This is a genomic window from Ottowia cancrivicina (genome assembly GCF_029813755.1).
Classification (GTDB): Bacteria; Pseudomonadota; Gammaproteobacteria; order Burkholderiales; family Burkholderiaceae_C; genus Ottowia; species Ottowia massiliensis.
Window position 1 is genome coordinate 1 of the sequence record NZ_JARVII010000021.1, and the last position, 46,024, is coordinate 46,024.

General features: G+C 59.4%; 31 protein-coding genes, 1 pseudogene and 1 CRISPR repeat array. Of the genes and pseudogenes, 16 read left to right on the forward strand and 16 right to left on the reverse strand.

Annotated features, from left to right (window positions below; translation table 11 throughout):
* On the forward strand, window positions 1-199 hold a 199-nt coding region (locus QB898_RS09830), incomplete at its 5' end, for a hypothetical protein (protein WP_279524809.1).
* Complete coding sequence (locus QB898_RS13460; RefSeq protein ID WP_428982793.1) at window positions 126-281, forward strand: hypothetical protein; 156 nt, start codon at window positions 126-128, stop codon at window positions 279-281. The genes QB898_RS09830 and QB898_RS13460, both read left to right, overlap by 74 nt.
* 154 nt (window positions 282-435) lie before the next feature.
* On the opposite strand, the gene QB898_RS09835 is transcribed toward QB898_RS13460, so the two are convergent.
* The 5 genes and pseudogenes from QB898_RS09835 to QB898_RS09855 all read right to left on the reverse strand — a co-directional run bounded on the left by QB898_RS09835 (window position 436) and on the right by QB898_RS09855 (window position 5,863).
* Window positions 436-2,145 (reverse strand): DEAD/DEAH box helicase, encoded by a 1,710-nt coding sequence (locus QB898_RS09835; RefSeq protein WP_279524810.1) that lies wholly within the window; start codon window positions 2,143-2,145, stop codon window positions 436-438.
* A 250-nt stretch (window positions 2,146-2,395) separates the two neighbouring features.
* A pseudogene (locus tag QB898_RS09840) lies at window positions 2,396-3,091 on the reverse strand (IS5 family transposase).
* Between the two features lie 101 nt (window positions 3,092-3,192).
* Window positions 3,193-3,900, reverse strand: coding sequence for a response regulator transcription factor (locus QB898_RS09845; protein WP_279524811.1), 708 nt, complete (start codon window positions 3,898-3,900; stop codon window positions 3,193-3,195).
* An 11-nt stretch (window positions 3,901-3,911) separates the two neighbouring features.
* The gene (locus QB898_RS09850; RefSeq protein WP_279524812.1) at window positions 3,912-5,147 is read right to left on the reverse strand and encodes a sensor histidine kinase; all 1,236 of its coding nucleotides are present in this window, start codon (window positions 5,145-5,147) and stop codon (window positions 3,912-3,914) included.
* A gap of 14 nt (window positions 5,148-5,161) precedes the next feature.
* Window positions 5,162-5,863: a hypothetical protein gene (locus QB898_RS09855; protein ID WP_279524813.1), complete on the reverse strand. Its 702-nt coding sequence runs from the start codon at window positions 5,861-5,863 to the stop codon at window positions 5,162-5,164.
* A gap of 773 nt (window positions 5,864-6,636) precedes the next feature.
* Between QB898_RS09855 and QB898_RS09860 the strand changes: the two genes are divergently transcribed.
* From QB898_RS09860 to cas2, 11 genes are all read left to right on the forward strand, one after another.
* Window positions 6,637-7,296: a site-2 protease family protein gene (locus QB898_RS09860; RefSeq protein ID WP_279524814.1), complete on the forward strand. Its 660-nt coding sequence runs from the start codon at window positions 6,637-6,639 to the stop codon at window positions 7,294-7,296.
* 22 nt (window positions 7,297-7,318) lie between these two features.
* A complete protein-coding gene (locus tag QB898_RS09865) occupies window positions 7,319-8,632 on the forward strand; it encodes a tryptophan--tRNA ligase (RefSeq protein WP_279524815.1) in 1,314 nt (437 codons plus the stop codon).
* 274 nt (window positions 8,633-8,906) lie between these two features.
* Window positions 8,907-9,635: a ribonuclease PH gene (gene rph, locus QB898_RS09870; RefSeq protein WP_279524816.1), complete on the forward strand. Its 729-nt coding sequence runs from the start codon at window positions 8,907-8,909 to the stop codon at window positions 9,633-9,635.
* 237 nt (window positions 9,636-9,872) lie between these two features.
* Window positions 9,873-12,461, forward strand: a complete 2,589-nt coding sequence (cas3, locus tag QB898_RS09875) for a CRISPR-associated helicase Cas3' (RefSeq protein WP_279524817.1) — start codon at window positions 9,873-9,875, stop codon at window positions 12,459-12,461.
* A gap of 23 nt (window positions 12,462-12,484) precedes the next feature.
* Window positions 12,485-13,129, forward strand: a complete 645-nt coding sequence (gene cas5c / locus QB898_RS09880; RefSeq protein WP_279524818.1) for a type I-C CRISPR-associated protein Cas5c — start codon at window positions 12,485-12,487, stop codon at window positions 13,127-13,129.
* Window positions 13,126-14,934: a type I-C CRISPR-associated protein Cas8c/Csd1 gene (gene cas8c, locus QB898_RS09885; protein WP_279524819.1), complete on the forward strand. Its 1,809-nt coding sequence runs from the start codon at window positions 13,126-13,128 to the stop codon at window positions 14,932-14,934. Before cas5c ends, cas8c begins: the two co-directional genes overlap by 4 nt.
* Before the next feature lie 12 nt (window positions 14,935-14,946).
* Window positions 14,947-15,798 carry a type I-C CRISPR-associated protein Cas7/Csd2 gene (cas7c, locus tag QB898_RS09890; protein ID WP_279524820.1) on the forward strand — a complete coding sequence of 284 codons (852 nt, stop codon included), beginning with the start codon at window positions 14,947-14,949 and terminating at the stop codon, window positions 15,796-15,798.
* A gap of 2 nt (window positions 15,799-15,800) precedes the next feature.
* Entirely contained in the window at window positions 15,801-16,451 is a 651-nt protein-coding gene (gene cas4, locus QB898_RS09895; RefSeq protein WP_279524821.1) for a CRISPR-associated protein Cas4, read from the forward strand.
* Between the two features lie 61 nt (window positions 16,452-16,512).
* Complete coding sequence (locus tag QB898_RS09900; protein WP_279524822.1) at window positions 16,513-18,453, forward strand: AAA family ATPase; 1,941 nt, start codon at window positions 16,513-16,515, stop codon at window positions 18,451-18,453.
* The gene (gene cas1c / locus QB898_RS09905; protein ID WP_279524823.1) at window positions 18,450-19,463 is read left to right on the forward strand and encodes a type I-C CRISPR-associated endonuclease Cas1c; all 1,014 of its coding nucleotides are present in this window, start codon (window positions 18,450-18,452) and stop codon (window positions 19,461-19,463) included. Before QB898_RS09900 ends, cas1c begins: the two co-directional genes overlap by 4 nt.
* Window positions 19,464-19,479: 16 nt before the next feature.
* On the forward strand, window positions 19,480-19,773 hold the full coding sequence (gene cas2, locus QB898_RS09910; RefSeq protein ID WP_102283908.1) for a CRISPR-associated endonuclease Cas2: 294 nt from the start codon (window positions 19,480-19,482) through the stop codon (window positions 19,771-19,773).
* 196 nt (window positions 19,774-19,969) lie between these two features.
* A CRISPR array of direct repeats spans window positions 19,970-24,592; the repeat unit is 32 nt; unit sequence GCAGCCGCCTTCGGGCGGCTGTGTGTTGAAAC.
* 755 nt (window positions 24,593-25,347) lie between these two features.
* On the opposite strand, the gene QB898_RS09915 is transcribed toward cas2, so the two are convergent.
* From QB898_RS09915 to QB898_RS09960, 10 genes are all read right to left on the reverse strand, one after another.
* Window positions 25,348-25,635, reverse strand: coding sequence for an integration host factor subunit beta (locus QB898_RS09915; protein ID WP_050714739.1), 288 nt, complete (start codon window positions 25,633-25,635; stop codon window positions 25,348-25,350).
* A 122-nt stretch (window positions 25,636-25,757) separates the two neighbouring features.
* Window positions 25,758-27,437 carry a 30S ribosomal protein S1 gene (gene rpsA / locus QB898_RS09920; protein ID WP_050714740.1) on the reverse strand — a complete coding sequence of 560 codons (1,680 nt, stop codon included), beginning with the start codon at window positions 27,435-27,437 and terminating at the stop codon, window positions 25,758-25,760.
* Window positions 27,438-27,587: 150 nt separating this feature from the next.
* Entirely contained in the window at window positions 27,588-29,597 is a 2,010-nt protein-coding gene (locus tag QB898_RS09925; protein WP_279524824.1) for a bifunctional 3-phosphoshikimate 1-carboxyvinyltransferase/cytidylate kinase, read from the reverse strand.
* A 142-nt stretch (window positions 29,598-29,739) separates the two neighbouring features.
* On the reverse strand, window positions 29,740-31,458 hold the full coding sequence (gene lnt, locus QB898_RS09930) for an apolipoprotein N-acyltransferase (protein WP_279524825.1): 1,719 nt from the start codon (window positions 31,456-31,458) through the stop codon (window positions 29,740-29,742).
* A complete protein-coding gene (locus QB898_RS09935) occupies window positions 31,455-32,372 on the reverse strand; it encodes a CorC family transporter (protein WP_102283905.1) in 918 nt (305 codons plus the stop codon). The genes lnt and QB898_RS09935 overlap by 4 nt, the downstream gene beginning before the upstream one ends.
* A gap of 617 nt (window positions 32,373-32,989) precedes the next feature.
* Window positions 32,990-39,304 carry a hybrid sensor histidine kinase/response regulator gene (locus tag QB898_RS09940; protein ID WP_279524829.1) on the reverse strand — a complete coding sequence of 2,105 codons (6,315 nt, stop codon included), beginning with the start codon at window positions 39,302-39,304 and terminating at the stop codon, window positions 32,990-32,992.
* A 123-nt stretch (window positions 39,305-39,427) separates the two neighbouring features.
* Window positions 39,428-41,662 (reverse strand): methyl-accepting chemotaxis protein, encoded by a 2,235-nt coding sequence (locus QB898_RS09945; RefSeq protein WP_428982792.1) that lies wholly within the window; start codon window positions 41,660-41,662, stop codon window positions 39,428-39,430.
* Window positions 41,663-41,667: 5 nt separating this feature from the next.
* Window positions 41,668-42,216, reverse strand: a complete 549-nt coding sequence (locus QB898_RS09950) for a chemotaxis protein CheW (RefSeq protein ID WP_050714747.1) — start codon at window positions 42,214-42,216, stop codon at window positions 41,668-41,670.
* A 6-nt stretch (window positions 42,217-42,222) separates the two neighbouring features.
* On the reverse strand, window positions 42,223-42,588 hold the full coding sequence (locus QB898_RS09955) for a response regulator transcription factor (protein WP_050716365.1): 366 nt from the start codon (window positions 42,586-42,588) through the stop codon (window positions 42,223-42,225).
* 10 nt (window positions 42,589-42,598) lie between these two features.
* Window positions 42,599-42,967, reverse strand: a complete 369-nt coding sequence (locus QB898_RS09960) for a response regulator (protein ID WP_050714748.1) — start codon at window positions 42,965-42,967, stop codon at window positions 42,599-42,601.
* Here QB898_RS09960 and QB898_RS09965 point away from each other — a divergent pair.
* The 3 genes from QB898_RS09965 to QB898_RS09975 all read left to right on the forward strand — a co-directional run bounded on the left by QB898_RS09965 (window position 42,966) and on the right by QB898_RS09975 (window position 45,485).
* Window positions 42,966-43,208 (forward strand): hypothetical protein, encoded by a 243-nt coding sequence (locus QB898_RS09965; protein ID WP_146006940.1) that lies wholly within the window; start codon window positions 42,966-42,968, stop codon window positions 43,206-43,208. The genes QB898_RS09960 and QB898_RS09965 overlap by 2 nt on opposite strands.
* Window positions 43,209-43,360: 152 nt before the next feature.
* A complete protein-coding gene (gene hemL, locus QB898_RS09970) occupies window positions 43,361-44,671 on the forward strand; it encodes a glutamate-1-semialdehyde 2,1-aminomutase (RefSeq protein ID WP_279524826.1) in 1,311 nt (436 codons plus the stop codon).
* A 199-nt stretch (window positions 44,672-44,870) separates the two neighbouring features.
* Window positions 44,871-45,485: an isochorismatase family protein gene (locus QB898_RS09975; protein WP_279524827.1), complete on the forward strand. Its 615-nt coding sequence runs from the start codon at window positions 44,871-44,873 to the stop codon at window positions 45,483-45,485.
* A 425-nt stretch (window positions 45,486-45,910) separates the two neighbouring features.
* Here QB898_RS09975 and QB898_RS09980 read toward each other — a convergent pair whose 3' ends face one another.
* Complete coding sequence (locus QB898_RS09980) at window positions 45,911-46,024, reverse strand: homocysteine S-methyltransferase family protein (protein WP_428982794.1); 114 nt, start codon at window positions 46,022-46,024, stop codon at window positions 45,911-45,913.

A 46,024-nucleotide genomic window follows, 5' to 3' on the forward strand; every position in this document is an offset into this window, starting at 1 on the left:
CATCATCGACTCTCAATCAGTCAAGACCGTCTCAAAAGGGGGCAGCGCGGATATGACGCAGGCAAAAGAGTCAAAGGCGCAAGCGCCACATAGCCTCAGACACAATGGGGCTGCTGCTGGCCGTGGTGATGCACTCGGCTGGTATTCAAGACCGAGCAGGAGCCAGAGCTTTGCTGATCAGGCTGTTCTTGCACTTTGAGGGTCTCAAGACCATCTTTGTCGATGGCAGCTACTCGGGCAGCCTGATCAATTGGGCGCTGAGCATGTTTGGCTGTGAGTAATGAGAAACGAATCGAGATAGGCGGCAAGGCAGCTAACCACAGACTAGCCTTGCAGCCCGGTAAAGATTTACAACGCCGCAGGTTGCCCGATTCCACTCTTTCGCACCTACGGACAGATTTTGAGCAGTTTCTCAGTACGCAGCCTGGACCATCATCAGCGGTAACCCTTGAAGCCGTCGCCGCCGTCACGGCGCTTTTTGTTGCGGCTCATCATGTCGATGCTGGTGCGCATGGGGTCGGGCTGGCCGGGCGCGCCGTGGCTGGGGCCATTGTTGTTGCGGCGGCCGTGCAGATTGGTCTGAAGGGGGTTGATGTGGCGCGGCAGGCGGTCGTCGTCATCGTCGCTGTCGCGCGCGGGGCGATCCGCCTTGGGGCGCGGCTGGGCGCTGCGGCTTTCGCCGCTGCGGCGGTTGCGGTAGCGGTTGCGGCTTTTGCCAGGCGCAGGCTTGCCTGCGGCTGCTGGCGCTGCGGCCTGTTCGCCGGAGTTTTCCGCGCCCTCGGCTGGGCTGGCGTCTTCGGCCACTTTAGCAGCAAAGGATTGCGCCGGCTTGGCCGCAGATTTGCGCTGGGCTAGGACGGCCTTGTTGTCACGGATGCGCTGCATCATTTCTTGCCGCGCAGCGCGGGCAGCGGCTTGCATGACTTCGCGGCCGGGGGGCTTGCCCAGGCCGCCCCAGAGGGTTTGGCGGCCCATGGCAATGGGTTCGGCTTTTTCGCCTTCTTCAGGGCCGAAGCCTTCGAGAATTTGCACCGGAATCTGCTGGCGGGTGAATTTCTCGATTTCGTGCATGAAGCCTTCTTCGTCCATGCACACCAGGCTGGCGGCTTCGCCGCTGGCGCCCGCGCGGCCCGTGCGGCCAATGCGGTGCACGTAGTCTTCGGGCACGTTGGGGATTTCGTAATTGACGACGTGCGGCAGCTCGTCAATATCAATGCCGCGCGCGGCAATGTCGGTGGCGACCAAGGCGCGCAGTTCGCCGCTTTTGAAATCGGCCAGCGCCTGGGTGCGCGCGCTTTGACTCTTGTTGCCGTGCAGGGCCATGGCCTTGATGCCGTGTTTCGTCAGGTATTCGGCCACGTGGTTGGCACCGTATTTGGTGCGGGTGAATACCAGCACCTGGCTCCAGTTGTTTTGGCTGATGAGGTGGGCCAGCACTTCTTTTTTGCGCGCGCGGCCCACAGGGTAGATGACCTGGCGGATGCGTTCAACCGTGGTGTTGGGCGGGGTGACCTGGATGCTGAGCGGGTTTTTGAGCAGGCTGGCCGCCAGGGCGCGGATGTCATCGCTGAAGGTGGCGGAAAACAGCAGGCTCTGTTTTTGCTCGGGCAGCAGGGCCAGGACTTTTTTCACGTCGTGAATGAAGCCCATGTCCAGCATGCGGTCGGCTTCGTCCAGCACCAGAATTTCAACGGCGGACAAATCGACATGCCCTTGCCCCGCCAGATCCAGCAGGCGGCCCGGCGTGGCCACGAGAATGTCGATGCCTTTTTTGATGCGCTCGATCTGCGGGTTCATGCCCACGCCGCCAAAAATGACGGTGGATTTGAGCTTGAGATGCTTACCGTAAGCACGCACGGATTCCTCAACCTGCGCGGCCAGCTCCCGCGTGGGAGCCAGCACCAGGGCGCGGATGGGCCGGGGCGCGCCTTTGGCTGGAGCGGCGGCCGATTCGGACAGGCGATGCAGCATGGGCAAAGTAAAGCCTGCGGTTTTGCCCGTGCCGGTTTGCGCGCCAGCGAGCAAATCGTGCCCCGCCAGCACGGCGGGAATGGCTTGTTCCTGAATGGGGGTAGGGGCGGTGTAGCCCTGTTCTTGCACGGCCTGCACAATGGCCGGCGCCAGTTTCAGATCTTCAAAGTTCATTCTGAAAGCGGAGCGCCCCGCTTTTTGGAAAAGGGCGCATCACGAACCAGCCCAATCTGCCGGGCCATCATGTGTATTGACGAGCGCGGCAGGCCAGTTGAGAGCCGGTTGGTTGGTCAAATAGGCAAAGGCGGGCCATTCCTGATCAGCCCGCAGCCTCAGCAGACTGCTGCCCTGCGGCAAACTGGTGGGCCGCGAAGGAACGAGTGATTATTGCACGAAAAGCGTTTTTGATAGGTCGTGTCATCAATCAGGCGAGCCATACGCCAGCCGCTGCCAGATGAATGGCGCCCAGGAGGTTGCGAGCCGTCTTGTCGTAACGCGTGACGATGGCCCAGTATTGCTTGAGCCTGGCAAAGAAGTTTTCGATCAGATGGCGGGCTTGGTAAAGATGCGGGTCGTAGTCCCGAGCCGCCTTCTTGCTGCTGCGTGAGGCAATGACAACGCCTTTGCCTTGGGCCGGCAGCAGCTCGAGTACTCGAGCTTGGGCGTCATAGTCCTTGTTGGTGATCACGGTTTCGGCCGCTGTTTGAGCCAAGAGCACGTCGGCCCCTTCGAGGCCGTGCACCTGCCTTGGCATTTGGCGCCCAGCCCGCCGCAGCTGCGTCCGATGACTTGCGGTGCCTCCCTTTCTGCCACAGCACCGTGCTGGTGCACTCGCACGATGGCCGCGCCGATCATCGTGTACTCGTTGCCGGCCTGCTGCGCCAGGGCTTCGAAGACCCGTTGCCATACACCGCTATGGCTCCAGCGACTGTGGCTCAGGTGCGCCACCCGGAAGTCTGCGAAACGTGCCGGCAGATCGCGCCAGGGGATACCGGCCCGGTAGCGGCACGGCATCGACAGACAAGCGGTTGTCCTGTGCTCCTGGCTGGCCGGCACGTCCGGGCAGCCAATCCTTGATGCGCTCCCACTGATCGTCGCGCAACGCGTATCTTCTGGTCATGGCCCCTCTTCTGGGCTCTCGCCCGCAGGCTTCAGGCTCGGCTCTTGATGATTGATGACAAGCCCTAACAGGGTTTGTGTATATCGGCTCCTGATAGAGCTTCAGAGAGCGCGACGTGCCAGCACCATGCGCGTGAGATGAACTACGGAAGTAGCTTGCATCTTGCTCATGATGTGGGAGCGGTGCTGCTCAATGGTTTTGATGCTGACATTCAGCTTGCGGGCAATAAGCTTGCTGGTCTGGCCTTCCAGAACGTTTTGCATAACTTCCGCCTCGCGCGGAGTGAGCGATGCCAGGCGGCGCTCGAATTCCGGACAAGGCGCAGGTTCTGGAGCTGACACAGAAACAGAAGCCGCAGGAGACAAAGAGGTGCGGTTAAAGGCGCGCGAGAGAGCGGCTTCCAGTGCGTTTTCCTGGAAGGGTTTTTCCAAAAAAGTGACGGCACCTTTTTCCATGGCCTGCACGGCCAGGGGAACGTCACCGTGGCCTGTCATGTAAATGACGGGCAAGGAAGGCCGCGCCAAGGGGCCGGATATCTGGCGTTCGATAAGGATGTCGTGCACTTGCAGGCCACTCATGACGGGCATGCGAACGTCAAGCAGGAGGCAGGCTCGCTCGCGCGCAGGAGCATCAAGTGAAGCAAGGGCTTGCAAAGCCGGTTCTGCATCCTGGAAGTCATGTACGTGATAGCCCAAGCCGATGAGCCACCATTTGGCCGTCGCACAAAAGTCGGCGCAGTCATCAAGCACGTAGATAGTGCGGCCTATGGCATATGGGGCGGCCTGCGTGGGAAAGACAAGCGAAGACATCAGAGACCTTCCTAAAGTGCGGTCGGTGCAGACGCTTCATCTTCCGTGCGACTGAGGGGCAATGCAACGTGAAAAGTGCAACCGCCTTCAACGTTGCGGCTGAACCATAGGCGGCCATGATGCAACTCAATCAAGCTGCGGCAAATGTTCAGGCCAATGCCCAGCCCTGTGGGCTTGGTGGAAGCAAAAGGCATGAACAGACGAGCAGCTGCTTCATCGCCCATACCGCAGCCAGTATCAGCGATGGCAATTTCCACATTGCCAGCGCTTTCATCCATACGGCTGCTGATTTGCAGTCGGCGCTGACCCGCAGGGGTTTCCTGCATGGCATCAATGGCATTGCGCAGCAGGTTGACGAGCACTTGCTGAAGCATGACGCCATCACCCTGCACCTGTGCATTCTGATGGTGCAGTTGAATGCGCAGTTCAATGGCGTAGCGCTTGAGTTCCCAGTCCAGCAGAGTCAGGCTTCCATCCAGCAGGGTGTGCAGATTTACAGGCTCATTCCGGGGTTGGCGCGATTGGGTGAATTCGCGCACGCGGCTGATGATGCTGGAGGCGTATTGCATTTGATCCAACGCCAGCTGCACGCCCTGCTCCAGCATCGACAGCAAGGCAGCGTTAGACGGTTGAACCGCGACAGCTGCCATGCGCGCCTTGAGGCCGCGCAGCACATTGGTGACGGCGCCCAGAGGTTGGTTCAACTCGTGCGCCAAGGTAGTGGCCATTTCGCCTACAGCGACGTTGCGTGAAGTGAAAAGCAGGCGTTCGCGATCTTCTAAATGACGGCGTGTGGCGCTATCGCTGCTTTCCACAACTGATAAGTCCGCCGTTTCAGATGTCAGTTTTGTCAGGCGCAGCGCAGCCCCGCCAGCATGTGATGGCAACGGACGCAAGCTGGCCAGCCAGCGCGGCGAGGAGGAAGGCAAGACTGCAGCGCAGCCTTTTTCACCCTGGTGTTCAGTCGGGAGCAGCAGCGCCACCGTGCCTTGCCAGCCACCTGCCGCCAGCGCTTGCTCGCTGTCGGCCGGAGCGCCATGCAGCTGTGCTAGCACGTCATTCAACGTTTGGCGCCTGTCTTTCCGGGAGAGCGCCAGCCAATCCGTGAAAAGCGGAGAGCACCATTGCAAACGAGCGGGGTCGCCCGTGAAAAGGGCAACGGCCTCATCCTCAAAAACCAGCCAGGCTTGCTGGCCCAAGCGGGCCGCCTGGGCAGGGGTTGCGGGGCGGGTGGCAGACAAGGTCATGCATGAATTGGAAATCAGGCTTCCTCTTCAGATCCCAAGTCTTCCTCGAGGCGGCCGCCACGCTGACTCAGCTGCTGACGCAGACGTCCAATATGCGGCTGTAACTGCTGGCGCAGGCTGGCGCTGGCATGCAGGCGCACCTGCCATTCACCTGCGCCCGACTGAGTCAGCCGCAAGCCCAGAGCACCAGAAGTGGCACCAGCCAAAGGCAACTGCAACTGCCATTGCTGTCCCTGTCCATTAATAGCCATAGACTGCACCGCTCCCTGATGCTGCTGCAATAGCGCGGGAGAAGACGGCGTAATGGACTGCGCCGTAATGGCTTGCTGCTGCGTGGCAACCACCGGCGCGCCCGCGCCTGTCATAGCCTCTCCAGCGGAAACAGCTGTTACTTCACCTCGAAATGTTTGCAAGCCTGATAAAGGAGCTTGTGACAGCGTTGAAGGCAACTTCTCAGCCCAAGGCAGGGGAGCAGGAGCCGGCTGATCAGAAAGCTGCGCACCAGAAGAGCCTATCTCTTCATCTTCCACGCCGGGATGCAGTCGTGCTCTCAACAAGGCTTCATCAAAATCACGCTGCATTTTGGGACTGACGCGGCTAGATGCATGGGCGCTGCGGACATCATGAACATTTTGGGCATCACAAGAGTTGCGAGCGTCAGCGGAAGCGGAGCAAGATGCGGATTGGGCAGAGGAAGTAGTGGCGGTAGCGCTCATGGCGAGCCTCTTTCAAACGACAGTGCGTGCACTAATTGACGTAAAAGCCGGTTATAGCAACGGTCAAGCAATGTGAAGCTGCAAGGGTACAGCGGTTGGTCGTAGGAAGCACATGAGATTGTTATGTATATGTAACTTTAAGCATCGAAATGCGAACAAACCGCTACAAGAATGATGACGATGCGCCGTAGCCTTAGCAAAAAGCATTGAGAATGACCCATTCACTGTTTACCGCTTTCTTTGCAATTGCAAGCAACAGCTCCAAGGAAAGCTGCGCGCCAGACCCCACACTTTTTGTGTACACGGACAGACTTCGAACAGGTTCTGAAAGCACAAACTGGGCAGATTCACGTCCTTGTTTCAATAGCATCTTGCGCTTGTTTCTTAGGCGGCAGACTCTTTTTCACTCCTCTATTCTCGCTCCTCTTCCAAGAGCAACTCTGCGCCTGCCGCCCGGCGAAATTCAGCATCTACAAATAAGCCACACACGAATTTAGGCGAGAGTTTCTACACGGGCTGAACGATAAAAACAGTAATGCCAAACCAGCCTGTTCCAAGGCAGCAGCTTTCCCTGCCGCATACACGCTGGCGATGAAGCCGCCAGTGTCATGCAATTCGGCTGTTTTACTCAAGCGCGCCTGTTTCAGCCGTCCGGCACAAAAAACGGCCGCCCGAACTTGAAGCAGGCGATGCGGGCCACATCTGCGGTGCACCGCAGATGTGGCGGACGAGCAGCCTGTTTTCTTTATATCTGTTTGAGACAATTCTTTGCTGTGGACATCAACCAATTAATACAAGTTATTGCCGCTGGCGCGCTGCCCGTGCTGTTCGCCATTACAGTGCATGAGGCGGCACATGGCTATGCGGCGCGCCACTTTGGCGACCACACGGCCGCCATGATGGGGCGGCTTACGCTCAATCCGCTCAAGCACATTGACCTCTTTGGCACTGTGCTCATGCCGCTGCTGTTGTATTTCGCGACCAGCGGCGCTTTCGTTTTTGGCTATGCCAGGCCCGTGCCGGTCATCGCTCGCAATCTGCGCAATCCCAAAACAGACATGGCTTGGGTTGCACTGGCCGGGCCTGCGTCCAATTTCGTCATGGCGCTGCTGTGGGCCGCCATGCTGCTGGGCTTGCGTGCAGGGAGCGTAATGGAGCCGTTTCTCGTGCTCATGGCCCAGATCGGCATGACCACCAACGTGGCTTTACTGGCGCTGAACTTGTTTCCGCTACCGCCGCTTGATGGCGGGCGCGTGCTAGCCGGAACGCTGCCACCGCAGGCCGCACTGACGCTGGCGCGTGTGGAGCCTTTCGGCTTTTTCATCGTGATGGGACTGATCTTGATGGATGTGCTCGACTGGCTCTGGATGCGGCCCATCATGGGCGCAACTTACTGGTTGATTGAGATGCTGCTATCGCCTTTTTTCCGCTGAACCGAACACCTGTCGAAGAATCATGACTCCCGCCTCACACACTCCCACCCGCATTCTCACTGGCATTACCACCACGGGCACGCCGCACCTGGGCAACTACGTGGGCGCCATCCGCCCCGCCATCCATGCCAGCCGCCAGGCGGATACGCAAAGCTTTTACTTTCTGGCCGACTACCACGCGCTCATCAAATGCGATGAGCCTGCGCGCATTCAGCGCAGCACGTTGGAAATTGCCGCCTGCTGGCTGGCCGCCGGGCTGGACACGGAGCAAGTGACTTTCTATCGCCAAAGCGATATCCCTGAAATCCCGGAGCTGTGCTGGCTGCTGACCTGTGTGACGGGCAAAGGCATGCTCAACCGCGCTCATGCCTACAAGGCCGCGCAAGACCAGAACGAGGCCGCAGGCCGCGAGCTGGACGACGGCGTAACGGCGGGCCTGTTCATGTACCCCGTGCTGATGGCTGCCGACATCCTTATGTTCAGCGCCCGCAAGGTGCCCGTGGGGCGCGATCAGATCCAGCACATTGAAATGGCGCGCGACATTGCCGCCAGCTTCAATCACCTCTACGGCGAGCACCTCACCGCGCCTGAAGCCGTGGTTGATGAGCACGTGGCCCTGCTGCCCGGTCTGGATGGCCGCAAGATGAGCAAGAGCTACAACAACACCATCCCCCTCTTTGCCCCGCAGGAAGAACTGCGCAAGGCCATCATGGGCATCGTCACCGACTCGCGCGCGCCCGGCCAGGCCAAGTCCACAGAAGATTCAGCCATCTTCGCGCTTTACCGCGCCTTTGCCACACCCGCCGAAACCAAGGCTTTCGCCAAGGCTTTCGCCAGCGGCATTGCTTGGGGCGACGCCAAGCAGCAGCTATTCGAACGCATCAATGCCGAAATCGCCCCCATGCGCGCGCGCTACCAGCACCTGATGGCGCACCCTGAAGAAGTAGAAGCCGCCTTACAAGCAGGGGCCGCCAAAGCTCGCGCGCAGGCCACCCCCTTCATGCACACCCTGCGCCGCGCCGTGGGCCTGGCCTCGCTAGACATGACTGTGTCCACGCTGCCCGACAAGCCGGCTCCCGCCGCAACCGCCCTGCCGCAATTCAAGCAGTACCGTGAAGCAGACGGACTGTTTTATTTCAAGCTCACTGGCGCAGGCGGCCGCGTGCTGCTGCAAAGCCGCAGCTTCATCGCGCCCCGCAAAGCAGGGCAAGCCGTGCGCCGCCTGCAAACCGAAGGCGCGGCCGCGCTGCCTTCACTGCATGCTTCGCTAGAGCCTGTGGAAGATGAAGCCGCGTTGCTTCAAGCCTTGGCCGCTCTCCAGGCAGCGGCAAAGTAAAAGCATCCGTACTTGAAAACAGGGCATCAACTCATAGGCTCATGCGCTGAAAACACGCATTCAGAAACGCGGCTGAACAACAAGCCACAACGCCAGGCGGCACCGGTGCAGGCAGCAGCCGCATGGCGGCCTGATGAGAAAAGGCGTAAAACTCCTTTTCACCTTCTTCATTTCAGCGTCCCTGATGCCCCTATCTCCCTGATGCAAAACAGGCAAAACGGCTGAAAAAGCCACCCCTCGCGCAGCTCCATCCACCTTCGCAGACCTCCCTGCCATGAACACCCCGCCCATCCGCCAGAACCGCCCCCTTAACGCTCTGCGCCCCGTGCGCATCACACGCCACTACAACCGCTACGCCGAAGGCTCCGTTCTGATTGAAATGGGGCACACCCAGGTTCTGTGCACCGCCTCCATTGAAGAAAAAATTCCGGTCCACAAACGCGGCAGCGGCGAAGGCTGGGTCACCGCCGAATACGGCATGCTCCCCCGCGCCACCCACACCCGGGGTGAGCGCGAAGCTGCTAAGGGCAAGCAAAGCGGCCGCACCCAGGAAATCCAGCGCCTCATCGGCCGCGCCCTGCGCGCCGTCTTCGATCTCAAAGCGCTGGGCGAACGCACATTGCGCCTGGACTGCGACGTGCTCCAGGCCGATGGCGGCACCCGCTGCGCCAGCATCACCGGCGCCTTCATCGCCGCGCACGACGCCGCCGCCTGGCTGCTGGAGCGCGGCCTCATCGCCGCCAGCCCCATCCGCCAAACAGTGGCCGCCGTCTCCGTCGGCATCGTCGGCGGCCAGCCCAGGCTGGATCTCGACTACGCCGAAGACTCCGCCTGCGACACCGACATGAACGTCATCATGACCGCCGATGGCCGCTACGTCGAAATCCAGGGCGCCGCCGAAGGCGCCCCCTTCACACGATCCGAAATGGACGCCCTCCTCGCTCTTGCCGCCCAAGGCGTTGCCGAACTCACCGCACTCCAGCAACAGGCGCTGGCAGCGTGAAAGCCTGTGGCAAGCCAATACCCTGACTGGGAAACAAAAATCAGGGTATTTACTAAGCCGTCAGTTTTCAGTATATAGATACAATCAAACCGTTTCGTTACCTCAGTTACAACAGGATACCTGAAGGGGTGAGCTGCACCTGCTGGCAAATTGCTTTTTAATGCCAGATCATATTTTCTGGCCCCAAATGGCTGGAAACATTGGAAGCGAAGCCATGGATTTATTAAAACGCATATCATGAAGCGAAATTGTATCGCCCATATTCGCAAAACAGATGGCGTCGTCCAGTCTGCTCAAGATTATTTGATGGGAATGGTAGCTGTCACTAAAGTTGCACACATTCGCCAGGATTCATCCGGAAAATGGCATTTTCATTTGCTACAAAAACATCTGCAAAAAGTTTCCGAACTCGCCAAACGTTTCGCCGGGCGCTATGGGGCAGCGTTTACCGAATATGCGGGGCTTTTGCACGATTTGGGGAAATTTCAGGAAGATTTTCAGAAATATATCTGTCATGCGTCAGGACTTGAAAAAGAAAACGCCCATTTGGAAGATGTCGAATCTTCCAAGCTGTGTAAAATTCCGCATTCCACTGCGGGAGCCAAATATGCCGTAGAACGTCTCAATCCGTTTTTTGGGCATTTGTTGGCTTATTTGATTGCTGGGCATCATGCGGGGCTGACAGATTGGTATGACAAAGGCAGCCTGAAACGCCGTCTGCAACAGGCGGATGACGAGTTGGCGGCGTCTTTGTCGGGCTTGGTGGAAAGCAGTTTGTCCGAAGATTTTTTCCCGTTATCAGATGATGATCTGAAGCGGGATTTTTTTGCATTTTGGAAAGAAGGGGCAAAGCTGGAGGAATTGCATATTTGGCTGCGTTTTCTCTTTTCCTGCTTGGTGGATGCCGATTTTTTAGATACCGAAGCCTTTATGAACGGCTATGTCGATGCGGATGCTGCGCAGGCTACCGGGTTGCGCCCCAAATTTCCCAGTTTGGATGAGTTGCACCGGCGATATGAGCAATATATGGCGCAACTTTCAGAAAAAGCAGATAAAAATTCATCTTTAAATCAAGAACGCCACGCCATCTTGCAGCAATGTTTTTCTGCCGCAGAAACCGACCGCACTTTGTTTTCTTTAACCGTGCCGACCGGTGGCGGTAAAACTTTGGCGAGCTTGGGGTTCGCTTTGAAGCACGCACTGAAATTCGGCAAGAAACGCATTATTTACGCGATTCCTTTTACCAGCATTATTGAACAGAACGCCGATGTTTTTCGAAAAGCCTTGGGTGATGACGAGGTATTGGAACATCACAGCAATTTGGAAGTGGCCGATAACAAAGAAACCGCCAAAACCCGCCTTGCCACGGAAAATTGGGATGCGCCGCTAATTGTTACCACCAACGTGCAACTGTTTGAAAGCCTGTTTGCGGCAAAAACCAGCCGTTGCCGTAAGATTCACAATATTGCCGACAGCGTGGTGATTTTGGATGAAGCCCAGCAGCTTCCGCGCGATTTCCAAAAGCCGATTACCGACATGATGCGGGTGTTGGCACGCGATTACGGCGTTACCTTTGTGCTGTGCACCGCAACTCCGCCTGAACTTGGCAAAAATATTGACGCATTCGGTCGCACTATTTTGGAAGGCCTGCCGGACGTGCGCGAAATTGTGACAGACAAAATTACCTTATCGGAAAAACTGCGCCGTGTCCGCATCAAAATGCCGCCGCCAAACGACGAAACACAAAGCTGGCAGGAAATTGCCGATGAAATTGCTGTCCGTCCGTGCGTTTTGGCAGTAGTCAATACGCGAAAGCACGCCCAAAAACTCTTTGCTGCCCTGCCTTCTGACGGCATCAAACTGCATTTGTCCGCCAATATGTGCGCCACACACCGTAGCGAAGTGATTGCGTTGGTTCGCCGATATTTGGCACTGTATCGCGCAGGCAGCCTGCACAAGCCCTTGTGGCTGGTCAGCACGCAGTTGATTGAAGCCGGCGTAGATTTGGATTTCCCTTGCGTTTATCGGGCGATGGCAGGGCTGGACAGCATTGCCCAAGCGGCGGGGCGGTGCAACCGCGAAGGCAAACTGCCACAGTTGGGCGAAGTGGTCGTGTTCCGTGCCGAAGAAGGCGCGCCCAGCGGCAGCCTGAAACAGGGGCAGGACATTACCGAAGAGATGCTGAAAGCAGGGCTGCTTAACGACCCACTTTCCCCGTCGGCATTTGCCGAATATTTTCGCCGGTTTAACGGCAAAGGCGATGTGGACAAACACGACATTACAAGACTTTTAACGGCAGGATCATCAAATGAAAATCCGCTGGCAATCAAATTCCGCACCGCTGCCGAACGCTTCCGCCTGATTGATAATCAAGGCGTGGCACTCATTGTGCCGTTTATCCCATTGGCTCATTGGGAAAAAGACGGCAGTCCGCAAATCGTCAAAGCAAACGAGCTGGACGATTTTTTCAGGCGACATTTGGACGGTGTGGAAGTTTCAGAATGGCAGGATGTTTTGGACAAACAACGATTTCCGCAGCCGACCGACAACTCCTTCGGGCAAACTGACCAACCGCCGCTGCCCGAGCCTTTTGAACGCTGGTTCAGCCTGCTGGAAAGCGACCCACTCAAATATAAATGGGTTTACCGCAAATTGCAACGCTACACGATTACCGTGTACGAACATGAACTTGAACTGAAAAAGCTACCTGCGAATGCCGTTTTTTCCAGAGCGGGATTGCTGGTATTGGATAAGGGCTATTACAAAACCGTGCTTGGCGCTGATTTTGATGATGCGACTTGGCGACCTGAAAATTCGGTTTTTTGAAATGAAAGCAATAAGGAGATGATATGAGTTTCATCTTGGAAATCAGCGGCGATTTAGCATGCTTCACAAGGCCTGAGCTTAAAGTGGAAAGAGTAAGCTATCCAGTTATTACGCCGTCTGCCGCCAGAAACATCTTAATGGCGATACTGTGGAAACCCGCTATCCGCTGGAGGATTTTGAAGATAGAAATCCTGAAACCGATTCAGTGGACGAGCATCCGCCGCAATGAAGTGGGAACCAAAATGAGTGAACGCAGCGGCTTGCTCTATATTGAAAACAACCGCCAACAGCGTGCATCCATGCTACTGAAAGACGTTGCCTACCGCATTCACGCTGATTTTGTCATGACAAGCGAAGCGGGCGAAGATGATAACTACGTCAAATTTGCCGAAATGTTCAAACGGCGGGCAAAAAAAGGGCAATATTTCCACCAACCTTATTTAGGTTGCCGAGAGTTTCCCTGTCATTTCAGGCTGCTTGAAAAGGTTGAAGACAGTTTGCCGCGCGAAGACATCACCCAAGATTTCGGCTTTATGCTGTACGACATGGATTTCAGCAAATCCGCCCCACGCGATTCCAATAACGCCGAGCCGATGTTTTACCAATGCAAAGCGGTAAACGGCGTGATTACCGTGCCCCCAGCCGACAGCGAGGAGGTGAAACGATGATTCTGCACGCGCTCACCCAATACTACCAACGCAAAGCTAAAAGCGATGGTGGTGTTGCTCCTGAAGGATTTGCAAACAAAGAAATCCCGTTCGTTATTGTTATAGACAAACAGGGTAAATTTATTCAGCTTGAAGATACCCGCGAGCAAAAAGGTAAAAAGAAAATAGGACGAAAATTCCTTATCCCTAAAGACCAGCATACAACTGGCAAGAATGCTTATAAAGTAAGCAATATTTTATGGGATCACTACGGTTATTTGCTGGCTTTTCCGAAGGAAGTGGAAGGGGCTGCTAAAAAAACACCAGAAAAAATTGAAGCTGAAAAGGAAAAAAATCGCCTTTTAGCCAATAATCAGCATGCCAGCTTTACTGCCAAAGTAAACGAATTGAAACAGGCGCTGCCTGATGATGCGGGTGTTGCCGGGGTTGCTGCCTTTTTGGCTTCTGCGGAAGAAAAAAGCAAAGTCATGCAGGCTGCAAATTGGGCGGAATGCGCCAAAGTCAAAGGCTGCAATCTCAGCTTCCGTTTGGTGGAAGAAACGGTAGATTTGGTTTGTCAGTCAAAGGCTGTGCAGGAATATGTAAGTCAAGCTAATCAGGTGAAATCGGACAACGTCCAAAAGGGCATTTGCTTAGTAACGGGCAAACCTGCGCCGATTGCGCGGCTGCATAACGCTGTCAAGGGCGTGAACGCCAAACCCGCTCCGTTTACATCAGTGAATTTGTCGGCTTTTGAATCCTACGGCAAAGAACAAGGCTTTATCTTCCCTGTGGGCGAGCAAGCCATGTTCGAATACACCACTGCCTTAAATACCCTGCTTGCCGGTGAAAACCGCTTCCGTATCGGTGATGTAACAGCCATCTGTTGGAGTGCGAAACCGACTCCGTTGGAAGAGTATCTTGCTTCGCTGATTAGCGGCGGCGGCAAAGACAATCCCGATGCCCATATTGATGCGGTCAAATCGCTTTATAAAAGCTTGTACAACGGCAAATATACAAAACCAGACGGCAAAGAAAAATTCTACCTTTTAGGCTTGTCTCCTAATTCCGCGCGCATTGTCGTCCGCTTTTGGCATGAAACCACTGTTGCCGCCTTATCCGAAAGCATTGCGGCGTGGTATGACGATTTGCAGATGGTGCGTGGCGAAAACTCGCCATACCCCGAATATATGCCGTTGCCGCGCCTGCTAGGTAATTTGGTGGTGGACGGCAAAATGGAAAACCTGCCATCTGACCTGATTTCCCAAATAACTGATGCCGCACTCAACAACCGCGTTTTACCCGTCAGCCTGTTGCAGGCTGTTTTGCGGCGCAATAAGGTGGAACAGAAAATTACCTATGGCAGGGCAAGTCTGCTTAAAGCCTATATCAATCGCGCAATCCGCGCAGGTCGTCTGAAAAACATGAAGGAGCTAACTATGAGCTTAGATAGAAACCGTCAAGACATCGGCTATGTGCTGGGGCGGCTGTTTGCCGTACTGGAAAAAACACAGGCTGAAGCCAATCCCGGCTTGAACGCCACTATTGCCGACCGCTATTTCGGTTCGGCAAGTAGCACGCCGATTGCCGTATTCGGCACACTGATGCGCTTATTGCCGCACCATTTGAACAAACTGGAATTTGAAGGACGCGCTGTGCAACTACAATGGGAAATCCGTCAGATTTTGGAACATTGTCAGAAATTTCCCAACCATTTGAATTTGGAACAGCAAGGCCTATTCGCCATCGGTTACTACCACGAAACCCAATTCCTGTTTACCAAAGACGCATTGAAAAACCTGTTTAACGAAGCGAAAACTGCATAAGGAGCAAACGCTATGACTATTGAAAAACGCTACGACTTTGTCTTTTTATTTGACGTGCAAGACGGCAATCCCAACGGTGATCCCGACGCAGGCAACCTGCCACGTATTGACCCGCAAACCGGCGAAGGTTTGGTAACCGATGTTTGTTTGAAACGCAAAGTCCGCAACTTTATCCAAATGACCCAAAATGGCGAACATCACGACATCTTTATCCGCGAAAAAGGCATTTTGAACAACCTGATTGACGAAGCCCACGAGCAGGAAAACGTAAAAGGCAAAGAAAAAGGCGAGAAAACAGAAGCCGCCCGCCAATACATGTGCAGCCGTTATTACGACATCCGCACATTCGGCGCAGTGATGACTACCGGCAAAAATGCAGGACAAGTGCGCGGTCCCGTGCAGCTGACCTTCTCTCGTTCCATAGACCCTATCATGACCTTGGAACACAGCATTACTCGCATGGCGGTTACCAACGAAAAAGATGCCAGCGAAACCGGCGACAACCGCACCATGGGGCGCAAATTCACCGTTCCCTACGGCCTATACCGCTGTCATGGCTTTATTTCTGCCCACTTTGCCAAACAAACCGGCTTTTCCGAAAACGATTTGGAACTGTTTTGGCAAGCGCTTGTCAATATGTTCGACCACGACCATTCCGCCGCACGCGGACAAATGAATGCACGCGGGCTTTATGTGTTTGAACACAGCAATAATCTGGGTGACGCACCTGCCGACAGCCTGTTCAAACGCATTCAGGTAGCCAAAAAAGACGGCGTGGAAACAGCAAGAAGTTTTGACGACTATCTTGTCAGTGTGGATGATAAAAATCTTGGAGAAACCAAGCTGCTGCGTAAATTAGGCTGAAAATGACCGCATTTTCAACTGAAACCCAAGGGGAAAATCAGGACACGCGCCTGATTCCCCTTTCCGCCCTGCAACACTACGCTTTTTGCCCGCGCCAATGCGCGTTGATTCATAACGAGCAGGCGTGGGCGGAGAACTATTTGACCGCGCAGGGCAAGGCGCTGCATGAGCGGGTGGATTCGGGCGAGCCGGAAACGCGCAAGGGTGTGCGCTTTGAGCGGACGGTGCATGTGTCAGCGGAGAAACTGGGCATCAGCGGCGTGTTGGATTTGGTGGAAGTGGAAACGAAAACAGGCCGTCTGAAACCCGTGGAATACAAACGCGGCAAGCCCAAACCTGACCCAATGGACGAAATCCAGCTTTGCGCCCAAGGCTTGTGCTTGGAAGAAATGACGGGGCAAACCATCTCTGAGGGCGCGCTGTGGTATATGCAAACCCGCCACCGCATCTCCATCGTGTTTTCAGACGACCTGCGCGCCAAAACACTTGCCACCATCGCCGCCGTGCGCGAACTCCTAAACAGTGGCCAAACCCCGCCGCCCGACTACGGCAAACGCTGCAAAGCCTGTTCGCTGGTGGAGATTTGCCAGCCGGAGTTGCTAGGGAAACGGGATAGGAGTGTAGGGTATGTGGCGGGGTTGTTTGGGGAATAAAATATTTGTAAATCACCCAATAAAATTATTTTGATTAATATTAACCATAGGCATTTTTATCATGTATCTTCAAAATATTTACATTGAAAATATGGGCGCTATTGAAAAATTTAAATTAACCCATTCTCAATTATTCACTAGTGATAATACCCCTAAACCTATTATTCTTGTCGGCAAAAATGGCTCAGGAAAAACAACGTTGCTTTCAAGCATTGTTGATGCTTTGTATGAATTATCAAATGATTGTTTTTCTGATGTGTTGCCAAAATCAGGCATGGGGTATAAATATTTTAAGTTGTCTGGAAGTAGGAACATTCGAGTTCATAATGATTTTGCTTTTTCATATGTTAATTTTTCTAAAAAAGAAGGTTTCTACGAGTATCTAGATAAAAACGGTAATATTTCTATAGAGGAAATTAAGTTAAAATTTAATTGCTTGAATATTCTTCATGATATCCCTAATACAGACAAGAATTTTAAATATGCAAGTAAAACTAATGAAGATATTGATTTTAAGAATGATTTTTTAATTAATTCATATTGTTATTTCCCATCTGATAGATATGAACTACCATATTGGATAAACAAAGGAGCCATTGAAATTTCTGAACAATTTTCTGATGAGTTAGGTTTTGCTAATTATTTAGATAAAGATATTCTTATAAGAAAATCATTAAATCAGGTAAAAAATTGGATTTTAGATGTTTTTCTAGATTCAAAGGTTAGTATATATTCAAATGATAAAGGCCTGCATGTAAAAGAGTCTGAAAATATAGGTAATGCTATTGCTTTATCTCAATCAATTAGAAACATTGAAGAAATAATTTCAAATATCGTTCAGAGAAAGATAAGCATACAATTAAATTATAGAGGTATTGGCCAATCGCGGATAAAGCTATTTGATTTAGAAAATCAATGTGAGTTTGTACCATCATTAGATAATTTATCTGCAGGACAAAGTACATTATTGGGAATTTTTTGCACAATTATTCAATATTCAGATCGTACGAATTTAAATAAAAGCATTCATTTACAAGATATTGAAGGAATCGTAATTATTGATGAGGTGGATCTACATCTTCATATTGAATTACAACATGATGTTTTACCAAATCTCATTAAGTTATTCCCTAAAGTACAGTTTATCATTACAACACATTCTCCATTCTTTTTGGCGGGAATATCTAAAACTTTTTATAAAGATGATATTTTGATTATTAACATGCCAAATGGGATTGAGATTCAGTCTATTGATGATTTTTCTGAGTTTACTAAAGCTTACTATTTGTTCACCAATGTGACGAATGACTATAAAACTGAATTAGACAAATTGAAAGCAACTATTGAGTCTTCAAATAAGCCACTTATCCTTACAGAAGGAAAAACAGATTGGAAGCATTTAAAATCTGCAAAAAGGTCTTTAGAAAATTATAATGGCTTAGATATAGATTTCTTAGAATATGAAGATAATGTGAAAATGGGATCTGACCCTTTAAGTAAAATGATTGAATCAATAAAAAATATTCCTAATAATAGAAAGATCATTGCCATATTTGATAGAGATGAAGATTTAATTTTAAATAAATATGGGGAAGAACCATTTAAATATTTAGGTAATAATGTGTATGCTTTTTGTATTCCCAAGGTTAGTAATAATTTAGATCAAATATCTATTGAATATTACTATTCAGAAGAAAATTTAAAAACACTTGATAAGCAAGGGAGAAGATTATTTTGTGGTTCTGAATTCCATACATCAGGAAATAGTATTGATAATGGATACCAAACTAAAGAGAAAAATAAAGCAGGTAAAAGAGTAATTATTGATTCTAATGTATTTTGTGATACTGATAGAGCACAAGAAAATTCTGTTGCATTATCGAAAAATAATTTTGCTGAAAATATTTTGAATATGGAGGAAGGTTTTCAACATTTTGATTTTTCTAATTTTTCCAAAATATTTGATGTAGTTAGAATGATCATTAATCATGAATCGTTATGAGAAAACTGCAAAACACGCTCTACATCACCACCCAAGGCAGTTATCTGCATAAGGAGCGGGAGACGTTGGTGGTGGAGCAGGAACGTAAGAAGGTGGCGCAGTTGCCGGTGCATTCCATCGGGCATATTTTCTGTTTTGGCAATGTGTTGGTGTCGCCGTTTTTGTTGGGGTTTTGCGGCGAGAATAATGTGAATTTGGCGTTTTTTACGGAAAATGGGCGTTTCTTGGGGCGGCTTCAGGGGCGGCAGAGTGGTAATGTGCTGCTGCGTCGGGCGCAGTATCGGATGTCGGAGCAAAATCCCGTGCCGATTGCGCGCAATATCATTGCGGCGAAGATTCAGGCGGGCAAGCGGGTGCTTCAGCGACAGATTCGCAATTATGGTGAGAATGCGGCGATTCAAAGTGCGGTCGATTCGTTGAATATTTCGCTGCGGCAGTTGAAGGGCGCGGCGGAGCTGGACGTGGTGCGCGGCATTGAGGGCGATGCGGCGGCGCGGTATTTCAGCGTGTTCGGGCAGCTTTTGAGCGAAAAAAGCGGCTTTTCTTTTGACGGGCGCAACCGCCGTCCACCCAGGGATGGGGTGAACGCGCTGTTGTCATTTGTGTACAGCATTCTGGGCAAAGACATCAGCGGCGCCCTGCAAGGCGTGGGGCTGGATCCGCAGGTGGGCTTTCTGCACGCCGACCGGCCGGGGCGCGACAGTTTGGCGCAGGATATTTTGGAAGAATTCCGTGCGTGGTGGGCGGACAGGTTGGTGTTGTCGCTGATTAACCGAGGGCAAATCAAACTGCAGGATTTTGTTACCGAGGCAAGCGGCGCGGTGAGCTTAAAAGCCGATGCGCGTAAGCTGTTGTTTCAAGCCTTGCAAGCGAAAAAGCAGGAGAAAATTGTGCATCCGTTTTTGGGTGAAGAAGTGGAAATCGGATTGCTGCCGTATATTCAGGCAATGCTGTTGGCGCGCCATTTGCGTGGGGATCTGGCGGGATATCCGCCATTTTTGATGAGGTGATGCGCGGAAAACTTTCATGTTGATATTGATTACTTATGACATTTCCTTTGAGGATCCGCAAGGCCCGGTCCGGCTGCGCAGGATAGCGAAATTGTGCCAAGATTATGGCGTGCGTGTGCAGTTCTCTGTTTTTGAATGTGATATATCGCCCGATCAATGGGTGAAGCTAAAAATCGGGTTGCTTGATGTTTTCAACCCAGCAGTTGACAGCTTGCGCTTCTACTATCTAGGCAGCAAATGGCGGGGCAAGGTAGAACATTATGGAGCTCGGCCAGCGGTGGACGTGTTTAGGAGCACGCTGATTATTTAGTGATCGCTGATGGCTTGCTCCCATGAAAACACTGGCAGGTTAGCGAACGCTTCGGTTTTTCAACTATTAAGACGAATTTCCGCAGTTTGTATGGTGCGAGGACGACCGCTATACTTCCCTAACTCCCTGGGAATCGGATAGGTCAGCGAAAGGTGGCTTCTAATTGTCTGATTTTTAAAGAGTTTTCAAGTAGGGAGCAGCCGCCTTCGGGCGGCTGTGTGTTGAAACTGCTGCTGCGGAAGAAATGATTGTTGCAAGGCAAGCAGCCGCCTTCGGGCGGCTGTGTGTTGAAACGTGCTGCCCACGCTTGTGCCCGCATTTGCTCCCGGGCAGCCGCCTTCGGGCGGCTGTGTGTTGAAACTTATCTCAATCAGATTTTCACAGCCGGGCACAATAGGCAGCCGCCTTCGGGCGGCTGTGTGTTGAAACGTCGCTCGCCGAAACGTGGGAAGAAGAAGGCAGCGGCAGCCGCCTTCGGGCGGCTGTGTGTTGAAACAGTGCGTACCGGCGCATCTGCGCGACCACCTCATGCAGCCGCCTTCGGGCGGCTGTGTGTTGAAACAATTGCGGCAGCAAATCCCGCTAGGGAGCCGGAAGCAGCCGCCTTCGGGCGGCTGTGTGTTGAAACAAGAAAATCAACACTTTGGACAAGGGGTTTGGATGCAGCCGCCTTCGGGCGGCTGTGTGTTGAAACACACACAGCCCGCTGTGTTACGCAAGCTGAAACGCAGCCGCCTTCGGGCGGCTGTGTGTTGAAACGCGGCAGTGGTCTTTGTCCCACCAAAAAAGGCGGGCAGCCGCCTTCGGGCGGCTGTGTGTTGAAACACGCCCAATACGTCAGCGAGCGCGAAGCTGATGGGCAGCCGCCTTCGGGCGGCTGTGTGTTGAAACAGGGTGGCTTCGCCCTCTTTTTCGGCGGAGCCAACAGCAGCCGCCTTCGGGCGGCTGTGTGTTGAAACCACGCCCGCCCGGAAAAGCCCTCTTCGCCGCCGAAGCAGCCGCCTTCGGGCGGCTGTGTGTTGAAACGCCTGTGGTTTACGGCCAAGGGCGCCAACGGCGTGGCAGCCGCCTTCGGGCGGCTGTGTGTTGAAACGTCTTTAAACGCCATGTAAGCGGCCGTGAGGCCGCAGCCGCCTTCGGGCGGCTGTGTGTTGAAACCACGCGGTGTAGTTGGGCGTGGGGGCGGCGGCGGCCGCAGCCGCCTTCGGGCGGCTGTGTGTTGAAACGTCTTGCGCGATGGGGCGCTCGCGCTCGATGTAGAGCAGCCGCCTTCGGGCGGCTGTGTGTTGAAACAAATCAACCATCCATTTAGGACAAGTACCACTATTGGCAGCCGCCTTCGGGCGGCTGTGTGTTGAAACATCACGGCGTATCTGTGACCGAGACGCTGGACGGGCAGCCGCCTTCGGGCGGCTGTGTGTTGAAACTCTGTGCAGCTTGCCTTGTGTTGTTGCTGGCCGCAGCAGCCGCCTTCGGGCGGCTGTGTGTTGAAACAGCTCCGCAAGCGAGTCCACGGCATACCGGCATTGGCAGCCGCCTTCGGGCGGCTGTGTGTTGAAACAGCATGCCCGGCCTCCCGCCCACGCAATCAGCGCCGGCAGCCGCCTTCGGGCGGCTGTGTGTTGAAACTTTTCGCGTGGGCCGCGCGCGCCGGCGCGGTGCCGCAGCCGCCTTCGGGCGGCTGTGTGTTGAAACCGGCTCCTGGCCCATATCCTCAATCAGCATCGCCGCAGCCGCCTTCGGGCGGCTGTGTGTTGAAACAGCGGCGTGCTGCCACTCGACGCCCTGACGCTCCGCAGCCGCCTTCGGGCGGCTGTGTGTTGAAACCTTAAAACGCTTCGCAAAATTGCAGGCGCAGGACGCAGCCGCCTTCGGGCGGCTGTGTGTTGAAACCCACAGCGCCCAGCGGGCGCCGCAGTGCTGCTTGGCAGCCGCCTTCGGGCGGCTGTGTGTTGAAACGTATCGGGCGGTATGCGTGATGTCCGCCTTGGCGCGCAGCCGCCTTCGGGCGGCTGTGTGTTGAAACATCCAGCGCTTCGTAACGGGTTTTGTTCGAGCGGGCAGCCGCCTTCGGGCGGCTGTGTGTTGAAACCGCCCCCGCGCCCGTGTGGGTGGACATGGCGGGGCAGCCGCCTTCGGGCGGCTGTGTGTTGAAACCGCGCCGCGTTTTTCGGGCGGGGTGCAGAGGCGGGCAGCCGCCTTCGGGCGGCTGTGTGTTGAAACCGCCCCCGCGCCCGTGTGGCTGGACATGGCGGGGGCGGCAGCCGCCTTCGGGCGGCTGTGTGTTGAAACGGCAAATCGCTATCCATGCGCCCCGCCGCATGGATGCAGCCGCCTTCGGGCGGCTGTGTGTTGAAACGACCCCAATCACGAAGCCGACGCGGCCATGATGCGCAGCCGCCTTCGGGCGGCTGTGTGTTGAAACTTGCTTGCTTGCCTTGGCTTGTCCTTTGTCCACTGGCAGCCGCCTTCGGGCGGCTGTGTGTTGAAACACGCGGGTGCCGGGCGGGATGGTGATGAGGGCGGCAGCCGCCTTCGGGCGGCTGTGTGTTGAAACCTGATTTCGACCTCAAAACGAACCCACTTGCTACCGCAGCCGCCTTCGGGCGGCTGTGTGTTGAAACTCCTTATTGAATGCATCCATAATCAACCGGTGAAGCAGCCGCCTTCGGGCGGCTGTGTGTTGAAACGCGCATCGGCGGGCGTGGGGGTGTATGACTCGCCGCGCGCAGCCGCCTTCGGGCGGCTGTGTGTTGAAACGCGCAGGGTCTGGATACCGAGCCAGCAGGCAGCGGGCAGCCGCCTTCGGGCGGCTGTGTGTTGAAACGATGAGTTTGTCCAGGTAGTGCCTGGCTTTTTGCGCAGCCGCCTTCGGGCGGCTGTGTGTTGAAACGATGCCGTTCGCAAGCTCGTTGTAACCCAGCACGCAGCCGCCTTCGGGCGGCTGTGTGTTGAAACAACGCAAGGTCTGCAAACCGTGGACGAGGACGGCGAGCAGCCGCCTTCGGGCGGCTGTGTGTTGAAACAACGGCTTGCTAACTTTGCAGCTTTGGCCTAGGGCGCAGCCGCCTTCGGGCGGCTGTGTGTTGAAACGTGTACGCGGCACATGGCAAAGGTGCGAGGGGCGCAGCCGCCTTCGGGCGGCTGTGTGTTGAAACAGATAAGGATAAATACCTAGCCGCCGCCGAGCGAGCAGCCGCCTTCGGGCGGCTGTGTGTTGAAACAGGCGCTGGGTCAGGCGCTTGATCAGGCGCGTGAGCGCAGCCGCCTTCGGGCGGCTGTGTGTTGAAACGCGCCGCACACTGGCCGCATGCCGGAAGACCCCGCAGCCGCCTTCGGGCGGCTGTGTGTTGAAACTACCGTCCGCGCCAGGCCTGGCCACAAACTGAAGCAGCCGCCTTCGGGCGGCTGTGTGTTGAAACGAGCGCATCCTGGCCGCCATCAAGGCCGACGTAGGCAGCCGCCTTCGGGCGGCTGTGTGTTGAAACTGCAAAGCATCAAAGCCGAAATCGTGCGCCTGCTGGCAGCCGCCTTCGGGCGGCTGTGTGTTGAAACACGGCAGTGCTGGGCGCGGGCGGCGAAAGCGTGAGCAGCCGCCTTCGGGCGGCTGTGTGTTGAAACTGATCACGCTCGTATTGCTGGGGATTGGGCTGTCTGGCAGCCGCCTTCGGGCGGCTGTGTGTTGAAACCGAAAAAGTCTTTGTCGATGCTCGCGGGCCGCTGGGCAGCCGCCTTCGGGCGGCTGTGTGTTGAAACTGTGCAGTTGCGAAAACTGCCACGGCCGCTGCGAGCAGCCGCCTTCGGGCGGCTGTGTGTTGAAACCGCGCGCTGGTGGACGGCCTTGATCTGACCACGGGCAGCCGCCTTCGGGCGGCTGTGTGTTGAAACAATCTCAAGGTTTTGCAAAATGTTTCGCGGATAAGGCAGCCGCCTTCGGGCGGCTGTGTGTTGAAACCGCCCCAGCGGGCTGTGGAGGTGAGGGCAACGGTGGCAGCCGCCTTCGGGCGGCTGTGTGTTGAAACTTGCTCGTCATAATCTTCCTTCCTTTCCCAGTCCGCAGCCGCCTTCGGGCGGCTGTGTGTTGAAACTCGTCAAAAGGTCACTCGCCAACAACGACATGTATGCAGCCGCCTTCGGGCGGCTGTGTGTTGAAACCAACCACGCATCCAGCTCGCGCACCAGCCAGCCGCAGCCGCCTTCGGGCGGCTGTGTGTTGAAACTATGTGCATAGAAAGGCGTTGTTGCCTTATGGCGGCAGCCGCCTTCGGGCGGCTGTGTGTTGAAACAATTTGCGCGCAGTGGCCGGGCAGGCGCTGGCGCCAGGCAGCCGCCTTCGGGCGGCTGTGTGTTGAAACCACGGCCATGCCCGCCAGCGAGCGCAGCGCCCGCGGCAGCCGCCTTCGGGCGGCTGTGTGTTGAAACGCCGGCACGGGCGAAGCCTATTTAGTGGGGCTGGCGCAGCCGCCTTCGGGCGGCTGTGTGTTGAAACGACAACGCATGGGTCAGCGACAACGCATGGGTCGCAGCCGCCTTCGGGCGGCTGTGTGTTGAAACCGTGCCCCAAAAATGAGTCTGATCCCACTGCCCCGGCAGCCGCCTTCGGGCGGCTGTGTGTTGAAACATGGTGGTGGGCCGCGCGGCGCTGGCGCTCATGGGCAGCCGCCTTCGGGCGGCTGTGTGTTGAAACCTTGAAGATGCCCATGAAAAACGGTTATGCAGGGGCAGCCGCCTTCGGGCGGCTGTGTGTTGAAACCGGATTCTGCGAAAGTAACCGCAACCCCGGATAAGCAGCCGCCTTCGGGCGGCTGTGTGTAAAAAAGAGAATCAAATGAACTAAATCTGCCTAAACGCGCGAGATTTTGGCGGCGGTATATTAACAGTCGGCGATTCGATGGATAAATGACCGGATTTATACGATAAAGCCGATTCGTTTTGAATCAATACCGTGCAATGAACTGGGCGGCAAGATTTCGGCGGGCAAGGTCAGCAGAGCTGATGAGATACAAGATCGTTGTCGTTATATTCGATAATTAAACGCTGATATCTTCGAATGTTATTCTCTCTTTTTCCGCTCTGCGTAAATTCAAAGCCAGCATGACGATGAATCTAGACAAGGATTTGGGCGAAATCATTTCCAGGCTTCCAGAAATCTTTCTTCGTCATTTAAACAAGGCTGCTGTACCATTGGTTATGACCATTAAAAACTAAGCTATTTCTGCCGCCGACGTTAGCGCGACATGGTGCATTCAGCCCGCATCCAAAAACAGGGGAAGTCAGGGCTTGGCAGACCAACCTGTTCATACACTTTGAACGCTTGCAAGTCATCTTGCCAATGGCGGCGATGCGTGCGGGTATGGCAATGTTCAACTGGAACGCACGTGATCAAACGCCATGAGCAGCGCATGGCTCCAGGGTACTAACAAGCGCTGGAGGAGAGGACTTTGACCCAACTGGGCAGAGGCAGATGAGGTCAGCGTGTGGCACCCAACTGAATGCAGCCGTCAAGATTGCCTGCATCCGGCGCTTGTTTAAGTGCTTGGCTTGATTTGAAGGCGGGTTTTGAAAACCCGGCAATCAGGAGCGGCTGGCATCCACTGCGTCGCGCAGGGCTTTGCCGGGCTTGAAGTGGGGCACCCGGCGTTCGGGAATGGCAACGCTCTGGCCAGTGCGGGGGTTGCGGCCCAGGCGCGGGTTGCGGCGCGTCACGCCAAAGCTGCCAAAGCCGCGAATTTCGATGCGCTGGCCCTGTTCCAGGGCGTCGCTCATGGCTTGCAGCAAGGCGCGAGCGGCGGCATCCGCGTCTTTCTGGGTGAGCCGGGGAAAGCGCTCGGCCAGCAGTTCAACAAGATCGGAGCGGGTCATGGTGGCGTTTTTCTGGTTGTTGTTTCGGCATGCCTGAATGGAAAACCGCCGCCTGGGCAGCTGCCACGCCCGGAGGGCATGACGGCGCCAGCAGGCGGCGGCGGGGCAGCGGTCCGGGCCGGTCAGGACTTGTCGCTGTCGAGCTTGGCGCGCAGCAAGGCGCCCAGGCTGGTGGTGCCAGCGTGGCCTGCGTCCTGGTTCAGGCTGGCCAGGGCTTCCTGCTGGTCGGCCGCGTCTTTGGCCTTGACGGACAGCTGGATGCTGCGATTCTTGCGGTCGATGTTGGTCACCACGGCGGTGACTTCGTCACCCACTTTCAGCACGGTGGTGGCGTCGTCCACGCGGTCGCGGCTGATTTCGCTGGCGCGCAGGTAGCCGGTCACGTCTTCGCCCAGTTCGATTTCAGCGCCCTTAGCGTCCACGCTCTTGACCTTGCCGGTGACGGTCTGGCCTTTTTCATTCACGGAAACGAAGGTGGTGAAGGGGTCCTGGTCAAGCTGCTTGATGCCCAGGGAGATGCGCTCGCGCTCCACGTCCACGGCCAGCACGATGGCTTCCACTTCCTGGCCTTTCTTGTAGTTGCGCACGGCGGTTTCGCCCGGCTCGTTCCAGGAAAGGTCGGACAGGTGCACAAGGCCATCTATGCCGGAAGACAAGCCGACGAACACGCCAAAGTCGGTGATGGACTTGACAGGGCCTTTGACACGGTCGCCGCGCTTGGTGTTCTGCGCGAATTCCTGCCAGGGGTTGGGCTTGCACTGCTTCATGCCCAGGCTGATGCGGCGCTTGTCTTCGTCGATTTCAAGCACCATGACTTCGGCTTCTTCGCCCAGGCTGACCACCTTGCCGGGTGCCACGTTCTTGTTGGTCCAGTCCATTTCGGAGACGTGAACCAGGCCCTCGATGCCCGGCTCCAGCTCCACGAACGCGCCGTAGTCGGCAATGTTGGTCACGCGGCCAAACATGCGGGTGCCGGCGGGGTAGCGGCGCGCCACGCCCAGCCACGGGTCGTCGCCCATTTGCTTGATGCCCAGCGAGACACGGTTTTTCTCGGTGTCAAACTTGAGAATCTTGGCGGTGATTTCCTGGCCGGCCTGCACCACTTCGCTGGGGTGGCGCACGCGGCGCCAAGCCATGTCGGTGATGTGCAGCAGGCCGTCAATGCCGCCCAGGTCAACGAACGCGCCGTATTCGGTGATGTTCTTGACCACGCCTTGCACGATGGCGCCTTCCTTCAGGGTTTCGAGCAGCTTGGCGCGGTCTTCGCCCATGCTGGCTTCCACCACGGCGCGGCGGCTGAGCACTACGTTGTTGCGTTTACGGTCGAGCTTGATGACCTTGAACTCCATCGTCTTGTTTTCATACGGAGTGAGGTCCTTGGTGGGGCGCGTGTCAATCAGCGAGCCGGGCAGGAAGGCGCGGATGCCATTGACCATGACGGTAAGGCCGCCCTTGACCTTGCCCGTGGTGGTGCCGGTGACGAAGTCGCCCGATTCAAGCGCCTGTTCCAGCGCCAGCCAGGAGGCCAGGCGCTTGGCAGTGTCGCGGCTGAGGATGGTGTCGCCATAGCCGTTTTCGATGGAACCGATGGCTACCGAGACAAAGTCGCCCGGCTGCACTTCAACTTCGCCCTGGTCGTTTTTGAATTCGTCAATGGGCACGTAGGCCTCTGACTTCAAACCGGCGTTCACGACCACGAAGTTGTGCTCCACGCGCACGACTTCGGCGGTGATGACTTCGCCAGAGCGCATTTCGGTGCGCTGGAGCGACTCTTCAAACAGGGCGGCAAAAGATTCAGACATTAAAGATGCTTTCTTGGACGCGGCAGCGCTGGAAAAAAGCGCGCTGCGTCCGGGTTTGCGGGCTGGCCCGCAAGAGGTTGAGGTTGAAAAAAACCGCCAGCGCCTTGCAGCGCCAGCGGAGCTTGCGGCGGCCTTGCTGGCCTTGCGGGGCTAGAAAGGCTGCCTGTCCTGCCACCAGTCCAGCACCTGCTGCACCGATTGCTCGATGCTCAAGCAGGAGTTGTCCAGCGCCAGGGCGTCTTGCGCGGCTTTGAGCGGCGCGGCGGCGCGGGAAGCATCCCGCGCGTCGCGCGCCTGAAGGTCGTCGCGAAGGCGGGCGATGTTAGCCGAAATTCCCTTTGCGGCCAATTGCTTGTAGCGGCGCTCGGCCCGCGTTTCGGCGCTGGCCGTGAGAAAAACTTTCAGCGGCGCATCGGCAAACACCACCGTGCCCATGTCGCGCCCGTCGGCCACCAGCCCCGGCAAGCGGGCCATGCCGCGCTGCAAGTTAAGCAAGGCGGCTCGCACGGCAGGCAGCGGCGCCAGGGCCGAGGCATCCATGCCCGTTTGCTCGCTGCGCAGGGCTTCGCTCACATCGCGCCCGTCCAGCCAAACGCGGCCCGCTTCAAAGCGCAAAGGCAGCGCGGCGGCCAGGCGGGCCAGCGCCGCCTCGTCATCCAGCGCCACACCGGCCTGGCGCGCGGCCAGCGCCGTGGCGCGATACAGCGCGCCAGAGTCCAGGTAATGCCAGCCCAGCCGCGCCGCCAGCGCCGCCGCCAGCGTGCCCTTGCCGGAAGCCGTGGGGCCGTCTATGCAAATCACGGGCACGGCGCGTGCGGGCCGCGCGGCGGCAAACAGCGTCTCGAAATAGTCCGGAAACGTCTTGGCCACGCACTTCGGGTCTTGCACGCGCACAGGCAGCGCGGCGGGGTTGAAAGCCGCCAGGCTCGCGCACATGGCCATGCGGTGATCGTCATAAGTGCAAATGCTCGCCGCGCGCCAGCCGCCCGCCAGCGCCGGGGGCGTGATGCGGATGAAATCGGCCCCCTCCTCCACCGCCGCGCCCAGCTTGCGCAGCTCGGCCGTCATGGCGGCAATACGGTCGGTTTCCTTCACGCGCCAGCTCGCAATGTTGCGCAGCGTGCTGGGGCCATCGGCATACAGCGCCATCATGGCCAGCGTCATCGCCGCATCGGGAATGTGGTTGCAGTCCAGATCAACCGCCTTCAGCGGCCAGGCCCCGCGCCGTGCGCGCAGCCAGCCGCTGCCGCCTTGCACATCCGCGCCCATCAGGCGGGCCGCCTCCACAAAGCGAATGTCGCCCTGCACCGCATCCAGCCCCAGCCCTTCAATCACAAGACCCTCGCCGCCCTCCGGCGCCGACAGCGCCCCCGCCGCAATGAAATAACTGGCCGAAGACGCATCCGCTTCCACCAGCACTTCACCCGGCGACTGATAGCGGCTGCCTTCGGGAATGACAAAACGCTCCCACCCCTGCCGCTGCACCGCCACGCCAAAGCGCTCCAGCAGCGCCAGCGTGATGTGGATGTAAGGCCGCGAAATCAGCTCGCCCTCCACCTGCACCGTCACCTCGCGCTCACGCGCGGCCAGCGGCAGCGCCAACAGCAGCGCCGTCAGAAACTGGCTGGAAACATCGCCGCGCACCCGCACCGGCGCATCCAGCGCCAGCGGCGGCACGCCCGCCGCTTCGGCAATGCGCAGCGGCGGAAAACCCGGCTGCCCCAGCTCCTCAATGCGGCACCCCAGCCGCCGCAGCGCCGCCACCAAATCGCCAATGGGCCGCTCGTGCATGCGCGCCACGCCCGACAGCTCATGCTCGCCGCCCAGCAGCGCCAGCGCCGCCGTCAGCGGCCGCATCGCCGTGCCCGCATTGCCCAGAAAAAGCCGCGTGGGCGACGCCGGCGCCCGCCCGCCCAGCCCCTCAATCAGCACCTCATCAGCCCGGCCATCGGCGCGGCGCACGCCGCAGCCCATCTGCGCCAGCGCCTGCAACATCACCCGCGTGTCGTCGCTATCGAGCAGGCCGCGCACCCGCGTCGCGCCCTCGCTCAAGGCCGCCAGCAGCAGCACGCGGTTGGAAATGCTCTTGGAGCCAGGCAGCCGCACCCGCCCCTGCACGGCGCGCAAGGCGGGAACATCCAGAAATTCAGTGGTGAACATGGTTTTCGCGCAGGGGCCGGGCGCTACGCCCTGGCCGGAAGCAGGCTCTTTTCAATCCAGAAAAAGGAGCAAATTCAAGGGGTATGAAAGTGCGTTTCGCGCACTTTCCACTAGGACATCACGCTATGAATTCAGGAGCAAATCAGCGCCCATGCCGCTTGCGCCAGCTGGCGCACAGCAGCGCCAGCGCCGCGCAAGCGGCCCACAGGGGCCACAAGCGCCACCGGGCCGTCCAGACGGCGTAAGGGGTGAGGTGGGTGTGGCCCTCGAATTCGCCCGTGAGCACGCCGCGCGTGGTGCGCGGCTGCATGTGCGTGACCTGGCCGTGCGCGTTGATGATGGCGGTGGCGCCCGTGTTGGTGGCGCGCAGCATGGGGCGCTCGAATTCGCGCGCACGCATGCGGCTGATGGCCAGGTGCTGGTCGATGGCCACGCCGTCGCCAAACCAGCCGATGTTGCTCAGGTTCACAAAGGCGGTGGGCGCGGCTGCCGGGTCGCCAAAGCGGGCGGCCAGCTCTTCGCCAAACAAGTCTTCGTAGCAGATGTTGGGCGCCAGGCGCTGCGCTTGCCAGGCGAAAGAGGGCTGCGCCAGCGCGCCCCGGTTGAAGTCGCCCAGCGGAATGTTCATCAGCTGCACGAACCACTTGAACAGCGGCGGAATGAATTCGCCAAAGGGCACCAGGTGGTGCTTGTCATAGCGGTAGGCCGCGCTTTGGCCGGGCGCCAGGCCCATGACGGAGTTGGTGTAGCCCTCGCTGGCGTTGCCCAGCGGCACGCCGATGAGGGCGGCTTGCGCGCTCTGGCCTTCGCGCGCTGCGCCGTAACGCCGCAGCAGGCCCTGCCAGTAGCCGTCGGGCAGCTGCTGCGGCAGCACGGGAATGGCGGTTTCGGGCGCGATGACCAGGGTGGCGCGGGCCTCGCGCAGCTCTTGCCCGTACCAGCGCAGCGCGTCAATCACGCCCGTGCCGGGCACGAACTTTTCATCTTGCGGAATGTTGCCTTGCAGCAGCGCCACCTGCATGGGCGGCAGGGGGTTGGCCGTGGCGGTTTGCGATTCCTGGTTGAGCCACCACGTCCACGACACCAGCCCCAGCACCAGCAGGGCCACTTGCGTGGCTTCTTCGCCGTCGTGCTTTTGCATGGCATACAGGGCGATGAAGGCCATGAGCCAGGCGGCCACGAAGCCAATGCCATACACGCCCACCCAGCGCGCCAGCGGCGCAAAAGGCCCGTCCACATGCGCATAGCCGCCCGCGCCCCACGGAAAGCCCGTCAGCAGCGTGCCGCGCGCCAGCTCCGCCAGCGTCCACAGCGCGGCAAACAGCAGCGCCGCGCGCAGCGCCTTGATGCGCGGCGGCGCGCCTGGCGCGTTTTCATCCTCTTTCTCGCGCTCTTTCTCGTGCGCAAGGGGCATGCAGGCCACGAACAGGCCCGCCGCCACGGCGTAATACAGCGCCAGAAAACCCGCCAGCGCCAGCACCGCCAGCACCGCCAGCGGCGCGGCCAGCCCGCCGTAGGTGTGCATGGAAATGAACAGCCACCAGAACGTGCCCGTCAGCCAGCCCAGCGCGAACAGCCAGCCCAGCGCAAAGCCCGCGCCAAAGCGCACGGCCGGGCGGGCACCAGCGGGCGGCTGCGCCATGCGCGCCGTCATGCGGTTGGTGGCCTGCCGCGGGGCCTGCACGGCCAGGCGCAGCGCCACGCGCGCCAGCAGCGCCGCCAGCGCCCCCAGGCCCAGCATTTGCAGCCACCAGTGGGGCTGGCCGCCCAGCGGATCGGCCAGCGCCACGGCTTGCGTCAGCCCGGCCAGCACGGCCAGACCGCCAGAAAGCGCCCACGCGCGGGGAGAAAAAGCACTCATGACGCCTCATCCTTCAATGCAGGGCGCGCCAGCGGCAGCACGCGAAACCAGCGCACTGCGCCGCCCTTGGTCAGCAGCACGCGCAATTGCAGCCCGCCCAGCGTGCACTGCTCGCCGCGCACGGGCACGCGGCCCATTTCATGCGCCACCAGGCCGCCGATGGTGTCAAAGGCCACGGGCAAGTCTGCGTCCGCCACCGTGCCCAGATGCACGCCAAAGGCCTCGTTCACCTTCTCCAGCGGCGTGTGCCCGGCCACGCGCCAAGTGCCATCGGCCAGCGCGAAGATGTCGCCCGTTTCAGCCTCGCCGTCGAACTCGTCCTCGATTTCGCCCACGATCTGCTCCAGCACGTCTTCAATCGTGATCAGCCCCGCCATGCGGCCAAACTCGTCCACCACGATGGCCATGTGATTGCGGTTGATGCGAAAAGCGCGCAGCAGATCGTTCAGCCCCTTGCTCTCGGGCACGAACATGGCCGGGCGCACCAGCGTGCGCACGCTCAGCTCGGGCGCGCGCTGCAATTTGAGCAAGTCCTTGGCCATCAGGATGCCGGTGACGTTCTCGCGCTCGCCCTGATAGACGGGAAAGCGCGAATGCGCCGTGTCAATCACCGTGCGCAGCAGCGCTTCGTAAGGCGCGTCAATGTCGAGCATGTCCATGCGCGGCGTGGGCACCATCACCTCCTTGGCCGTCATCTCCGCCAGGCGGAGCACGCCTTCGAGCATCACGCGGCTGTCGGCGTCAATCAGCTGCTTGTCCTCGGCCTCGGCCAGCGCGTCAATCAGCTCATGCGTCGAATCCACGCCCGGGTTCAGAAATTCAATGAGCCGGCGGAAAAAACTCCGCTTGTCTTCAGAACGCCCTGGGCGCTCATGCGCGCGGGCCGCGTGAGGCGCTGAATGTGGGTCAGGCACGGTGGGTCATGCAGCAGTTGAAACAGAAGGCAAAGGATAGCGGAATTGCCAGACGCGTCAGCGCGAACGCAAACGCCGGATGCTCCCAAAAAAAGCGCCGGACGCAAGCCGCGAAAAACGGCTCCGCTCCCGGAGGCAAAGCATGAAAACCTGGCCTTGGGGGCAGCCGTCTCTGAACCGGTTCTCAGGCTCCGCGCCCGCGCGGCTTCAGCCCTGGCTGGCAAAGCCTTGCTTAGCTCCTCTATCAATAGCATGATGTCCTAGTGAATACTGCGCGGGACGGCATTCTTGCCCCTTTTATTCGCTCCTGTTTTTGATCCAACCCGGCGAAATGGATCCGTCTGAAGGCCCGCTCCGCCCACATCAACCGCTCCCGCGCCTCAAGACGCCGGCACAGCAATTCAGGACGAAGCGCAAGGCGGCTTTGAAGTGCGCTTCATTTTTTGTCCCGCCCTGCCCTGCCCTGCCCCGCCAGCCGCCCAAAGCCGCCTTCCTGCCCCACGGGGCTGGCCGCAGGCAGGCCCCGGAGCCAGAGGCATGCCCTTGCAAGGCCATAAAAAAAACAGGCCCATCGCACGGATGGGCCTGTCTTCGCGCGGGCTGCGGGCGGCCCGCAGTCAAGCGCCCTCGGCGGGCGTTGTCACCAAGGCGTATTCCTTGATGAGATGCAGCAGGTCGTCTTCCGAATAGGGCTTGCCCAGGTAGTGGTTCACGCCCAGCTCTTCGGCGTGGTCGCGGTGCTTTTCGGCGATGCGCGAGGTGATCATGATGACCGGCAGGTCTTTCAGGCTGGCGTCGGCGCGGATGTTGCGCACGAAGTCAAAGCCGTCCATGCGCGGCATCTCGATGTCGGAGAGCACCACGGCCGGGCGTTCTTCGCGCAGGCGCTCCAGCCCTTGCAGGCCGTCCGCCGCGAGGGCAACGCGGTAGCCCTCGCGCTGGAGCAGGCGCTGGGTGACGCGGCGCACGGTGATGGAGTCGTCCACCACCAGCACGAGCGGAATGCCGGACTGCGCGGCGGCCGCCTTCTTGTCTTCGCTGCCCTTTGCGCCCTTTGCGCTGAAAGCCTTGGCCTGCGCGCCGTACACCGTGGCCAGCGCCACGAGGTTGTAGATGAGCGCCACGGCGCCGGAAGCCAGCGCGGTAACGGCCACCAGGCCGGGCAGGCGCGAGAGCTGGCGCCCCAGGCCCTTCACAACCACTTCCTGGTTGCCCAGCACTTCGTCCACGTGCACGGCAATGCGCTGGTCGGCGCTTCGGAAGATGACCACGGGCGTGCTGCGCGAAGGCGGCTCGGTGCTGCGCGGAGAGTTTTGCAGCAGCGCGCCTGCCCAATAGAAGTGCAGCGCCTGGCCTTCGTGCATGAAAGTGCCGTTTTCGTAGGCCTGCTGGAGCACTTCGGGGCCGGCGCGGTGAATGATGTCCACCTGGTTGGAAGGCACGCCAATGGACAGCGCTCCCGCGCGCACCATCACCACGTGGGTGACGGCGGTGGTCAGCGGCATGACGAGGCGGAAGGTGGAGCCTTTGCCTTCGGTGAAGGTGGTTTCGATGCGGCCGCCCAGCGCCTGGATTTCGGTGCGGACCACGTCCATGCCCACGCCACGGCCCGCCAGCTCCGTGACCTGCGACATGGTGGTAAAGCCGGGCGCGAAGATGAGGCTGGCGATTTCCTCATTGCTGAGCTGCTGGCCGGCCTTGATGAGGCCGCGCTCGACGGCGCGGGCGCAGATGCGCGCGGCATCCAGCCCGCCGCCGTCGTCGTGGAAGGCCACGGACACGTCGTTGCCGGACTGGCTCACGTCAATGGAGATGGTGCCGGTGGCTTCCTTGCCCCGGCTGGCGCGCACGGCGGCCTGCTCGATGCCGTGCACCACGCAGTTGCGCAAGAGGTGCTCGAAGGCGGGCGTCATGCGATCCAGAATGCCGCGGTCCATTTCAATGGAGCCGCCGGTGATTTCGAGCTTGACGGACTTGCCGGTTTCCTTGGCGGCCTGGCGCACCACGCGGTACAGGCGCTCGGAGATGCCTTCGAACTCCACCATGCGCGTGCGCAGCAGATCGCGCTGGAGTTCGCGCGACTGGCGCGCCTGCGCCACAAGATCGTCTTCGCTGGAGTCGAGCGCGCGCTGCAAGGTGCGCTGCACGGTGGCCACGTCGTTCACGGACTCGGCCATCATGCGGGTGAGTTCCTGCATGCGGGTGAAACGGTCGAACTCCAGCGGGTCGAAGTTCTGCTGGGCGTCCTTGGTGAGCGCCAGGCGCGACTGCATCTGGGTTTCGGCTTGCAGCTCCACGTCGCGCAGCTGCTGGCGCAGGCGGTCGAGGTTGCCGGTGAGGTCGCCCAGCGAGTTGCGCAGCAGGCCCAGCGCCGCTTCCAGCCGCACGCGGGAGGTCATCACCTCGCCGGCCTGATTGACCAGACGGTCCAGCAATTGCGAGCGCACGCGCACTGCCTGATTGGCCGCCGCGCGCGAAGCCGTCAGCGAAAGCGGCGCGGGCGGCGCCACCTTGCCGCTGGCGGGGCGCTGGGCCGGCGCGGCTGGCTGAGCGGGCGCCTTGGCCTGCGGCGCGGGCGCTGCAGCTGCCCGCGCGGCGCTTGGGGCAGGCGCGGCTGAGGCGGGCGCTGCCGCCGGAGCCACGGACACCTGAACCGGAGGCATGGCCGCAGGCGCGGCAGCGGGCCTTGGCTGCTGGTGCGCCTGCGGCTCGTAGGCCTCGCCAGCCGCCTGCGCCTGCAAGCGGATGAAGGTGTTTTCCAGCTCGTCCAGGTATTCGAGCAGCGGCTCCACATCCGCCTGCTTCAGGTTTTCGACGGCGCCCAGCTGCTCAATGGCCGATTCGGTGCGGTGCGCCATTTCGCCCAGCACCAGCGCGCCAGCCAGGCGGGCGCTGCCCTTGAGCGTGTGCAGGCCGCGCTGCACGCGGGCGCGCACGCTGGCATCCGTGGGGTTTTCCGTCCATTCGCGCAGGGCTTCGCCCAGGCGGGGCAGCAGCTCCTCGGCTTCTTCTTCAAAGATGGGAAAGAGGTCTTCGTCGATGGCGTCCTGCACGTCAATGCCGTCGGCCACGGGGTGCGTGGGCGCATCGGTAATCTGGACCGTGGTGCGCGAAGCGGCAGCTGCAGCCGGAACGGAAGGCTCGGCCACATAGGAAAACACGGCAGGCGCGTGCGCGTGCGAAGGCATGGCCGGGCCGGCAGAGGCAGCCGCAGGCGAAGCCAAAGCGGCTGGCTGGACTGGCTGGGCAACGGGCGCAGGCGCTTCTTCAACCGGAGCCGGCAGTGTGGCAGGCATTGTTTCGGGCGGCAGCGCAATGACCGTCTGGCCTTCAGGCTCCAAGCCGTTGATGTCCGCCAGCAAGGCCGAGCCGGGTTCTTGCAGCGCGCCCGCAGCGAACTGGTGCAGCACGCGCGAAATTTCAGCGGCGGCAGCCTGCAAGGTGCGAACCTGATGGGCCGAACCCTGCAACTGGCCGTGCAGGCGCTGCATGGCGTGTTCGGCGGCGCGCGCAAAGACGGAGAGGCTTTCAAAACCCACTGTGGCCGACGCGCCCGCCAAAGAGTGCGCGCAGGCAATGGCGCGTTCAGGCACCGTCTGGTTGGGATGGCTGGCCCAAGTGTCCAACTCTTCCACCAGGCTGCGTGACCACGGGTCGGCCTCGCTCAAATACACGTTGTACAGCGGCCGGCTGATGCTCAGGGGGCCAATGACCACGGGCAGGTCTTCGACGCTGGCCTCTTCTTGCGGGGCTGCCTGGCCTTCGCCTGCGGCAGCGGGCTGCCCGGCCGGGTCCTGAACCGGCTCGGCCATTTGCTCCTGCACCGCTGCGGCGTCTGCACCGGACTCCACTGGCTGCGGCTGCTGCTCTTCTTGCGTGAAGCCGAAATCAGACCAATCCACGTCATCCGCTTCTTCAATGGCAATCAGCGTGTCGGGGGCGAAGTCTTCAACGGGCGGCAGCTCCGTTTCTGGCGTTCCCGCTTCTTGCCCCTGGCCGCCCAGTTCCAGATCAGGCAGCAGGCTGTCGATTTCGATGATTTCAGGCGCGGGCGATTCTTCCGGGGGCGGCTCAAACAGCGCCAAATCATCTGCGCAAGCGCCCTCGCTGGTTTCAACCGCCTGGGCTTGCTCAGGCTCGGCTGCCGGCGGTTCTTCGGTTGCCTCCGCTTCAATGACCGGCGGCACGGCCTCGTCATTGCCCAGCTCTGGCAGGGCAAGGTCGGGCAGGTCGAGATCCGCCAGGCCCAGAGCGGCCGCAGGCTCCGCCGTGGCTGGTTCATCTGCCGGAACGGCGTCAGCCTCCGGTTCAGGCGCAGACTCGGCCGCAGTTTCAAGCGGCGCATCCATCTGGGCAGGCAGCTCCGCTTCAGCAACGTCAATGATTTCTTCTGCGGGAGCTGCCGTTTGCGCCGCAGGTTCTTCGGCTGCCACTGGCATGGCAGGCAGCGGAACACGCTCCTGCCCGGTGCGCATGGCTTCGGCGCTGATGCGGAAAGGCCCGGCCTGCCAATGGCCAGACTGCTTGGCGGCAATGGCCTCCACCCAGTTGCCGAAAGCCAGCATGGACTCGGCAGCCAAGGCGCGCAGCTCGGCGCTGGCGGGCTTTTGCTCGGCCAGCCAGGCGTTCATGAGCTGCTCCATGGCCCAGGCCGCTTCACCGAACTCGTTCAGCCCCACCATGCGGGAGCTGCCCTTGAGCGTGTGGTAGGCGCGGCGCAGCGTGGTTTGCTGCTCCATGTCGTCAGAGCGCTGCTCCAGCGCCTGAATGGCCTGCTGGCCGTTCTGGATCACTTCACGCGCTTCTTCCAGAAAGATGTCGAGCAGGTCGTCATCCACCTGCGGCTCGGCGGCAGCTGGCGCCGCCACGGGAGCCGGTGTGGGGCTGGCCAAGGTGGTGAGCTTGTCCATTGCGCCCTTGAGGCCCTCGGCGTCGTTGGCGCGCGCGGCGCGCGCGGCCTCCTTGGCGGCATTGGCCAGCGCCGTCTTGTCATCCAGCGCCGCCGAAAGGGCAATTTGCTCCAGCTGGCCCGGCAATGTGTGCGGGGTGCTTTCGGAAGAAGCCCGCACGTCGTCGATCAGGTCGGCAATGGCGGGCTGCGCGCCGTCATCACCCGAAGCTGGCAGCGATGGCGCTTCGTCTGCGCTTTGCAGCAGGTGGGCCGGCGCAGTACGGCCCATGATAGGGCGCAGCTCGCCCGTCTCCTCGTCCAGGGTGAACAGCTTTTTCGCCAGCACGGGCTGGTAGCTGAGCATGTCGATCAGAAAACCCAGCGCCCCCAGGCTGTTGCCCAGCCGTTCGAAGTCTTGCGCGTGCGCCTGCTGGATGTCTTCGCCATCGTATTGCGTGATGTTTTCGACAACATCGCGCATGCGCGCCACGGCCTGCGCTGCCTGATCCAGCCCCAGCACCAGCAGTACGCCGCGCATCTGCACCATCTGCGTCAGCGCCGTGCTCAATGGCGCGCGGTCGGCCACGTTGCGGAAGAACTGATCGAGCTGCTGCTCGACTTCGCCCAGCGTCACGCGCAGCTCGCTGACCACGGTGCCCAGCGTCTGGCGGTCGCTGATGCGGCGGTAAAGCTCTTCCATCCAGGAGTCCAGAGGCTGCTGCACGCCGCCATGCAAGATGGCCTCAAGACGGTCAGCAAGCTGCCGCGTCCGCGCGGCGAACACCGTATCGCCAGGGCGGAAATCCACGAAGGACGCTTCCAGAAACAGCACGGCCGTGGCCGCTTCCATCGCCAGGTCGGGGGACGGAACGGCGGCGGACTTGGCCACGTGACGGGCCACATGAACAAAGGCGTCTGCCAGAGGCTTGCCATGCGCGTGCAGGCGGCGCAGCGAATCGGCCACAAGGCCGAACTGGTCCACGCTGCTCTTGAGCCGCGCCAGATCGCCGCCCGCCAGGCCAGACCATGCTTCCTTGAGCGTGTCAATGCGGCGGCGCGCCTGCGCCAGCACCGAAGGGTCAAACAAGCCGAAGACGGCCGTCTGGTAATCGACAGACTCGCTGTCCTGCAAGCCCCATGCCGCGCGGACGGCTTTCAGCACCGGGGTTTCTTCGCCCTTCGGCTGGGCTTGCGAGCAGAAAAACAGCAGGTCTTGCGCGAGCCTTTCGGAAACGGAGCGCTCGCCTCGCGCCAGCGCGGTGTACTGAACCAGAATGCGCGAGGCCGCGCGCTTGATATACACGTCCGGCTTGAGCAGGCCATGCCCCAATGCCTCGAAAAAGCCCGATGACAGCTTCCAGAAAATGCTGGGATGCAGCGCCGTTTCGCCGTCAGCCAGCCCCAGGCTGACCACGCACAGCTCTTCTGCGGCGTTGGCATCGGCCGTCTTCATGATCTTGAGCGTGCCGTGATCCACGCGCTGGCGCACCGCCGTGTCGTAATGCAGTTTTTGCAAGGCCGCCGGAGTTGCCGGATTGACCCAGCGCCAACTGACGGGCCACAAATCTGCCGGGTGAATGCGGTCAGCGCCCGCCAGCTGCTGCACTTCCTGAAACTGGGGGAACAGTCCCAGCGCCGGGCGCGGGTTTTCTCCCAGCTGCCCTTCCAGATACTCAACCAGGGCGAATCCGGCGTTTTCGACAACGGATACAGCCTTTTCCGTGCATTTTTCGGGATGCTGGACAAACTGCTGGGCAACGCCCTCCATGCCGCGCACCATGTGCGCCGCCACGTCCTGCCCCACCATTTCGAGCGCGCCAACCACCTGGTGCAGCTGCTGGCGCACCAGGCGCAGCGGGCCGCTGTCGATGGTGGACAAATCAACCCCGCGCGCGGTTTCCGCATCGCTGACGAAGCGCCTGAGCGCCTTGGTAACTGCTTCGAGCGATTTTCTGGTTTCGTCAAGAACCCATGCCAGCGGCCCAAGGTCGCCAGTATTGATGTGGGTCCCTGCGCTGGCCTCAGCCGGGTTCAGTGCCATGACGATGTGAACTCCCAAGATTGTTCTGTTTTGAGGGCCGCGTCCTTATCAGACGCGGCCCCGGCTGCCGGATCGTGTCCGCCGCAGCCGGGAAATGAATTGACGACTCCTCTGGCCCGGCGATCAGGCAATCTTGAAGCGCGCCACGGACTGGCGCAGTTCATCCGCCATGCGGGTCAAATCACGCACCTGCGCCACTGTGGAGCGAGTGCCTTCACCTGTTTGCTCCGTCACGGCAAAGATATGCTGGATGTTGCGCGCCACTTCATTGGCCTGCTGCGCCTCTTTGGAAGCCGAGGCGGAAATGCGCTCAATCAGCTCGGCCAGGCGGCGCGACACGCTGTCGATCTCCGACAGGGCCGTTCCGGCGTTGTCGGACAGGCGCGCGCCTTCGACCACGCCCTGCGTGGAGCGCTCCATGGCGGCCACCGCGTCCTGCGTGTCGGTCTGAATGGCTTTCACCAGCGAAGCGATCTGGCGCGTGGCATCGGCCGAGCGCTCCGCCAGCCGCTGCACTTCTTCAGCCACCACGGAAAAGCCCCGGCCTGCTTCGCCAGCGGAAGCGGCCTGAATGGCGGCGTTCAGCGCCAGCACGTTGGTCTGTTCGGTAATGTCGGCGATCAGCTCGGTGATTTCGCCAATTTCCTGCGAAGACTCGCCCAGCCGCTTGATGCGCTTGGACGTTTCCTGAATCTGGTCGCGAATGGCGTTCATGCCGCCGATTGTGTTTTGCACGGCCGTCAGGCCCGATTCCGCAGCAACCAGCGACTGGCGCGCCACGGCCGCCGATTCCTGCGCCTGCGTTGAAACGTGGTTGATGCGGGCCGCCATGTCCAGCACGGCCTGGCCAGTTTCACGGATTTCGTGCAGCTGCTGCGTGGAGGCGTTGAGCAGCTCGTTGGAGGTGCTTTCCACCTTGCTCGTCGTCTGCGCCACACGCGTGGCCGTGCTTTGCACGTTGCCCACCAGCGAGCGCAGCTCTTCCACCGTGTAGTTCACCGAGTCGGCAATTGCGCCGGTGATGTCTTCCGTCACCGTGGCTTCCTGCGTCAAATCGCCCTCGGCCACCGTTTGCAGTTCGTTCATCAGCCGCAAGATGGCCGCCTGGTTGGCGTCATTGACGCGCTTGGATTCCTGCTGCTGGAGTTCGGCCAGATGACGCTGCTCTTCAGCGAGCGACTGGCGCTGGCGGCTTTCATGCAGCAGCACGTAGCCCAGCCCGGACGCAGCCAGCAAGGCCAGCAGGCCTGGAATGATCATTCCCAGCAAGTGCTCGGGACGCAGGCCCGAGGTGGACGAAAGTTTGCTTTCCAGCGCCTGCAAGCTCTTGCGCAGGGGTTCGCTGTCAGCCACGATGCTGTTTTGCGCCTCGCGGGCGGCCACCAGGCCTTGCAAATTGCCCAGAATGCCGCTGGCATCCGCGCGGGTCTGCTCATAAACCTTCAGCAGCGATTGCAGGTTCTCGCGCACGCGGTCATCACGCGCGGGCGCCAGGCGCAGATCCGCATTGCCGTTCAGCAATCCCTCGGCAATTTCCTTGAAGGTATTCAAATCCTTGCCCAGCAGAAACACGGCTTCGGGGTTGATGCCGTCCAGCGTGAGCGACTCATTGGCAGATTTACTGATGCGCTGCGTCAGCATCACCAGCTGGCCCGTGGCCGACATCTCTGCCGCCGGGGCATTGGCCTGCAATTTGAGAGAAGAAATATTTTCCGCAATGGACAGCAGCTCCGTGGAGTTGCTGCTCATCTTGCGCAGGGAAACGCCCACCTGCGTCAGCGTTTTTTCCTGGCCCAGCACGATCTGCGTGTTCTTGTGGGCGCGCTCCACCAGAGGCACGATCTGGTTCATGCTTTCCGCATAGTCCGCGCCAAGCCGGGGCACGGTTTCACTGCCTTTCTGCAAACCGGCAACCGATGCATCCAGCTCGTCTGCACTTTCCTTTACTTCGGCGAACGCGGAAGCATTGCCCACGGCGGCCTGCGAAACCGACTTGGCCAGCCGCTGCGACTGCATCAGCGCATTGCCCGTGGCGGACACCTGCTTGGCCACCTTGTCCGTGCTCAAAACTGTCCAGGCCACCATGCCGGCCAACACGGCCACGCAAAGCCCCAGCAGAACGAACAGCACGCGCTGATGGCGCTCCGCCGTGCCTTGCCCAAGCACCGGCATCCGGAATGAGTCAGACAGATACAGCGCAGCGCCATCTTTTGGAGAAGAAGCGCCTGCGGCAGCGCCCTCGCCTTCCATGATGGCGGTCGTCGTCGAAAGGCCAAAGCCGCTGGGGCTTTGGGTTGAATTTCCGCCGGATGCGTCCGCGTCCGTATTTTTCTTCTTCAACAAGTCGGAAAAGGCCATGATGTTCAGCTTTCAGAAGATGTCGTGCCGATGCTCAGAAACGACGCATCAAGCGAGAGAGCCTGCAAATTGATTTCCTGCCATTGCACGCCCTGGTTGTCGGTATAAAGATGCCCAAAATACGCAGGCGCGCCGTCGGGCGCGGGCGCTGATTCGGTAAACATTTCCATCGTACGCAGCCCGGAAAGACGATCCGCCAGCAAGGCGCAATTGGTTTCCAGCAAAGGATTGAAGGCCACCAGCCAGCACTGGGCCAGCGCCATTTCACTGCGCGGCTTGGCGGGAGCCGTACCCATGAATGCAGCCAAGTCCACCACGCCGCACAGATTGCCGCGCAGGTTGGTCACGCCCATGAACCACGCGCGCACGTAAGGCACCGGCTGCATGGCCGACCACGGAAAAATCTGCCCCGCGTGATCCAGGGGAAACAGCAGCCGGGCCGTACCAGCTTCCACGGCCAGCCACGAGGCTTCTGCGCCGCTGGCCTGAGTCGCCGCCTGCAAACGCTCAGCCAGGCGCCCCTGGAAGTCGCGCAAAGCTTGTTTGTCGGACATGACCGCTTATCCCAGCGCCTTGATCTTGGCCAGCAGCTCGGCCTGATTGACCGGCTTGGTGATGTAGTCGCGCGCGCCCTGGCGCATGCCCCACACGCGGTCCGTTTCCTGGTTCTTGCTCGTGCACATGATCACGGGCACATTGGCGTACTTCGGATCGCGCGTAATGGCGCGCGTCAGCTGAAAACCATTTTGTCCGGGCATGACCACGTCCATCAGAATCAAGTCTGGAATGGCCTCGGCCAGGCGTTTATAGGTATCTTCCGCATTTTCAGCCGTTGTCACGGAAAATCCATTTTTCTTCAGCAATTCGCTGAGAAACATCAGTTCGGTCTTGGAATCATCCACGATCAGCACGTTACGGATGGCCATCATGTTCTCCTTAATTGGCTTGTCCAGTGAAATCCCGCACGGTTTGCAGCAGTTGGTCTTTTGTGAAGGGCTTTGTGAGGTACTCCTGCGACCCCACCATGCGGCCTCTCGCCTTGTCGAAAACGCCGTCCTTGGAAGACAGCATGATCACGGGCGTGGTCGAGAATTTTTCATTGCGCTTGATGATGGCGCAGGTCTGGTAACCGTCCAGCCGCGGCATCAAAATGTCGCAGAAAATCAGATCCGGATGGAAATCGCTGATTTTCGCGAGCGCGTCGAAACCATCTTCGGCCAGCATGACCTCATGGCCGCCCTGCTTGAGAAAAATCTCGGCGCTGCGGCGGATGGTGTTGCTATCGTCAATGATCAGTACTTTCATGGATGATTTTCTCGAAACTGTTTTCAAGCCGGGAAGCAAACCCGGAAAGTCTGTTTTCTCTCCTGCCTGCGGGCGCGCCGCCCACAAGCAAAGCTCTCCGCGCGGCTTGCCCGCTGCCATTCAATGCGGCAGTCAGCCACGCCGCCCTCATGAAACAAAGGGCATAGAGACGGTGCAAGCTTATGCCAATGTCGCATGGAGTGCAACGATTGTATCTATAAGTTATACGCACTCTACCTGAGCCATCTCAAAAACCAATGGCCCGGGCGGGCCGCAGCCGCCCAAGGTCGCTCTGGCAAAATTGGGAGGGAAAGTCAATGCCGCCGTGACAGACTTGCAACACACAGGCAGCCTTGTCACAACTTTCCAGCGTGAACATTTGCCCAGCCTCTCATGACAAATTCTGTAAACGATCGTAATGATGCCCTGATGGAGCGCGCGCGCCGCGTCATTCCGGGGGGCGTCAATTCCCCGGTGCGCGCCTTCCGCGCTGTTGGCGGCACGCCACGCTTCATTCAGCGCGCGCAGGGCGCCTATCTGTGGGACGCCAATGACCAGCGCTGCATCGACTACATCGGCTCCTGGGGCCCCATGATCCTCGGCCACGGCCATCCGGCCGTGCTGGAAGCCGTGCGCCGCGCCGCGCAAGACGGCCTGTCTTTTGGCGCGCCCACCGAGCGCGAAGTGGAGCTGGCCGAAGAAATCCTCTCGCTCATGCCCAGCATGGACATGGTGCGCCTCGTCTCCTCGGGCACTGAAGCGGGCATGAGCGCCATCCGCCTGGCGCGCGGCGCCACGGGCCGCAGCAAGATCATCAAATTTGAAGGCTGCTACCACGGCCATGCCGACGCCCTGCTGGTCAAGGCCGGCTCCGGCCTGGCCACCTTCGGCAACCCCACCAGCGCGGGCGTGCCGCCCGAAGTGGTGCAGCACACGCTGGTGCTCGAATACAACAACCTCACCCAGCTGGAAGAAGCCTTCGCCCTGCACGGGCGCGAGCTGGCCTGCCTCATCATCGAACCCATCGCGGGCAACATGAACTTCGTGCGCGCCAGCCTTGATTTCGTGCGCCGCTGCCGCGAGCTGTGCACCCAATACGGCGCGCTGCTCATCTATGACGAAGTGATGACCGGCTTTCGCACCGCGCTGGGCGGCGTGCAAAGCCTGCACGCCAAGGCCATCGCGGGCTTTGCGCCCGACATCACCGTCATGGGCAAAGTCATAGGCGGCGGCATGCCCCTGGCCGCCTTTGGCGGCAAGCGCGATGTCATGGAGCAGCTCGCCCCTCTCGGCCCCGTCTATCAGGCCGGCACGCTCTCGGGCAACCCCGTTGCCACCGCCTGCGGCCTGGCCACCCTGCGCGAAATCCGCAAGCCCGGCTTTTTTGAAGCCCTCTCGGCCCGCACCCGCGCGCTGGTGGATGGCCTTCAGACCGCCGCGCAAGAACTAGGCGTGCCCTTTTGCGCCGACAGCGAAGGCGGCCTGTTCGGCTTTTTCCTGCTGCCCCGCCTGCCGCAGAACTACCGCGAAGTCATGCAAAGCGACGCCGCGCGCTTCAACCGCTTTTTCCACAGCCTGCTCTCGCGCGGCGTTTACGTGGCCCCGGCGCTGTATGAGGCCAGCTTCGTCAGCGCCGCCCACAGCGAAGACGACATTGCCGCCACCTTGCAAGCCGCCCGCGCCGCCTTCCGCGAGCTGGCTTGAGCCGCAGCCCCCCGATGCACACAACCTGCGCCCACCCTTTGCACGCTCCTGTATCAATAGCATAATGTCCTAGTGGAATGAGCCCAAGAGCCATTTTCCGATGGCTTGAATTTGCTCCTCTTTCTGATGCAAAAGCCCAGCCCCGCTGCAACCCGTCATCTGAACACGCTTTCCCTTCTTCCCATGAGGAACCACCGCCATGCTGCTTGAAGCCACTGACTCCCAACTGGCGCTCATCGACTATCAGCCGCGCCTGATGGCCGCGCTTTTCGAGGGTGACGCCGCCCTGGCCAACGCCGTGCGCCTGGCCAAGCTCGCCCGTCTGCTGGGCGTGCCCGTCTGGGCCACCGAGCAATGCCCTGCCAAGCTCGGCGGCAGCGCCCCCGAGCTGGCTGGCCTGCTGGACCGCGCCGTACCCAAAACCGCCTTTGGCGGCGCATCCGAACTCGCGCCCCTGCTCAACCCGCCGCGCCCGCCCCAGCCCGCCGCGCGCGGCGGCAACGCCCGCAGCCTGCCCCGCCACCTGCAAAAGCCCGCCGAGCCGCCCGCGCCGCAGCGCAGCTCCATCGTCATCGCTGGCTGCGAGGCGCACGTGTGCCTGCTGCAAACAGCCCTGACGCTGCTGGATGAGGAATGGGACGTCTGGGTCGTGACCGACGCCTGCGCCTCGCGCACCGAGCGCAACCGCGACGCCGCCTACGACCGCCTGGCCGCCGCAGGCGCGGAACTGGCAACGACCGAAATGGTCGGCTTTGAATGGCTGCGCAGCGCCGAGCACCCGCATTTCCGCGACTGGCAGGCCCTGATCAAGTAGCCGCCATCTGGCCATGGGCAGGCCCCCGGCGGCAAGCGTGCCCACGGCGGCAAACGGGCGGGCGGAATGGAAAACAGGCACGGCCCAATGCGCCAGGCAGATAGGTGCAGCTGAAGCGGCGCGCGGCTTGGGCGCCGCTTTTCTGCGCCGCAAAGGCAGAACGAAGACGGAGTGAAAGCAAAAGGCAAGACCGCCTTGTTCAGCTCCTTTTTGCATAGCAATATGTCCTAGTGGAATCTGCGCAGAAGCCACTTTTCAATGCCTTGAATTCGCTCCTGTTTTTGCTGCAAGACAGAAGCCGGAGGCCGCGCGCCTGAAAGGCGGCTTCTTCTTGTGGGCCACCATTCACGCATGGGCTGATTGAGGCCGCGCCCCTGCGGACGCCTGCTTGGAGCCTGTTCACCACGCTGCCCGAGAGCAGGCTCTCACGCCTGCGCCGCGTAAAAGCGCGCCGCCTGCACGCCGCGCGGCGCCAGCGGCATGACGGCGCGGGCAATGGCGTTGATGTGATCGGGCGTGGTGCCGCAGCAGCCGCCCAC

What these genes read in the sequence shown, in the direction of transcription:
- QB898_RS09835 (WP_279524810.1), bottom strand. Translation starts at nt 2,145, where the DNA reads ATGAACTTTGAAGATCTGAAACTGGCGCCGGCCATTGTGCAGGCCGTG.
- QB898_RS09845 (WP_279524811.1), bottom strand. Translation starts at nt 3,900, where the DNA reads ATGTCTTCGCTTGTCTTTCCCACGCAGGCCGCCCCATATGCCATAGGC.
- QB898_RS09850 (WP_279524812.1), bottom strand. Translation starts at nt 5,147, where the DNA reads ATGACCTTGTCTGCCACCCGCCCCGCAACCCCTGCCCAGGCGGCCCGC.
- QB898_RS09855 (WP_279524813.1), bottom strand. Translation starts at nt 5,863, where the DNA reads ATGAGCGCTACCGCCACTACTTCCTCTGCCCAATCCGCATCTTGCTCC.
- QB898_RS09865 (WP_279524815.1), top strand. Translation starts at nt 7,319, where the DNA reads ATGACTCCCGCCTCACACACTCCCACCCGCATTCTCACTGGCATTACC.
- rph (WP_279524816.1), top strand. Translation starts at nt 8,907, where the DNA reads ATGAACACCCCGCCCATCCGCCAGAACCGCCCCCTTAACGCTCTGCGC.
- cas3 (WP_279524817.1), top strand. Translation starts at nt 9,873, where the DNA reads ATGAAGCGAAATTGTATCGCCCATATTCGCAAAACAGATGGCGTCGTC.
- cas5c (WP_279524818.1), top strand. Translation starts at nt 12,485, where the DNA reads ATGAGTTTCATCTTGGAAATCAGCGGCGATTTAGCATGCTTCACAAGG.
- cas8c (WP_279524819.1), top strand. Translation starts at nt 13,126, where the DNA reads ATGATTCTGCACGCGCTCACCCAATACTACCAACGCAAAGCTAAAAGC.
- cas7c (WP_279524820.1), top strand. Translation starts at nt 14,947, where the DNA reads ATGACTATTGAAAAACGCTACGACTTTGTCTTTTTATTTGACGTGCAA.
- cas4 (WP_279524821.1), top strand. Translation starts at nt 15,801, where the DNA reads ATGACCGCATTTTCAACTGAAACCCAAGGGGAAAATCAGGACACGCGC.
- QB898_RS09900 (WP_279524822.1), top strand. Translation starts at nt 16,513, where the DNA reads ATGTATCTTCAAAATATTTACATTGAAAATATGGGCGCTATTGAAAAA.
- cas1c (WP_279524823.1), top strand. Translation starts at nt 18,450, where the DNA reads ATGAGAAAACTGCAAAACACGCTCTACATCACCACCCAAGGCAGTTAT.
- cas2 (WP_102283908.1), top strand. Translation starts at nt 19,480, where the DNA reads ATGTTGATATTGATTACTTATGACATTTCCTTTGAGGATCCGCAAGGC.
- QB898_RS09915 (WP_050714739.1), bottom strand. Translation starts at nt 25,635, where the DNA reads ATGACCCGCTCCGATCTTGTTGAACTGCTGGCCGAGCGCTTTCCCCGG.
- rpsA (WP_050714740.1), bottom strand. Translation starts at nt 27,437, where the DNA reads ATGTCTGAATCTTTTGCCGCCCTGTTTGAAGAGTCGCTCCAGCGCACC.
- QB898_RS09925 (WP_279524824.1), bottom strand. Translation starts at nt 29,597, where the DNA reads ATGTTCACCACTGAATTTCTGGATGTTCCCGCCTTGCGCGCCGTGCAG.
- lnt (WP_279524825.1), bottom strand. Translation starts at nt 31,458, where the DNA reads ATGAGTGCTTTTTCTCCCCGCGCGTGGGCGCTTTCTGGCGGTCTGGCC.
- QB898_RS09940 (WP_279524829.1), bottom strand. Translation starts at nt 39,304, where the DNA reads ATGGCACTGAACCCGGCTGAGGCCAGCGCAGGGACCCACATCAATACT.
- QB898_RS09945 (WP_428982792.1), bottom strand. Translation starts at nt 41,662, where the DNA reads ATGGCCTTTTCCGACTTGTTGAAGAAGAAAAATACGGACGCGGACGCA.
- QB898_RS09950 (WP_050714747.1), bottom strand. Translation starts at nt 42,216, where the DNA reads ATGTCCGACAAACAAGCTTTGCGCGACTTCCAGGGGCGCCTGGCTGAG.
- QB898_RS09955 (WP_050716365.1), bottom strand. Translation starts at nt 42,588, where the DNA reads ATGGCCATCCGTAACGTGCTGATCGTGGATGATTCCAAGACCGAACTG.
- QB898_RS09965 (WP_146006940.1), top strand. Translation starts at nt 42,966, where the DNA reads ATGGATGATTTTCTCGAAACTGTTTTCAAGCCGGGAAGCAAACCCGGA.
- QB898_RS09960 (WP_050714748.1), bottom strand. Translation starts at nt 42,967, where the DNA reads ATGAAAGTACTGATCATTGACGATAGCAACACCATCCGCCGCAGCGCC.
- hemL (WP_279524826.1), top strand. Translation starts at nt 43,361, where the DNA reads ATGACAAATTCTGTAAACGATCGTAATGATGCCCTGATGGAGCGCGCG.
- QB898_RS09975 (WP_279524827.1), top strand. Translation starts at nt 44,871, where the DNA reads ATGCTGCTTGAAGCCACTGACTCCCAACTGGCGCTCATCGACTATCAG.